At 69.8% G+C, this 40,692-nt stretch carries 32 protein-coding genes and 2 pseudogenes; 10 read left to right on the top strand and 24 right to left on the bottom strand.

Annotated features, from left to right (window positions below):
* Positions 1–231: 231 nt before the first annotated feature.
* Positions 232–2,277, top strand: coding sequence for a cellulase family glycosylhydrolase (locus FM051_RS45860; RefSeq protein ID WP_158853538.1), 2,046 nt, complete (start codon positions 232–234; stop codon positions 2,275–2,277).
* A 97-nt stretch (positions 2,278–2,374) separates the two neighbouring features.
* Here the strand turns inward: FM051_RS45860 and FM051_RS45855 are convergent, their stop codons facing one another.
* The 5 genes from FM051_RS45855 to FM051_RS45840 all read right to left on the bottom strand — a co-directional run bounded on the left by FM051_RS45855 (position 2,375) and on the right by FM051_RS45840 (position 10,102).
* Positions 2,375–4,216, bottom strand: a complete 1,842-nt coding sequence (locus tag FM051_RS45855; RefSeq protein ID WP_158853536.1) for an RICIN domain-containing protein — start codon at positions 4,214–4,216, stop codon at positions 2,375–2,377.
* Positions 4,217–4,429: 213 nt separating this feature from the next.
* A complete protein-coding gene (locus FM051_RS45850; RefSeq protein ID WP_158853534.1) occupies positions 4,430–5,734 on the bottom strand; it encodes a CE1 family esterase in 1,305 nt (434 codons plus the stop codon).
* 135 nt (positions 5,735–5,869) lie between these two features.
* Positions 5,870–7,345, bottom strand: a complete 1,476-nt coding sequence (locus tag FM051_RS45845; RefSeq protein ID WP_158853532.1) for a glycoside hydrolase family 62 protein — start codon at positions 7,343–7,345, stop codon at positions 5,870–5,872.
* Between the two features lie 380 nt (positions 7,346–7,725).
* The gene (locus FM051_RS53485) at positions 7,726–7,848 is read right to left on the bottom strand and encodes a hypothetical protein (RefSeq protein WP_274383889.1); all 123 of its coding nucleotides are present in this window, start codon (positions 7,846–7,848) and stop codon (positions 7,726–7,728) included.
* Between the two features lie 112 nt (positions 7,849–7,960).
* Entirely contained in the window at positions 7,961–10,102 is a 2,142-nt protein-coding gene (locus tag FM051_RS45840) for a glycoside hydrolase family 36 protein (protein WP_158853530.1), read from the bottom strand.
* A 128-nt stretch (positions 10,103–10,230) separates the two neighbouring features.
* Between FM051_RS45840 and FM051_RS45835 the strand changes: the two genes are divergently transcribed.
* The gene (locus FM051_RS45835; RefSeq protein WP_238413146.1) at positions 10,231–11,274 is read left to right on the top strand and encodes an acetylxylan esterase; all 1,044 of its coding nucleotides are present in this window, start codon (positions 10,231–10,233) and stop codon (positions 11,272–11,274) included.
* Between the two features lie 25 nt (positions 11,275–11,299).
* Here the strand turns inward: FM051_RS45835 and FM051_RS45830 are convergent, their stop codons facing one another.
* The gene (locus FM051_RS45830) at positions 11,300–12,289 is read right to left on the bottom strand and encodes a LacI family DNA-binding transcriptional regulator (RefSeq protein ID WP_158853528.1); all 990 of its coding nucleotides are present in this window, start codon (positions 12,287–12,289) and stop codon (positions 11,300–11,302) included.
* A gap of 83 nt (positions 12,290–12,372) precedes the next feature.
* A complete protein-coding gene (locus FM051_RS45825; protein WP_158853526.1) occupies positions 12,373–13,998 on the bottom strand; it encodes a cellulose binding domain-containing protein in 1,626 nt (541 codons plus the stop codon).
* Positions 13,999–14,344: 346 nt separating this feature from the next.
* Between FM051_RS45825 and FM051_RS45820 the strand changes: the two genes are divergently transcribed.
* Positions 14,345–15,724, top strand: a complete 1,380-nt coding sequence (locus FM051_RS45820) for an endo-1,4-beta-xylanase (RefSeq protein ID WP_158853524.1) — start codon at positions 14,345–14,347, stop codon at positions 15,722–15,724.
* Between the two features lie 64 nt (positions 15,725–15,788).
* Here the strand turns inward: FM051_RS45820 and FM051_RS45815 are convergent, their stop codons facing one another.
* The 5 genes from FM051_RS45815 to FM051_RS45795 all read right to left on the bottom strand — a co-directional run bounded on the left by FM051_RS45815 (position 15,789) and on the right by FM051_RS45795 (position 23,831).
* Positions 15,789–18,680, bottom strand: a complete 2,892-nt coding sequence (locus FM051_RS45815) for a glycosyl hydrolase family 95 catalytic domain-containing protein (RefSeq protein WP_158853522.1) — start codon at positions 18,678–18,680, stop codon at positions 15,789–15,791.
* Between the two features lie 71 nt (positions 18,681–18,751).
* The gene (locus FM051_RS45810; protein WP_158853520.1) at positions 18,752–19,810 is read right to left on the bottom strand and encodes an ABC transporter permease; all 1,059 of its coding nucleotides are present in this window, start codon (positions 19,808–19,810) and stop codon (positions 18,752–18,754) included.
* Positions 19,803–21,308, bottom strand: a complete 1,506-nt coding sequence (locus FM051_RS45805; RefSeq protein WP_158853518.1) for a sugar ABC transporter ATP-binding protein — start codon at positions 21,306–21,308, stop codon at positions 19,803–19,805. The genes FM051_RS45810 and FM051_RS45805 overlap by 8 nt, the downstream gene beginning before the upstream one ends.
* A 19-nt stretch (positions 21,309–21,327) precedes the next feature.
* Positions 21,328–22,392 (bottom strand): sugar ABC transporter substrate-binding protein, encoded by a 1,065-nt coding sequence (locus FM051_RS45800; protein WP_158853516.1) that lies wholly within the window; start codon positions 22,390–22,392, stop codon positions 21,328–21,330.
* A 131-nt stretch (positions 22,393–22,523) separates the two neighbouring features.
* Positions 22,524–23,831, bottom strand: coding sequence for an enolase C-terminal domain-like protein (locus FM051_RS45795; protein ID WP_158853513.1), 1,308 nt, complete (start codon positions 23,829–23,831; stop codon positions 22,524–22,526).
* A gap of 305 nt (positions 23,832–24,136) precedes the next feature.
* Here FM051_RS45795 and FM051_RS45790 point away from each other — a divergent pair, with 305 nt between their 5' ends.
* From FM051_RS45790 to FM051_RS54275, 3 genes and pseudogenes are all read left to right on the top strand, one after another.
* Positions 24,137–24,841: a FadR/GntR family transcriptional regulator gene (locus tag FM051_RS45790; protein WP_158853511.1), complete on the top strand. Its 705-nt coding sequence runs from the start codon at positions 24,137–24,139 to the stop codon at positions 24,839–24,841.
* Between the two features lie 30 nt (positions 24,842–24,871).
* On the top strand, positions 24,872–25,012 hold the full coding sequence (locus FM051_RS45785; protein WP_202919411.1) for a hypothetical protein: 141 nt from the start codon (positions 24,872–24,874) through the stop codon (positions 25,010–25,012).
* Positions 25,012–25,464, top strand: a pseudogene (locus FM051_RS54275) (aldo/keto reductase); the annotation flags it as partial. The gene FM051_RS45785 and the pseudogene FM051_RS54275, both read left to right, overlap by 1 nt.
* Before the next feature lie 439 nt (positions 25,465–25,903).
* Here FM051_RS54275 and FM051_RS54270 read toward each other — a convergent pair.
* From FM051_RS54270 to FM051_RS45760, 5 genes are all read right to left on the bottom strand, one after another.
* The gene (locus FM051_RS54270; protein ID WP_420803669.1) at positions 25,904–26,068 is read right to left on the bottom strand and encodes a hypothetical protein; all 165 of its coding nucleotides are present in this window, start codon (positions 26,066–26,068) and stop codon (positions 25,904–25,906) included.
* A 499-nt stretch (positions 26,069–26,567) separates the two neighbouring features.
* Positions 26,568–27,050: a SitI3 family protein gene (locus FM051_RS45775; RefSeq protein WP_158853509.1), complete on the bottom strand. Its 483-nt coding sequence runs from the start codon at positions 27,048–27,050 to the stop codon at positions 26,568–26,570.
* A 21-nt stretch (positions 27,051–27,071) separates the two neighbouring features.
* A complete protein-coding gene (locus FM051_RS45770; protein WP_158853507.1) occupies positions 27,072–28,316 on the bottom strand; it encodes a CdiA C-terminal domain-containing protein in 1,245 nt (414 codons plus the stop codon).
* Positions 28,313–28,624 carry a type VII secretion target gene (locus FM051_RS45765; protein WP_158853505.1) on the bottom strand — a complete coding sequence of 104 codons (312 nt, stop codon included), beginning with the start codon at positions 28,622–28,624 and terminating at the stop codon, positions 28,313–28,315. The genes FM051_RS45770 and FM051_RS45765 overlap by 4 nt, the downstream gene beginning before the upstream one ends.
* 12 nt (positions 28,625–28,636) lie before the next feature.
* Complete coding sequence (locus FM051_RS45760) at positions 28,637–29,116, bottom strand: YbaB/EbfC family nucleoid-associated protein (protein WP_158853503.1); 480 nt, start codon at positions 29,114–29,116, stop codon at positions 28,637–28,639.
* 147 nt (positions 29,117–29,263) lie between these two features.
* On the opposite strand from FM051_RS45760, the gene FM051_RS45755 reads away from it, so the two are divergent.
* Positions 29,264–30,286 carry a hypothetical protein gene (locus FM051_RS45755; protein ID WP_158853501.1) on the top strand — a complete coding sequence of 341 codons (1,023 nt, stop codon included), beginning with the start codon at positions 29,264–29,266 and terminating at the stop codon, positions 30,284–30,286.
* Between the two features lie 108 nt (positions 30,287–30,394).
* Here FM051_RS45755 and FM051_RS50210 read toward each other — a convergent pair.
* The 5 genes and pseudogenes from FM051_RS50210 to FM051_RS45735 all read right to left on the bottom strand — a co-directional run.
* A pseudogene (locus FM051_RS50210) lies at positions 30,395–30,523 on the bottom strand (IS5/IS1182 family transposase); the annotation flags it as partial.
* Positions 30,511–30,645: a hypothetical protein gene (locus tag FM051_RS53480; protein ID WP_274383890.1), complete on the bottom strand. Its 135-nt coding sequence runs from the start codon at positions 30,643–30,645 to the stop codon at positions 30,511–30,513. The gene FM051_RS53480 and the pseudogene FM051_RS50210, both read right to left, overlap by 13 nt.
* A 57-nt stretch (positions 30,646–30,702) precedes the next feature.
* Positions 30,703–31,455: a DUF6875 domain-containing protein gene (locus tag FM051_RS45745; protein WP_158853499.1), complete on the bottom strand. Its 753-nt coding sequence runs from the start codon at positions 31,453–31,455 to the stop codon at positions 30,703–30,705.
* 214 nt (positions 31,456–31,669) lie between these two features.
* The gene (locus FM051_RS51095) at positions 31,670–34,099 is read right to left on the bottom strand and encodes an ATP-grasp domain-containing protein (RefSeq protein WP_202919409.1); all 2,430 of its coding nucleotides are present in this window, start codon (positions 34,097–34,099) and stop codon (positions 31,670–31,672) included.
* A gap of 73 nt (positions 34,100–34,172) precedes the next feature.
* Positions 34,173–35,411 (bottom strand): MFS transporter, encoded by a 1,239-nt coding sequence (locus FM051_RS45735; RefSeq protein WP_158853497.1) that lies wholly within the window; start codon positions 35,409–35,411, stop codon positions 34,173–34,175.
* 253 nt (positions 35,412–35,664) lie between these two features.
* On the opposite strand from FM051_RS45735, the gene FM051_RS45730 reads away from it, so the two are divergent.
* On the top strand, positions 35,665–38,580 hold the full coding sequence (locus FM051_RS45730; protein WP_158853495.1) for an AfsR/SARP family transcriptional regulator: 2,916 nt from the start codon (positions 35,665–35,667) through the stop codon (positions 38,578–38,580).
* Between the two features lie 142 nt (positions 38,581–38,722).
* Here FM051_RS45730 and FM051_RS45725 read toward each other — a convergent pair whose 3' ends face one another.
* Together FM051_RS45725 and FM051_RS50205 are read right to left on the bottom strand one after the other, a co-directional pair.
* Positions 38,723–38,968 (bottom strand): Rossmann-fold NAD(P)-binding domain-containing protein, encoded by a 246-nt coding sequence (locus tag FM051_RS45725; RefSeq protein WP_202919408.1) that lies wholly within the window; start codon positions 38,966–38,968, stop codon positions 38,723–38,725.
* 266 nt (positions 38,969–39,234) lie between these two features.
* Positions 39,235–39,375: a hypothetical protein gene (locus FM051_RS50205; protein ID WP_162470804.1), complete on the bottom strand. Its 141-nt coding sequence runs from the start codon at positions 39,373–39,375 to the stop codon at positions 39,235–39,237.
* On the opposite strand from FM051_RS50205, the gene FM051_RS45720 reads away from it, so the two are divergent.
* Both FM051_RS45720 and FM051_RS45715 read left to right on the top strand, forming a co-directional pair.
* A complete protein-coding gene (locus FM051_RS45720) occupies positions 39,319–39,522 on the top strand; it encodes a transposase (protein ID WP_238413147.1) in 204 nt (67 codons plus the stop codon). The genes FM051_RS50205 and FM051_RS45720 overlap by 57 nt on opposite strands.
* A gap of 411 nt (positions 39,523–39,933) precedes the next feature.
* Positions 39,934–40,692 (top strand): pectate lyase family protein (locus tag FM051_RS45715; protein ID WP_476655327.1); only part of this gene is annotated, 759 nt, incomplete at its 3' end.

The raw sequence follows: 40,692 nt of genomic DNA, 5'->3' as shown, positions 1-40,692 counted from the left end.
CTGCGCAGCGAACTCCACCAGCCGGGGCCGCACCCGCTCAATCTCCTCCGGAGTCACCCCGCAACCGAACCACCATCCACAATGGCCAATCAACTCGACACGCCGAAACTTAACAAAGTACTACTAGGCGCCGCGTCCCGCGGCTCTCCGCAAGCAGTGGCGATCACCGGTTCGTGACCGGGTTCGCCGCTCTCATGGCTGGTTGCTCCACCTGAGAATATGAGGAGTTCCATGTTCGGATTGCGCAGGAGGACACGACCGGTCCGTCACCGGATCGGCGTCGTGGCGGCCGGGGTCGCGACCCTGACCGCGAGCCTGGTCACGGTGACGGCGAACGAGGCCGTCGCGGCGGAGGCCGGGTGCACCGTGGCGTACTCGGTCACGGGCCAGTGGTCGGGTGGCTTCAACGCCGACGTCGCCGTGACCAACCACGGCGCCGCGGTCGACGGCTGGCAGCTGAGCTGGGAGTGGCCGTCCGGTCAGCAGGTCCGCAACGCCTGGAACGCGAAGCTGACCGAGTCCGACAACCAGGTCACCGCCGCGGACGCCGGCTACAACGCCAAGGTGGCGACGAACAAGACGGTGAAGTTCGGTTTCATCGGCACCTGGGCGGAAGCCAACACGGCGCCGTTGTCGTTCTCGCTCAACGGCGTCACCTGCGTCCACGGCGGGAAGCAGCTCACCGCCATGGAGCACACCGCGGCGATGCAGCCGGGGTGGAACCTCGGCAACACGCTGGACTCGGTCGGGATGCCCCACGACGAGACGTCCTGGGGCAATCCGCGCATCACGGAAGCCCTGCTGGACAACGTGAAGGCGCAGGGCTTCAAGAGCGTCCGCCTCCCCGTCACGTGGACCGCGCGCGTGGGCCCGGGGCCGGACCACACGATCGACGCGGCGTACCTGGCCCGCGTCAAGGAGGTCGTGCGCTGGGCGTTGGCGCGCGACCTGTACGTCATGATCAACCTCCACCACGACTCGTGGCAGTGGACCTGGAAGATGCCGACCGAGCACGACCAGGTGCTCAACCAGTTCAACAAGATCTGGACGCAGCTGGCGGGCGCCTTCAACGAGTTCGGGCCCAAGCTGACGTTCGAGAGCTGGAACGAGCCGCAGTTCACCGGGAGCACCGGCAAGCCGCAGGAGATTCAGCTGAACGCCGAGCTGAACGCGTCGTTCTACGACATCGTGCGCCGTTCGGGCGGCAACAACGCCAAGCGCCTCCTGGTCCTGCCGACCCTGCACACCTCGTCCGAGCAGGTGTACGTCGACCCGCTGGTGGAGCAGATCCGCGGGCTCAACGACCCCAACCTGATCGCGACCGTGCACTACTACGGCTACTGGCCGTTCAGCGCGAACGTCGCGGGTGGCACGCGCTTCGACGCAAGTGTCCAGCAGTACCTCACCGACGACTTCGACCGCGTGCACAACAGCTTCGTCGCGCGAGGCATCCCGGTGATCATCGGTGAGTACGGCCTGCTCGGCTTCGACCAGCACACCGGCACCGTCGAGCAGGGCGAGAAGCTGAAGTTCTTCGAGTACTTCGGCCACTACGCGCGTACCAAGAAGCTCACCACGATGCTCTGGGACAACGGCCAGCACTTCAACCGCACCTCGTTCCAGTGGAACGACCCGGATCTCTTCGCGCACATCAAGTCGAGCTGGACGATCCGCTCCGGCACGGCCTACACCGACCAGGTGTTCAACGCGAGGTCGAGCGCCATCACCGCCAAGACGATCAAGCTGAACTTTAACGGCACGTCGTTCTCGGGGCTGTACAACGGAAACATCGCCCTGACCCGCGGCGTCGACTACACCCTCGACGGCGACCAGCTCACCCTGACCGCCTCGGCGCTGACCAGGCTGAGCGGCTCGCGGGACTACGGCACGAACGCGGTGCTGACGGCCCGCTTCTCCCAGGGCGTGCCGTGGAAGTTCTACGTCATCACCTATGACACCCCGGTGTTGTCCGACGCCACCGGGACGACGGCCTCCTTCGTCATCCCGACGGCCTTCCGCGGCGACCAGATCGCCACGATGGAGGCCAAGTACGACGACGGCTCCGGCGCGGGCCCGGAACCCTGGACGTCCTTCAAGCAGTTCGGCTACGCGTTCGAGCCCAACTACACGGACCGTCAAACCATCCTGAAGCGGGAGTTCTTCGACAAGGTCAATGACGACTCGCGGGTGACGCTCACGTTCCACTACTGGAGCGGCGAAAAGGTGACGTACTACGTTACCAAGTCGGGCACGTCGGTCACCGGCACGACCGCCTGACCGAACCGGGATCGGGTTGACGCGAAGACCGCCGAAGGCCGTGAAAGGCCTTCGGCGGTCTTCGGCGTGGCGGCCGTTCCCGTCACGGAGTGCGGGCCTAGCGACCGGGCAGTCGCCAGGTCTGGTTGAGCGGGGTGCCCTGGGTCACGGGGTTGCAGGTCCACTGGTGGACCACGGCGCCCTGCGCGGTGGAGACGGCGTTGACGTCGACGCACTTGCCGCTGTGCCGGGCCACGAGCTGGTGGTCGTCGGGGTCGTTGCCGGCGTAGGTGACCTTCCGCAGGGTGAACTGCTGGTTGGTACCGCTGTTGCAGGTCCACTGGATGACCGCGGCGCCGTCCGCGGTGGACGCCGCGTTGACGTCCAGGCACTTGCCCGACTGCTGGTTGACGACCGTGTAGGTGTCGGCGAGCCCGGCCACCGGGCTGAAGTTCCACCGCTGCTCGTCACCGGTTCCACAGGCGGACTGCCGCTGCTGGGTGCCGTCGGCGGTGCTGCGGTTCGGGTTGGTCAGGCACTGCTGCGAGTGCTGGGCGACCGCGGTGGACTGGAAGGAGCCATCACCGGTGCCCGAGGGCGGTAGGACGGTGATGGTGAACGAGTCGTCGACGTTGGAGTGCGGCAGGTTCACGGTGGTGCCGCCGGCGGACAGGGTCACGACCGTGTTCAGCACGGTGACCGGGCCCTGGACCGCCCCGCCGCCGTTGTGCGGGATGCGCTCGGCGAGCACCCGCACCTGGTTGTTCAGCACGACGCCTTCGGTGGTGTCCAGGCGCCGCAGGTTGACCGCGATGTTGCCGGTCGTGCGGCCACCACCGACCAGGACCTTGGCCTCACCCGGCGCCTTCGTCGCGAACCCGTCGTAGGACTGGCTGGGCGTGACCGAGGCGATCTGACCGGTCTGGGAGCCGTAGAACCGGTAGACCCACCACTCGCCCTTCGGCTGGTGCCGACCCGCCGAGTCGCGGACCAGCAGGTTGCCCAGGTCGTTGTGCAGGTTCCCGGCGCTCGCCCAGTTGGCGCGCAGACCGTCCGCACCGGCCCGCTCCAGCCGGGCGATGTACCAGGAACCGTCACCCGGGTTCTGCTCGTTGGACGCGCCGTACTCGTTGATCTGGTACGGCCGCGGGTGCGGGATGCCGCGCGCGTCGAGGGTGGCGTTGGCCGTCGCCACGTTCGCGACCGGGTCGCCCGGCAGGGAGTGCCAGCTGATGATGTCGGGCACGACGTTGTTGGCCTTGACGAAGTCCAGGTACTGGGTCCACCACCCCGACGACGACGGGACGCACGCGCAGCTCGGGCCGACGATCAGGTGCGTGGGGAACGCGGCTCGGACGCGCTGGTACGTGCGCCGCCAGAGTTCGAAGTACTGCGACTGCGGGCGGTTCCAGAACAGCGTGATGTTGGGCTCGTTCCAGATGTCCCACTGCACCGGCGCCCCGGTGGCCCGCACGTCGTCGATCAGGCGGGTGAGGAAGTTGTCGTAGTCGGTCCAGTTGCCGTTGTCGCCCGGGAACCGGGAGATCGGGTAGCCGTCGGCACCCCACAGGTCGTGGGGCAGCAGGATGAACTCGCCACCCAGCGACCGGGTGCGTAACAGCTGGGCGCGGGTCGCGTTCCACCTGCGGTCGTACTTGCCCGACACCCAGCCCCCCGGGCTGTCGAGCTGCGCGCCACCGGCACGCATGTACCGGAACTTCACGTCGCGGAAGAAGTTGTCCGCGGGCGCCGACGCGTCCTCGGACATGCCGTAGATCCAGCCGGACGCCCGGTAGGTCGGGGAACCGCCCGTCACGGAGAAGTCGACCGCGATCGACTCGTCACCGGCCTGGGCCGGCGCGGTCATCGTGATCAGGGACGAGGCGACCAAGGCGCCGACGGCGAACAAGGCGGCAAGGCTGCGGCGGCGAGGCCGCCGGGTCTGGTTTGTGGTGTCCACATGAGACTCCTGTGCGGGATTGGTCGTGGTGGCCGCAAGGCGGGCGATCAAGCAGATACCGCAGGAGCCGCCCTGCGGCCGGCCGGCGCGGACTGGTTGCCCGCACTGCCGGTCCGCAACGGCGGCTCCCGCGGTGGTGTTCTGGCGAAAGCTGTGGACGCGGGCGCAGGACCTGATCAACCGGACGATGCCGGACAACCCCGCGCCGGTGGGTCAGGCGACGCTGCAGGCCGCGCCGTTGAGGGTGAACGAGGCCGGTTTGCCGGTGTTGCCGGTGTGGTTGGCCTGGAAGCCGATGCTCACCGACCCGCCGGGTGCGATGTTGCCGTTGTAGGAGGCGTTCCTGGCCGTGACCTGTCCCGACGTGGGCGAGTAGGAGGCGTTCCACCCGGAGGTGATCGTCTGCCCGCCGGGCAGGGTGAACACCAGCGACCAGCCGCTGATCGGCGCGCTGCCGGTGTTCGTGATGACGATCTCCGACGTCAGGCCGCTGTTCCACGCGTTGATGGTGTCGGTCACCTTGCAGCCGTCACCGGGCGGGTTCGTGGTCGTGGTCGTCGTGGTCGTGGTCGTGGTGGTCGTCGTCGTGGTGCCGGGGCCGCCCTGGAACTGCGAGATGAACTTCCACGCCTCGCCCTTGGTCCAGGTCCGGACGCCGCTCTCGGTATAGGTGCCGTCGACCGGACCGGGCATGTGCCCGTTGTCGAAGGCGGCCCACTGCACCGGGTACCCCGCACGGCACGAGTACGTCGTCGTGATGTGGGTCATGCTGCCCTGCGACGGCTCACGCGGACTCTGCGGCGTGCAGCCGTTGTTGGCGACGAACCGGTCCCGCAACGACCGCCCCTGCGAAATGTTCAGCACGTTGTCCGTGATGCCGTGCATGCCGAAGTACGCGATCGGCTGGCTACCGCCGGCACACCCGCTCAACTGCGCGCCCGCGTAGACCACCACCGCGCGGAACACCGTCGCCCGAGCACACGCCAACGCGTAACTCATCCCGCCGCCGTAGCTGAACCCCATCGCGAAGCGCAACGCCGTGTCGACGCACAGGTCGGCCTCGATCCGCCGCAGCATGTCGTCGGTGAACGTCACGTCCTCGCCACCGGAGTTCGCCCAGCCGTTGCCCAGGCCCTGCGGTGCCACCAGGATCGCGCTGTTGTTCGACTGCTCCTGCATCCCGTAGTACGACCACGCCGCACCACTCGTCCCGCCGGAGGACACGTCGTTCATCGTCCCACCACGCCAGTGGAACCCGAAGATCAACCGGTACGGACGGGTGTTGTCGTAGCCGTCCGGAACCCGCAGGATGAAGCTGCGGCTCTTCCCACCGCTCTGGATCGTGTGCGTCCCACTGCGCAACGTCGGGGCCTTGCCACAGCCGGCGCTCGACGCGAGCGCACCGACCTGCGTGGACGGCGCGGCCGCACCGAGTCCTCCGCTCAACGCCGTGCCGGTCACCGCCGCGGCGAGGAGCACCGCCGCCAACGCGGGCCCTAATAGCCTGCGCATGATCATCAGCAACTCTTTTCTGCCGTTCGGACATGGACTGCATGGGTGGGTCGGTCACCACGGGGGGCCGACCACCCGGCGGCGGAAGCGATCAGGTCACGCGGTGGTGTGCCGCCGCCGCGGGCTGCGGCGGCACAGCGATCAGCAGGTGGAGTTGGTCTGGGTCAGCAGACCGAGCCGCCAGGGCAGCCGGTTGTAGTCACCGCCCGAGTTGGGGTCCATGCCCTGGTACAGGAAGCGCATGTTGCAAAGGCTGATCTCCATGAGCTGGTCGTGGCCGGAGCGGACCAGCTCGCCGTGGCTGATGTCCCGCGTCCACTGCCCGCTCGGGAACGTCACGGTGTTGGAGCGTGCGAACGGGTTGGACTCGGAGTCGGCCAGCGCGGTCCACGGCCCGGTGATGGCGGGCGCGGTCCAGGAGCGGAACCAGCGCCTGCCGTCCGAGCCGATCGCCTCCTGGAGCAGCAGGTACTGGTTGCGGCCCTGGACCTTGTAGACGTTGGTCGCCTCGAACAGGCGGTTCTGGTTGGAGTCCTGCATGGCGATCACGGTGTTGGTGAACCCGTTGGGGTAGTTCGCGACCGTGGTCTCCGACCGGTAGATGTGGCCGTTGTCGTCGGAGGAGAACAGGTAGCACTTGGCGGTGTCGCAGACGACCCAGAAGTCGACCCAGTAGCCGTCACCGATGTTGTCCCGGACGATCTGCGGCATCCCGTTGGCGTAGAACCTCTTCGGCGCGCTCCACGACCGCGGGTTGGCGATGTCGGTCGTGGTCGAGTACGCCGCGTTGTCACCGGTCTGGTAGACCAGGTACCACAGGTTCTGCGGCGCGAAGTAGAACACGTGCGGCGCGGCCTTGTAGCTGGAGCCGATCGCGGTCGTGTCCAGGTAGGTGTGCGGGGCCGAGGACGCCTGCGACCAGTCGCTGAAACTGGTGTACATCAGGTTGTAACCATTGGTGTAAGTCGAGGCGAACACGTGGTACTTGCCGTTGTAGTAGACGACGCTCGGGTCCTTCACCGCCACGTTCGCGTGGGTGGCGTCCGGCTTCGGGCTGATCAGGATCCCGCTGGAGGACCAGCGGAAGCTCGACGGCAGGTTCCCGGTCGGCGGGGTGGTCGTCGTGGTCGTGGTCGAGGTGGTGGTGGACGACGAGGTCGTGGTGGAGGTCGTGGTCGTGGGGTTCACGCCGCCGGTGCACGGGATGCCGTTCAGGCTGAAGCTCGCCGGTGCGGGGTTGCTCCCGGTCCACGAGCCGTTGAACCCGAACTCGACCCGGCCCCCGGTCGGGATCGACGCGTTGTAGGAGACGTTGCGCGCCGTCACCTGTCCCCCGCTCTGCGACACGTCGGCGTTCCACGCCTGCGCCACCTGCTGACCGGCGGTGAACGACCACGTCAGCGTCCACCCGTTGACCGCGTCGCCCACGTTCGTGATGGACACGTTCGCGGTGAACCCGCCCTGCCACTGGGACGGCGCGGAGTAGGCGACCGAGCAGCCCGGCGCGGCCGAGGCGGGCACCGACACCCCCGTCAGGACGGAGAGGGCGACTACCGGCGTGAGCGCCGCGACGGCCAGCTTGGCGCGCCTCGACGTGAAACGTCGTAACGAGAGCATGACTTGCCTTCCTGGGTGATCGCGGCAGTCCTCAATGGATGGTTCGCACCGGAGGGCTGTGCCGGCACGGGACGGGCACCACATCGAACGCGCACGGCGCAGGAGGCGATCGCATCGCTGTCCCCATCGTCGTCGTTGACGTACGGTCGCGGCGGAGTTGCCCGACCGACAGGGTTCGAAACTTTCGGTGGAGAGACCTCCACTTTCGAGCCAATCTAGCCGGCGGCGCGCGCGGCGGTCAACGCTCAAAGAAGCTAAAATTGTTAGCGCTCACCTTGGCGCATCGAATGGTTTCACACGTGATCACACGTGGTATTCCAAGCCGGCTTATGAGCGCAACCGAAAGTTTCGACGCGGCGCGCGCCGATCAGGGTGCGCAATCAGGGCGCGATGATCCGCCACTGCTGCCGCACGTCGGCGGTGTACGTCATCAGGTCGACGCGGCACCGGTCCAGGTAGCCGCCGGCGTTCAGCGCCAGACCGCTCACCCGGTTGGTGAACAAGCAGTGGTGGCCGTCCCCGGGTCCTGCCTGCCGGCGCTCTTCCCTGCTGGGGACATGACGGAACTCCAAAGTCTTGCGGTGGGCTGGTGATCGGTGCGCGTGACGACGTCGACTACTCGGCGTCCGCCTCGGAACGCCTCAGGCGCAACAGCACGGCGGACGGTGCCGCCGGCAGGGTGAGCGTGAGCTCGGCCGTGTCGGGGTGCCACGCGGTGGCGGCCCGACCGGTGCCGGGGTAGAGCAGGTCGACCAGGACGTCCGCGCCGAGCAGGTGTGGCAGGCGCAGCGTCGCGGTGTCCTCGGTGCCGGGTCGGCGCCACGCGGTGAGGTACGTGGTGGCGGGTGCGCGCAGGGCGAGGGCGATCCACGGGTCGTCCCAGGCGGGCAGGCCGAGCGGCCAGACCGGCACGGCCCGCGGCAGGTCGGCGCGGATGCTCTTGTACACGGTCACGGCCTCGTGCACGAGAGCGCGGGCCTCGGGGCGGAGTTCCGTGATCCGCCCGGACAGGTGCACCCGGCCGAGGAGTGCGCTGGCCATGGTGAAGGCGACTTCGTCCAGTGAGTCGTCCGCCTGCGGGTAGGCCCAGACCGCGCCCTGCTCCGGGGTGACCGCGGTGGGCGCGGCGGCGGCGATGGGCGCGTAGAGCACCAGGCTCTCCTGGTCGCTGGTGGACTGCACCTGTAGCCGGGACAGCAGCGCGTGGTCCATCCGCATGCCGCCGGAAGCGCAGTTCTCCACGACCAGGTGCGGGTGGCGGTCCAGGACGCCGTCGAGCCAGTCCAGCTGGGCGCGGTTGTGGCCGAGCAGACCGGCGCCCGAGCTCTCGCCGGGGTGACCGCTGGTGCCGACGCCGACGTCGATGTTGTGGTCCAGCTTGAGGTAGCCGACGCCCCACTCGCCGACCAGGCGGTCCACCACCTCGTCGAGGTGGGCGCGGGCGGCGGGGTGGCGCAGGTCGAGGTGGTACCGGCCCGCTTCGACCACACGAACGCCGTCGCGCCGGAAGAAGGCCTCCTCGGGCAACGCGTCGGCGACGGTGCTGCGGACCCCGATCACCTCCGGTTCCAGCCGCAGGCCGGGGACCATGCCGCGTTCCCGGATGCGGTCCAGGATCTCGTGGAGGCCGCGCGGCCCGGGGAAGCGCGAGCGGGACGCCTCCCAGAGCCCGACGGTGTCCCACCAGTTCTCGGCCTCTTCGGCGTACCAGCCGGCGTCGATGACGAAGTACTCCGCACCCGCCTCGGCCGCGGCGTCGACCAGCGGCAGCAGCTTGGCGGTGGTGGGGTCGCCCATCAAGCAGTTCATGTAGTCGTTGAAGATGACGGGCAGGTGCTCGTGGTCGGGGTGTGGTCGGCGCGTCGCACGGCGGTAGTCGGTCAGCGCGGCGAAGGCGGTGTCGGTCCCGCCGTCGGAGCTGAACGCGAGGGCCGCGGGCACGGTGCGGAACTCCGTGCCCGGTTCGAGGTCGTGGCGCCAGCCGTGGTGGCTGTCGCACGGGCCGAACACCGCCAGGTAGGCGGAGTCCTCGCGCTCGCCGCACTCCCAGCGCCAGCCGCCCCCGTTGTGCTCGACCTGCCACACCCACGCCCGGCCGGTCCGGCGGTCGGCCAGGCCGCCCATCGGCAATTGGCCACAACTTGACCAGGCGCCCTGGCCTGCCAGCACGAAGGCTCCCCGACCGTTGGACATCCGCACGCGCGCGCTGAGGACGGGCGAGGTCAGCCGCAGCGGTCGGCGCTGCCAGCGGCACTCGGCGAACCAGTCGTTGTCCGCCCACAGCAGGTCGGCGTCGTCCAGCGCATCCGCCCGCGCCGGCGTGAGGCCCCCCACCGCGAGCGAGCTGACCGCCTGCAGGTGCAGGGTGGTGTCGCCCTCGTTGCGCAGGACGACCTCGCCGCGCAGCGCGGGGACGCCGTCCGGCGAGCCGTAGACCACCTCGGCGACCAGGCCGGTCTCCGAGTCGACGAGTTCGACGGTGAGCACGTGCCAACCGTCCTCGTGGGTCGAACGGTGCGTCCGGTAGCGGAGCCGCTCGCCGATCGTGGAGTGGATGAAGCGGTTGCCCGACCACCAGCGGCCGTGGCCCACCGCCGTCACGGCCACCAGCGGCACCGCCGCGCCCAGGTGGTGCTCATCGGGGGCGTCACCGGGCGAGCCGAGTCGGGCCAGTCGGATGACACCGTCCCCGGTGAGGCTGAACTCGACCGCCAAGGTCCCGTGGCCCCACTGAATCGTCCGCAGTTCGTCGGTCACGGTGAATCCCCGGTGTCGAAGCGCTTGAACTGTCGCGTTGAGGTTAGCCACGCGCATTGACCTTCAACAAGGGCTCCAACAGCGCGAACACTCCTCGCCGTCGCATGATTGACAGACCAGTGGGGTGCATGCGAACGTCGAAGCGCTTCACCACCGCGCACCCGGAGGACTCCCCCATGCCGCTGACGGACTCCCCGCACGACGAACTGGCCCACTACCGCCCGGATTCGAGCCCACCGCCGGATTTCGACGCCTTCTGGGAGCGCACCCTCGCGGAGGCACGCGCCCGCGGCGGGGCCGTCAAGGTCGAGCCGGTCACCGACCAGCACCTGCTGCGCACCGTGGACGTGGACGACGTCCGATTCCCCGGCTGGAACGGCGAACCGGTGGCCGCTTGGCTGCTGCGCCCACGCGGAGCCGAAGGCCCGCTGCCCGTCGTCGTGACCTACATCGGCTACAGCGGAGGTCGCGGCCTGCCCACCGACCACCTGCTCTGGTCCGCCGCCGGGTACGCGCAGCTCGTCGTCGACAGCCGCGGCCAGGGCCACGACACGCCGGACACGACGGAAGGCCAGGGCACGCAGTGGGCCGCGGGATTCATGACCCGCGGCGTCGATTCCCCCGAGCACTACTACTACCGGCGTCTCATGACCGACTGCGTCCGGGCCGTGGACGCGGTCGCCGACCTGCCCGGGCTGGACCCCCGACGGGTGATCGTCGCCGGCGGGAGCCAGGGCGGCGGCCTCGCGCTCGCCGTCGCCGGACTGGTGCCGGGCAGCGTGGCCGCGGTCCTGCCGGACGTGCCCTTCCTGTGCCACTTCCGGCACGCGGCGGAGGTCAGCGGCGAAGGCCCGTACGAGGAGCTCGTGCAGTACCTGCGCTGGCACAGCCGCCAGCACGTGGAGCGGACCTTCGCCACGTTGTCCTATTTCGACGGTGTCCACTTCGCCCAGCGGGCGACGGCGCCGGCGCTGTTCAGCGTCGGCCTGATGGACCCGATCTGCCCGCCGTCCACCGTCTACGCCGCCTTCAACCACTACGCGGGCGAGGACCGGACCATGACCGTGTGGCCCTTCGCCGACCACGGCGGCGGCTACGGCTCCAACCCGGCCGTGCAACTGGCCTGGCTGCACGAGCGCGGGCTGGCCGCGCCGGCGGACGCACCCGCCTGATCCACCTCCCCGTGAAGGGCACCCTCTAGGTCGACGGAGGATGGACACTGTCCCGCTCCACCAAGGTCGGCGCGATGGTGCGCTGCGAGTCGCCGACCTCGCGGTCGCCCACCTGGGCCAGCAGCAGGTCCAGCGTCTCCCGGGCCACGGCGACGAAGTCCGGCCGGACGGTCGTCAGCGACGGGATCAGGTAGCCGGCCTCGGGCACGTCGTCGAAGCCGACCACGCTCACGTCGTGCGGCACCCGCCTGCCGCGCTCGCTCATCGCGCGCAGGATGCCGAGCGCCAGGTGGTCGTTGGCCGCGAAGACCGCCGTCACCTCGGACATTCGCGCCAGCCGCTGCCCCGCTCGGTATCCCGACGCCGCGCTCCAGTCCGCGGGCAGCAGCAGCGGCGGCACCTCCACGCCCGCACCCTCCAACGCCGACCGCCAGCCACGCACCCGACCCGCGCTGTCGAACCAGTCCGGCGGACCGGAGACGTGCCACACCGTGCGGTGGCCCGCGTCGAGCAGGCAGCGGGTCGCCGCGCGGGCGCCCGCCACCTGGTCGACGGTCACCAGCGGGGTGGACCGCTCCGGGTCACCGTCCACCATCACCAACGGCACACCTGGCGGGATGGCGTCGATCGCGTCGCTCACCGAAGCCGTGGGTGCGATGACGACGATGCCCGCCACCCGCTGGTCGCGGTGCCACTCCAGGGCACTGGTGACGGACCGGCGGTCCGCCACGTCGACCCGGTTCGCGGTCACCACGAACCCCACTTCGGCCGCCGCCTGCTCGAACGCCGCCAACAGCGAGACCGGCCCGTACAGGGTGGAGTTCTGCGCCACCACACCGATCAGCTGCGAGCGGCCCGTCACCAGGGCGCGAGCCACCCGGTTCGGTCGGTAGCCCAGCTGGTCGATCGCCGCCCGGACCCGCAGCCGCGTCGGCTCGCTGACGTGCGGGTGCCCGTTGAGCACCCGCGACACCGTCTGGTGCGAGACTTGAGCGAGCCGGGCGACGTCCGCCATCGCGGGAGGGCTGAAGGTCCTCTTCCCCACTACCGTCCCATCTGCGTGGTGCTCGCGCGCTTGAGTCCTACCCCCGGCCGTGGTCAGGCCGTGGTGCAGGTGGCGCCGTTGAGGGTGTACGAGGAAGGTTTGGCCGCGTTGCCGGTGTGGGTGGCCTGGAAGCCGACGCCGACCGACGCGCCGGGGGCGATGTCGGCGTTGTAGGAGAGGTTCCTGGCCGTCACCTGTCCGGACGACGGCGAGTAGCTCGCGTTCCAGCCGGAGGTGATGTTCTGCCCTCCGGGCAGGGTGAACACCAGCGACCAACCGGTGACGGGCGTGGACCCGGTGTTGGTGATGGTGATGTCCGAGGTCAGGCCGTTGCCCCAGGCGTTGGTGGTGTTGGTGATCCGGCAGGAGCCGCCCGGCTGCGGGGTGGTGGTTGTCGTCGTGGTTGTCGTGGTTGTCGTCGTCGTTGTGCCGGTGGGGCTGACTCGGTAGACGGCGGTGCCGTGCGCCGGGACGCTGGCGGAGATTGCGCCGGTGGTCGTGCTCGTGGTGTTGGTCCAGGCGTCGCGCAGCGTGAACGAGGCACCGGTCAGGCCGACCGCGGAGGCCGTGGTGCTGACCGTGGTCGTGGCCGAGCCCTGGTTGAACAGGGCGACCGCGACATCGCCGTTGGCCAGTCGTTTGGCCAGGACGCGGCGGGTGCCGTCGTGGGAGACCTCCCGCGCCTGCAACGCGAGGGCGTCCTGGTTGATGGCGATGAGGTTGGCGTTCTTCAGGATCGTCGTTGTGGCGGCGTTCATGTTCCGCAGGTCGTTACCCGCGATGAGCGGCGACGCCATGATCGCCCACAAGGCGAAGTGGCTGCGCATCTCGGTGTCGTTCATCCCGCCGCGACCGACCTCCATCATGTCCTGGTCGTTGAACGCACCCGGTCCCGCGTAGGACGCCAGGGGCACGGTCACGTTGACGATGTTCTGGATGCCCATCGGGTATCCGTTCGTCTGCCCGGTGTTCCACGCGTTGGTGATGTCCTCGGTGGTGCGCCACATGTTCGAGACGTCGCCCCAGTTCCGGCGGGGTCCGGTCTTGTCGTGGATGCTGTTGGGGTTGATGCTGTACACGATCGGGCGGCCGGTGGCCGCGAGGGCGTCGCGCATCTTCGCGAACGTGCGCACCTGGTCGTCCATCGTCCCGCTGGGCGAGCACCAGTCGTACTTGAGGAAGTCCACTCCCCAGGCGGCGAACTGACGTGCGTCCTGCACCTCGTGGTTCAGGCTGCCGGTGGCTCCGGGATAGGAGTCGAAGTACTGGGCGCACGTCTCGGTCAACGGTGCCTGGTAGATCCCGAACTTGAGACCCTTGCCGTGGATGTAGTCGCCGAGGGCCTTCATGCCGCTGGGGAACCGGCCCGGGTCGCCCTGGAGGTTGCCCGCCGAGTCACGGTTGGGGTTCATCCAGCAGTCGTCCACCACCACGTACTGGTAGCCCGCGTCACGCATGCCGGAGCTGACCATCGCGTCGGCCATCTGCCTGATCAACGTCTCGTTGATGTTGCAGCCGAACGTGTTCCACGAGTTCCAGCCCATCGGTGGCGTGCGCGCCACGCCGTTGTCCAGGGCTCGGGCGGAGTCGGCGTTCAGCACCGTCACCATGCCTGCCGCCACCAGCAGCGCCGCGGACATGGCGTGCACGACGCGATGCCGACGGGGTCGGTGTTCCATGGTCTTCGGTCCCTTCGCTGTTCGGTGTCGCGGCCGGCGGAGCGACCCTGATCGCCACTCGAACGTAGCGATGCCCGAATCGATCGGTCAAAGCTAAATATGTGAGCGTTCACTTTAGCTACTCCACGCAGATCCGCATTGAACGACATTCGACAAGGTCGCATTAGCGCAGCTAAAGCCCGCTAAAAAAGAGAAGTTGCTCCGTTCAGTCCATTAACCGCCACCATCCCCACGTGCAAGTCTTGTGAGCGCAAACAATGCGGCAAGGCGGTGCTCGGACCGGCTGAACGGTTCTGCCCATCCCACCCGTCGCACGCGGCGGGTACTTCTGGCGAAGGTGTCGAAGATGAAGCTGACAGCGAAGTCAGTGTCACGAGTCGTGCTCGCGGCGACGTTGATCGCCACCACCACGGGCGGCGTCGCGTTCCTCGCGACCACGTCCGCGAGCGCCGCGAGCACGCTCGGCGCGTCCGCGGCCCAGAGCGGCCGCTACTACGGCGCGGCCGTCGCGGCAGGCAGGCTCGGCGACTCCACCTACGTCGGACTCCTGAACCGCGAGTTCGACATGGTGACGGCCGAGAACGAGATGAAGATGGACGCCACCGAACCCAACCAGAACCAGTTCAGCTTCGCCAACGGCGACCGCATCGTGAACCACGCGCTCGCCCAGGGCAAGCGCGTGCGCGGCCACACCCTGGCCTGGCACTCACAGCAACCGCGGTGGATGCAGGGCATGGAAGGTTCGGCACTGCGCTCCGCGCTGGTCAACCACATCAACCGGGTGGCCTCCTACTACCGGGGCAAGATCTACGCCTGGGACGTCGTCAACGAAGCCTTCGCCGACGGCGGCTCCGGCGGACGCCGTGACTCCAACCTCCAGCGCACCGGCAACGACTGGATCGAGGTCGCCTTCCGCACCGCCCGCGCGGCCGACCCCGGCGCCAAGCTGTGCTACAACGACTACAACACCGACAGCTGGGCCGCCGCCAAGACCCAGGGCGTCTACCGGATGGTGCAGGACTTCAAGGCCCGCGGTGTCCCCATCGACTGCGTCGGCCTGCAATCCCACTTCGGCACCAGCATCCCGGGCGACTACCAGACCACCATCCAGCGCTTCGCCGTGCTCGGCGTGGACGTGCAGATCACCGAGCTGGACATCGCCGGTTCCGGCGCCCAGCAGGCCGACAGCTACCGCCGCGTGACCCAGGCGTGCGTTGCCGTCGCACGATGCACCGGTATCACCGTGTGGGGCATCCGCGACACCGACTCCTGGCGTTACCCCGGCGACTCGCCGCTGCTGTTCGACGGCTCCGGCAACAAGAAGCCCGCCTACAACGCCGTCCTCGACGCCCTCAACGCCGCAGGGCCGACCAACCCGACCACGACCACGACCACGACGACCTCCACCACGACCACGACGCAGGACCCCGGACCCGGCGGCTGCACCGCGACCGCGTCGCTGAACACCTGGAACGGCGGCTTCGTCGCCAACATCAAGGTCACCGCGGGCTCGTCGGCGCTCAACGGCTGGTCGGTCTCGGTGTCCCTGCCGTCCGGGACCACCGTCACCAACCAGTGGAGCGCCAACCGCAGCGGCACCACCGGCACCGTCACGTTCACCAACGTCGACTACAACGGCTCCGTCGCCGCGGGCCAGTCCGTGGAATTCGGCTTCCAGGCCACTGGCAGTGCCACCGGCCTCTCCCCCACCTGCTCGGCACGCTGATCCGTACAACCCGGGGGCGGAGCCCGGTCAGGCTCCGCCCCCGCCGATCCCTGTCAGCGCCCCGTCACACGCCGACGATCTGCCACTGCTGGTTGGTTCCCGTGTTCACGGGCCACTGGATGACGCGGGCGCCGTCGGTGGTCGAACCGCCTTCCACATCGACGCACAGGCCGTTGCGCACGTTGACGAGGCGGTAGTAGCCGCTGCCCGCGTCGACGAGCCGCCACCACTGGTTGTCGCTGTTGGTGTCCTGCCACTGGTCGAGTTGGGTGCCTTGGCCCGACCCACCCTGGCTGTTGAGCAGTCGTCCGCTGTGCCGGGCGACGAGGCGGAACGAGCCGTCGGAGTTCGGGAGGAACTGCCACTGCTGGTTGGGGCTGCCCGACGAGCTCCACTGGACGACCTTGGCGCCGTCGGCGGCGCCCGCGCCGTTGACGTCCAGGACCTTGCCGGTGGCCCTGTTGACCACCCGGCACCAGCCGGTCGGCAGCGACGCGGTCGGCAGGGACACGGTGATGTCCGTGCGCTGCCCGGCGGCCAGCGTGACCTTCCGGGCGTGGCTGCCCAGGGGCGAGGCGGCCACGGGCGCCGAAGTGGTCACCGACGCCATCCCCGGCCGGCTGATCAGGGTGACCTCCTGGTTGATGTCCGAGGTGATCGACAACGTAGCCGTGCGGGCGGGCAGGTCCCAGCTGAAGCTGTGGACGCGGATCCGGCCGCGGGCCCGCACGCCGGTGATGGTGCCCTTGGCCAGCTGCGCGGGCAGTGCCGGGAGGATCTCCAGCACTCCGGGGCGGGAGTAGACCAGCGCCTCGGCGAGCACGCCGGGGATCGCGTTGGCGGCGTCGGCGTTGTAGATGTCCAGGTTCGGGTTGTGGGAGGTCATCAGGGACTTGAAGACCATGTTGTTGCCGATGATCTTGCGGAGGTTGTCGTAGACCTTGCCGCCGTCCTTCAATCGCGCGCCGGCCAGGGCCCGGTGCAGGCTGCCGTGGGCGGAGATGTTCTGGTCGCCGCGGATCTCCAACGCCCGCAGCGCAGTGCGGACGAGGCCAGGGGTTTCCTCCGGGTTGACCTCGTGCAGCGGCCAGGCGCCGTACAGGTGCTGCACGTGCCGATGGTGGTACTGGTCGTTCAGGCCCGGCCACGACCACTCGGCGAGCGCGTTGTCGCTGTTGGTCCGGTAGGCGGGCATCTTGGCCAGCAACGCCGTCCAGCGCTGGACACCCTGACCGCTGCCCTGTTCGACGCCGAGGGCGTTGGCCGCGAAGATCGCGGCCTGCAGGGCGTGCTTGCCGGCCATGATGTCGCCGGTGGCGTTGATGGACAGCAGCACGTTGGTGTTGCTCGGGGCGTTCTCCATCGAGAACGACGGCACGAAGACGACCTTGCCGCTGGAGTCGGTGCGGGTCAGGAAGTCCTCGTAGAACAGCGCGAGTTCCATGAGCGCGGGGCCGAGCTTGTCCCGTAGGAACGCGTGGTCGCCGGTGACCTCGTAGTACTCGATCAGCGGGTAGAGCAGCCAGTCGGCGCCGCCGGTCCAGGTGTGGCCCGGGAAGCCGGCGTCGAAGTGGAGCATGTGGCCGTACTCGCCGTCGGTGCGGGACGGGGCGAGGAAGCCGCGGGCTCCGTAGAGGTTGCGGGCGTTGGTGCGCCAGTGGGCGAGTTGGCCGAGGATCAGGGTGAAGTACCCCTGCATGGCTTCGGTCGTGTCGAGGATGTTGCCGCCGGCGACCTGGAGGTTGACGTTGGCGTCGGTGGTGAAGTCGTCGGCCCACGCGCCGGTCCAGGTGCCGGTCCAGATGCCGGTCAGCCGGGGCGGGAGGACGCCGCTCGAGCTGATGAAGAGGTACCGGCCCGAGTCGTAGAGCCGCTCCAGCAAAGCGATGTCGATGACGTTCTTGTTGGCGTTCTGGCGGGTGATCAGTTCGCTGGTGGAGAGCCGCCGGTCGGCGTCCGACACCTTGAGGTCCAGCCGCGAGCGGTCGTACATCCCGGTGTGGATCGCGGTGTGCCGGAAGCGCAGCGCGGGGTAGTCGCCGGTGATCGCGGCGAGCGCGGCGTGCAGCGGTTGGGAGTCCCACGCGGTCGACGACTCGTACCGGTCGAGCTTGGTGAGCAGCAGCAGTCGCGTCGCCCCGGCCACGACGATGGTGGACCCGCTGGCGCTGACGGTGCCGCCGGTGGGGACGACGCGGGTGACGCCTTCGTAGCCGAAGGCGCCCTGTCCCGACGGGTAGGTGCCGCGCAGGTTCAGGTAGCCCGAGCCGTTGGTCACCGTGGCGCGGGTGGCGAAGCCCACCCAGGACGGCGCCCCGTCCAGGGCGGTGTTGACGCTCAGCGTGGTGTCGATCGTCCGGCCGGAGGCGGGTACCAGCTCGTGGACGATCACCCCGTCGGCACGGGAGACGAACGCCCTGCGGGTCCACGTGCCGTAGCTGTCGGTCCAGGTGGAGGTGACCTCGCCGGTGCGGAAGTCGGTGACCCTGCCGTAGTCGTTGACCGTCGTCATGCCGGGCGTGGCGATCTGGAGCTCGTAGGCCGGGTGGTAGGTCTGCGTCCAGCGCAGCGACCACCCGGCCGAGAAGTCCCGGTTCGCCCCGGCGTAGTCACCGGCGAGGGCCTTGTCGCGCACCGCTTCCAGCCGTCCGGAGATCACCGGCGGGGTGACGGACCGGGTGCCGTTCGGCAGTACGAGACGGTGGTAGTTGAAGATCACCTTCTCCAGCGTCGGCGCGCCGTACAGCAGTGCGCCGTACTCGCCGTTCCCGGTGAGGAACCCGTCGGTCCACGACGACGCCGGGCTGGTGTCGTAGATGCCCCGCTCGGGGAGAGTGACCTGCGGGGGCACGGCGGCTGCGGCCCGGCCGGAAAGCAGGCCGCCGGGAAGGACGGCGGCTCCGGCCGTCAGCGCGGTGACGGTGAGGAAGCGCCTTCGGCCCACGGGAACGTCCATCACGCAAACTCCTTTGTCCGGTGAGAGGCAGGGAAGAGGCTGTCCGGTCAGAGGCAGGGGAGAGGCGGGCGCTACTCCTGCGCCTTGCCTCCGGTGACGCGGGACAGCGCCAGGGCGATGAGGATGATCGTGCCGTTGAGGGCGCCGATCCACTGTGCGGGGACACCGCCGAGGGTGAGCACGTTCTGGATCATGAACAGCAGCAGGATGCCGGTGAAGGCGCCGAACATGGTGCCCTTGCCGCCGTTGAGGCTGATGCCGCCGATGACGGCCGCGGCGAACACGGTGAAGATGTAGCCGTTGCCCTGGGCCGAGGCGACCGAGGCCAGCCGTCCGGAGAGCAGCAGGCCGCTGAGGGCAGCGAGCAGGCTCGCGGTCACGATGACGATCCACAGCACCCGGTCGGTGCGGATGCCGGCGGCCTTCGAGGCGTCGACGTTGCCGCCGATCGCGTAGAGGGAACGGCCGAAGCTGGTGAAGCCGAGCACCACGATGCCCGCGGCGAACAGGATCAGGCACAGCCACACCGACGCGGGCACGCCGAACCACTGCGTGGTGCCGAGGTAGAGCATCGACTCCGGCAGCTGGAAGAACGTCTGGCCGCCCGAGATGCCGGTCAGGATGCCGCGCAGCACGATCAGCATGCCGAGCGTCACGATGAAGCCGTTGAGCCCGAACCGGATGATGAACAGCGCGTTGACGACACCGATCAGCACACCGACCGCCAGCGTGACCGGTACCGACCAGCCTCCTGGCAGCAGGCCGAGCCCGTGGCCGGCGCCGACGGGCACGGTGAGCCACGCGGCGACTCCGGGGGCGAGGCCGACGGTGGACTCCAGGGAGAGGTCCATCTTCTTGACGATCAGCACCAGCGTCTGGGCCAGGACCAGGACCGCGATCTCGGACATGGTTTGCAGGACGTTGATCAGGTTGTCGGGCTGCAGGAACACCGGGCTGACCAGTTGGCCGACGATCGCGATCACGATGATCGCGGGGATGAGCGCCAGGTCGCGCATCCGGGCGAAGGCGATCCGCCGTCCACCCGCGATCCGGCTGGACGGGCGATCTCCGCCCGGATCGCCTGCCGGGCCGTTCGCGGTGACCGCGGCTGCGGTCGTGGTCTCAGCCATCGAGGTCCACTCCTTCCATCGCGGCTACGAGGTCGTGGTCGTGCCAGCCGTGGGCCATCTCGGCCACCACGCGGCCCTGGAACACCACCAGGACCCGGTCGCACATGCGCAGGTCGTCGAGTTCGTCGGAGGCGACGAGCACCCCGGTGCCGGACTCGGCGATCTCCCCGACCTTGCCGAGGAGGAATTCCTTCGACCGCACGTCGACGCCGGCGGTCGGGTTGATCAGCACCAGCAGCTTCGGGTCGTTCGCCAGGGCGCGTGCCATGACGACCTTCTGCTGGTTGCCGCCGGAGAGGCCGGAGACCGGCAGTTCCGGCCCCGGTGTCTTGATCGCGAGTTTCCCGATCATGGACCGGGCGAAGCCGTCACGGCGGCGGCCGTCGATGAATCCCGTGGGGCCGAGTCGTTCCGGAATGGTCAGGGTCCCGTTGTCCGCGATGGACATCTCCGGCACGAGGCCCTGGTGGTGGCGGTCTTGCGGGACGAAGCCCGCGCCCGCCTTCAGCGCGGCGGGGACACTGCCCGGCCGTGGTCGGTTGCCCGCGATCTCGACGGTGCCACCGGCGGCCTTCCGCAACCCGACGACGGTTTCCGCGATCTCGATGCGGCCGCTGCTCGCGGCGCCGGCGAGACCGACGATCTCGCCGGCGCGGATGCGGAACGACACGTCGTCGTACGCGCCCGGCAGGGACGCGCTGTCCACCTTGAGCACGTCCACGGCGCTCGCCGACGGATCGCGGCGCTCGCCGACGGCCTCTCCCGCCGCGTCGCCGGTCATGGCCGCGACCAGTTCGGCCCGCGGCAGTTCGTCGACGGCGGCGGTCAGGATGTGCCGGGCGTCGCGGAACACCGTCACGGTGTCGCAGATCTCGTAGATCTCCTGGAGGTGGTGGCTGATGAACAGGAAGGTGACGCCCTGCCGCTGGAGGTCGTTGATCCGGGCGAACAGCCGGTTGATCGCGGCCCCGTCCAACTGGGCGGTCGGCTCGTCCAGGATGATGAAGCGCGCCCCGAACGACAGTGCCCTGGCGATCTCCACGAACTGCCGCTGTTCGACGTCGAGCTCCCTCGCGGGGGTGCGCACGTCCACGTCGACCGACCAGGTGTCCAGCAGTTCCCGTGCCCTGCCGCGGACCGTCTTCCAATTGATCAGCCCGCTGCGACCGCGGTCGTGCCGGTTGAGGAAGAGGTTCTCGGCGACGGTCAGCTCGGGGATGATGGTGGACTTCTGGTAGACGCACGCCACCCGCCGCCGCCAGGCGTCGCGGTCGGCGAGCCGCGGAGCGGGCTCGCCGCCGAAACTCACCGTGCCCTCGTCCGGCGCCTGGAGTCCGGTGAGGATGGACACCAGGGTCGACTTGCCCGCCCCGTTGCGCCCGACCAGCGCGTGGGTCTGCCCGGCGTCGATCCTGATGCCGGCCTCGCGCAGCGCCACCGTGGACCCGAACCGCTTCGTGATCCCCGTCGCCTCGACGACGGGTGGGGCCGTAGCCATCTCGCTTGTCGCCTTCCGGTCAGCGGAGTTCGTTGCCCCACAAGGACGGGTCGTCGTCCTTGAGGCTGGGAACGCCGTCATACGTACCGCCGTCCGAGGTCACCAGAGGAGCGGAGAGTTGGTCCTCCAGCAGACCGTCGCGGACCTGGATGATCGTGCTGTCGTGGTCGGTCTTGCCCGGTGCGAACGTCTTGCCGTCGATCGCGGCCTTCAGGTAGTACAGGGCGTACTTGGCGTAGAGGTCGGCCGGCTGGGAGACGGTGGCGTCGATCTGGCCTGCGACGATGTTCCGGAGTTCCTCGGGAATACCGTCGTTGGAGACCACGAACACGTGCTTGGGGTCGCTCGGCGGGACCAGCAGGCCCTTCTGCTTGAGCACCTGGAGCGTCCCGGCGAGCGCGAAGCTGGACTGCATGTAGACGCCCTTGATGTCCGGGTGGGCGGTGAGGTCGGTCTGGAGCTTCTGCGCCGCGATCGCGCCGTCCCAGTTCGTGGCCTCCCCGAACACCGTGATGCCCGGGTAGTTGGCCTTCATGCAGTCGTTGAACGCCTCGGTGCGGTCGCGGCCGTTGATCGAGGCGAGGTCGCCTTGCAGCATCACGACCTTGCCCTTGCCGCCCAGCTTGGCGCCGAGGAACCGGCAGGCCTTCTCGCCGTAGGCCCGGTTGTCCGCCCGCACCACCATGAACACCTTGCCGGTGTCGGGTCGGGTGTCCACGGTGACGACCGGGATCTTCTTCGCCTCCAGCTGCGTCAGCGTCGGCGCGATGGCCGCGGTGTCCTGCGGGGCCATCACGACACCCTTGACGCCCTGGCTGATGAACGTCTGGACGTTGGCGGTGAGCTTGGCGACGTCGTTCTGCGAGTTGGTGGTCTTGAGTTCGAGGCCGTGGTCCGCCGCGAAGTCGGGGCTGTACTTGATGTAGGAGTTCCAGAAGTCGGTGTCGGACCGGGGGTAGTCGACGCCGACCACCGGGGCGCCGCCGGATGACTGTCCGGAGCCCGAGGTGCCGCAGGCGCTGAGCGCGGCGGCGAGGGCGGCGACGGTGCCGAGGCAGGCGTAGGTGAGGGATCTGGTCTTCACGGCGGTTCTCCTAGCGGGTGGTGTGCTGCGGGAAACCGGAGGCGGCGGTCAGGTGCGGGGACGGATGCGCATAGCGCTCGGCGTGGCAAGAGCGCAAAGCACTGTGTTGAATGACTCGCTCGCAAGCTCGCTCATGCGGTGGCCTGCCTGTTCCAGACGGGCCCGTCCGGGAAGCGGTGGGCGGCGATGGACGCGGGGTGCAGTTCGGCGCTGATGCCGGGGGCCGTCGGGGCGAGGTAGTGGCCGGTGCGGATCCGCACCGGGTCGGTGAAGTGCTCGTGCAGGTGGTCGACGTACTCGATGACGCGGTCCTCGGTGGTCCCGCTGACGGCCACGTAGTCGAACATCGCCAGGTGTTGGACCATCTCGCACAGCCCGACCCCGCCCGCGTGCGGGCAGACCGGCACGCCGAACTTCGCGGCCAGCAGCAGGATGGCGACGTTCTCGGTGACGCCCGCGGTGCGGCTGGCGTCGAGCTGCAGGATGTCGAGGGCACCCGCCTGGAGCAGTTGCTTGAACATCACCTGGTTGTGGGTGTGCTCGCCGGTGGCGACCTTGACCGGCGCCAGCGCCTTCCGGATGGCGGCGTGGCCGAGGATGTCGTCGGGTGAGGTGGGCTCCTCGATCCAGTACGGGTCGTACGGCAAGAGCGTGGTCACCCAGTCGATCGCCTGCCGCACGCCCCACGCCTGGTTGGCGTCGACGGCGATCCTGATGTCCGGTCCGACCGCCTCGCGGGCCAGCCGCAGGCGGTGTCGGTCGTCGGCGGGATTGGCGCCGACCTTCAGCTTGATCTGGGTGAACCCGTCGGCGACGGCCTCCTTGGACAGGCGCACGAGTTTCTCGTCGTCGTAGCCGAGCCAGCCGGGTGTCGTCGTGTAGGCGGGATAGCCGTGCCGCAGCAGGTGGGCGGCGCGTTCGGCGCGGCCGGGTTCGGCGCGGCGGAGGATGTCCAACGCCTCGTCACGGGTGAGGGCGTCCTCCAAGTAGCGGAAGTCCACGAGGTCGACCAGCTGTTCGGGCGACAGCTCCGAGAGCAACTGCCACACGGGCTTTCCCTCACGACGCCCGTACAGGTCCCAGACGGCGTTGACGATCGCGGCGGCGGCCATGTGGATGGCGCCCTTCTCCGGGCCGAGCCAGCGCAGCTGGCTGTCGCCGGTCAGCCGCCGGGAGAACGCGCCGAGGTCGCCCAGGACCTCGTCCACGGACAGGCCGATCACCAACGGCGCCAGGGCGCGCACGGCGGCGACCTCGACGTCGTTGCCCCGTCCCACGGTGAACGCGAGTCCGTGGCCCGCCGCGCCACTGCTCGTGCGAATCGTCACGTAGGCGGCCGAGTAGTCGGGTTCGGGGTTCATCGCGTCGGAGCCGTCGAGCTCGCGCGAGGTCGGGAACCGCACGTCGACGGCGTCGACGGCGGTGATCAGCTCAGTCATCGTGCCGGGCACTTCCGGCTCGAACGCCCCGGCGTCGGGTCGAGGGCATGGCAACCACCCCTTGTCGTGTGTCTGTGGCATGTCCGCCGTGCAACAACCGGCACCGGACATGGGATGAATTTATAGGTTGTCGACGAGCTGGTGTCCATACCGCGAAGCCAAATGAGTCCGGAAGTTGGCAACTAGCCTGGTAAGCGCTCACCCGTCATTCATACGAGGCAAGGGTCGACATCCCATCTCTTCCGTAGAGATGGGATGTATTGCTAGCCTGCCGCCGTGCGCGCGACGATCCGGGAGAGCCACCGATGTCACTGACCGACAAAGCCATCGACCGCATCAGAGACCTGATCCAGTCGGGTGAGCTGCCGCCGGGGTCGAAACTCCCGCCCGAGCAGCAGTTGGCCGCCGAGCTGGGCTTGTCCCGGAACCTGATGCGGGAGGCGGTCAAGGCGCTGGTGGTCGCACGGGTACTGGAGATCCGACGCGGCGACGGCACCTACGTGACCAGCCTGGAGCCGGAGGTGCTGCTCGGGAGCATCGCCTCCGCGGTGGAGTTGCTCCGCGGTGACACGCTGTTGGAGCTCACGGAGGTGCGCAGGCTGTTCGAGCCGGTCGCCACCGGGCTCGCCGCCACCCGCATCAGCGTCTCGGAGCTCGCCGTGGTCGAAGGGCACCTCAATGCGATGCGTGCGGCCCGCGACGACGTGGAGCTGCTCAACAAGCACGACGTCGCCTTCCACCGGGCAGTCGTCGCCGCCACCGGCAATGCGACGTTGACCACCCTGCTCGAGGGCATCTCCGGCCGCACGGTCCGCGCGAGGGTCTGGCGCGGACTGGTCGACGACAACGCGGCGGCCCGCACCCTCGCCGAACACGAGGCGATCTACAACGCCCTGGTCGATCGGGACGCCGCACTCGCGCAGGCTGCCGCCCTCATGCACATCACCACTACCGAGCGGTGGCTGCGCGAGCACGTGGAGCGGGACGACGACATCCCGTCCGCCGGCTAGTCCTTACGTTCCGCACCAAGGAGAAACCCGATGAGACTTCTGCGCGTGGGCCAGGCAGGCCACGAGCGGCCCGCCGTCCTCGACCCCCACGGCACCGCCTACGACCTGACCCCGCTGACCGCCGACATCGACGGGCTCGGCCGGCAGCGTCACGTCCTCGGGCAGGCGTGATGGCCTCCCCGGCGCCGCAGTGGTTCGCCGAACGGGCACCGCTGGGCCGCTCCGACGTCACGGTGACCCGGCTCGGTCTCGGCACCGCGCCGCTGGCCGGGTTGTTCACGGAAGTCGCGGAAGACCAGGCCGCCGCGACCCTGGAAGCCGCGTGGGCAGCCGGCGTCCGGTACTTCGACACCGCGCCCCACTACGGCGCCGGACTGGCCGAGCGGCGTCTGGGGACGTTCCTCGCCGGTCGCCCCGGTGCGGAGTTCGCGGTGTCCACGAAGGTCGGCCGGCTGCTGCTGCCCGGCGAGCCCCCTCCCGGCAGCGAGGGCTTCTTCTACGACGACCCCGGTGTGGTCCGGGTGCGCGACTACAGCGCCGAGGGCGTCTACCGGTCGCTCGCGGAGAGCCTGGAACGGTCCGGCCTCGACTCCTTCGAGATCGTGTTGATCCACGACCCGGACCACCACTGGAAGGAGGCGGTCACCGGGGCGTACCCGGCGCCGGCCCGGTTGCGCGCCGGCGACGAAACCGGCGTGCACACCCCACTACGCGACACCGGCATGACCAAAGCCGACGTCCGCGCCGTGAGCCGCCTCTGGAACCTGCCCACCTGGGACAAACCCGCCACGCCGTGCCTGGCCAGCCGGGTGCGCTACGGCCTGACCATCACCCCCGCCCGCCTGGCCAGAGTGCAACGCGCCGAGGCCGCCGTCCGGACCTGGCTCACCGACACGGGCACACCCACCCACGACCTCCGAGTCCGCGACCTCGGCGACACCGGCAGAATCGAACTCGACCCACACCTCGCCCACCGACCCGAAATCGGACCCGCACTGACCGAGATCGTCCGCGCAGCCGGGTTCGACAACGCCGAACTCGCCGTGTTCCGATCCGGCAACCTCAACCACGAGCCAACCCGGCGAACTGGCGGGCAGGTGCAGCGCGCGGCCGATCCGGGCGAACAGGTGGTCTTCCCGGGATCGCCGGCCGGTCGTCGGCGCGGGGTCCGGTGTGGCCGTGGCGGCAGCGGTAGCCGGCGCGGCCGTTGCCCCAGTGACAGTCCATGCGGCGTCCGCACGGGCCGCAGCGCAGCAGACCGGCGAACCGGTACTCGCGGATGTCACCGGAACCGGTGGCGCGTCGAGTGCGCAGTCGTCGCACGGCGACGAAGTCGCGTTCGCTCACCAGTGGGGTGTGGGCGCGGTGCCGGGAGACGACCCACGGTCGGCCGGGTTGCGTTTGACCATGCGGCGGCGGCGCCGGCGGTCGGCGGGGGTGGTGTGGTCGTGGTCGACCCCCTGCCGGTTCCAGATCTGCCAGCCGGTAGTGCGGCTGGCCAGACGCTCGGCGAACAGCCACCGCACGACCGGTGTCGTCTCGGGGTCGGCCTCGGGACGGCCACGCCACGCGCCGCGACGGGACTGTCCGGCGTCGAAGAACACCTCCACAATGCGCCGTCCCCGGCGATCACCTCGGAGGCCACCTCCACCTGCCACGCCTTCGAGGTCTCCGGGTCCTGGTGCTCGATGGTCGAGGTGCGGCCCGGGACGAGTGATCAGCGGGTTCAGTCCTCGGGGAACGCGTGCGTCTCACGCCGGTAGGGCTGGGCGAGGACGGCGAGGCGGTGGGGCGGCCAGATGTCGTCCCGTTCGTTGAGCAGCAGCTCACCGCCGCGTCGCATCAGCCAGATGACCTCGAAGTCGTGGTGCAGCACCGCGTCACCCGGTACCTTTGCCAGCACACCGGTCACCAGGCGGATGACGTCGTCCTGTTGGCGGCTGATGTCGGCCGTCTTGTCCAAGCGGAAGGCCGCGCGCACAGTGGGGGTGGCGTTCAGGACATCGATGACCGGGTTCCACGGTTTCGGCTTGTCCGCCACTACGCGAAGCCACGTACCGCCGGTCGTCGCCGCGTTCTCACCGAGCAGCCGGTCGCCGGTGGTCGCCGGGTCGAGCAGTCCGGTGGCGACGCCGACCTCACGCAGTGCTTCGGCGACCTGCTCCACCGGACGCGGTGTGGCGAGCGCGAGACTGTACGAAATGGACACTGGGCATCCTTGATCGCGGGGCTACGGGTACAAGTGAACCACGTTGCCGTTCTTGTCGATGACGATGACTTCCTTCAGGCCTTCGATCGGCCAGTCGCGCATCTGGGTGCGCAGTCGGTCCACTTCGACCGGACTGTCCGCGAGGTTGACCACGACCCGGTCGGTCTGACCGTCCTCGACCTTCTCCGCGATCCGGCTGTGGATGTTGCGCGGGCTGCCCGTCACCGGGGCGATGTTGTCGAAGATCCGGCCTTCGATCCGGTAGTCCGGGTTCTTGGGGCCTGGGACGGTCGGGTTCTGCTCGACGTCGTACCCGGCTCTGGCGAGGGTGGTCGCAGACTCGTTCTCCCGTTGCAGTGAGCGTTTGGTGTCCGCGTCGTGCTTCGGGTCGATCTCGGTGCGCGACCCGCCGGGCTCGGCGTTCGGGTCCGGGGCGCGGGAGGGTCCGGTGGGTTCGTCACCGCTCGGCGTCGGCTTCTTGCCGGGGTCGTCCGGCGGCTTGTTGCCGTTGCCACCGGACCGCAGGTCGTCCATTTTCTTGCGGATCTGCGCGAACAGGTCGCCCAAGCGGCGCAGCATGGGCATCAGCTTCTGCATCGTACGGACCAACTGCTTGATGATCTGGGCGATCCGCGCCGCCCACTTCGCGGCGGCTGTCGCGGCCTGCGTCGCTGCGGCGGGCGCGCCGATGATGGTCAGCGCCTCCGCTGCCCAAACCACGAGGCGTCCCACCAGATCGGCGATCAGGTCTCGGACTGTCTCGCGGACCACGCCGACGATCACACCGGCCATCTCGATCGCGCTGCCCAAACCGGACGCGGCCTGGCCGGCCGCACCGATCACGGCGACGATGTCCGCGGCGCGGGCGCGGTAGGCGTCGGCGGCCGTGCCTGCCCACCCGGCGGTGTCCGCCGTGTGCTCGGCGCCGTAAGCGGTGTGCACCTCGCCGACCGCGGTCGCGATGTTCTTCCACGTCTGGGCCTGCGCGGCGACGGCGTCGGCGTTGCCTGCGAGCTTGTCGAGCGCTTCCTGCAACGGACCGACGTGCTCGATGATGAACGAGATGAAGTTGGACGCCGCCGAGCCGATCGGGTCCATCGCGATGCTCAGCGCTTCCAGGCCGGTGGTCACCGCGCCCAACCCGATGTCGACCCAGTTGCCGCTCTCTATGCCCTGCACCAAGTCGCTGACCGATTCAGCGATGCCGATGCCTGTGTACGGTTTGGTGGAGTCCTGCTCCGGGGCGACCAACGGATTGCCGGTCACCGCATGCCGCCTTCGATGCCGGTGAAGTTCCGCACTGCGGTCAGGTCCTCGGCGTCGTAGGCGTCGGCCGAGTCGCGCAGGCTTTGTGCCACGGTCTCCAGGCCACCCCGGGCGGCCTGGAGCGCCTCGTGCGCAATCGTTTCGACCTCGTTGAACAGTGGTGGCAGGAATTGGCAGATGATGCCGTAGGCGGCGTCGGGCATCACTTGGCCCGCGGCGTCCGCCGCTGTGCCGAGGCCGGCCGCGTGGGCGTCGACCTTGCCCGCGTGAGCACGCAGGTCCCCGCTTGCAACCTCGAAGCCCGACATACTCCCCCTCGGTCAGCGCTGGTCGTAGACGGATCCCTCACCGAATTCGTCCTCGTCAGGTGGGCGGCGCTGTCGCTGCTCCGGGCGCACGGCACCCTGGTCGGGTTCCCCGAGTCCGGCGAACTTCTGCGCGTAGTAGCCGGCGATCCGCTCGGCGCCGTCTTCGCCGACGGTCTCGCCGGCGACCTCGCGGACGCGTTCGGTGATCTGCGCCTTGGCCCGGCTGAGCGCGATGAGCAACTGCCTGCTCAACTCGTCCGGCGTGGTCCGGACGATCCCGTCGGTGAACGTCGCGTCGACCAGCGACCCGTCGGCGTCCACGGTGACCGTCACAACGCCGTTGGGGCTGGTGGCGCTGAGCCGCACACCTTCGACTCGCTGCTGCAACACCTGGTACTGCGCGGCCTTGCGCTCGAACCCGGACACCCATTCGTCGAGCCCGCGTTCGACTTCCGACGGGTCGCCGCCGAACAGGTTCCCCGGCATGGTCATGCCCAGGACCATACCGACGGATCAAGGCCGCCGCGCCGGAACGGCGTTACTCGCCACTCGGGGTCGATGACACTCGGCACCTGATACCGCCGCCGTCCCCGACGAAGACCTCGTCTTCGTCCACGTGCCGTCGTCCGACCTGATGCCATGGGGCACCGTCCTGAGGTCATACTGACCCTGCACCGCGCCCGGGGCACCGCCGACGCCCGCACCGCCACGGCTGTTCACGGCCGCGCCGCCGACATGCTGCCGGTGCCCGACGACGACATCCCGTTGTCCCAGATCATCGATTTTCGGCTGAGGAACGCCGACGAACGGCAGCGCCTGGTCAAAAGCGTCGAAGACCTGCTCGCCTCACTGCGCCTCGCCACCGCACCCGCGTCCGCGTCTGTCGCCCCCTCGCTCGACGTCGCTATCTGCACCGGCTGGATCGAGCGGTCAACCGGTAGGGCGAGTGTGTGTGAAAGCCTGTGGAAGACTGCGGTGGTGCGCATTCCCGGTTACGTGGACGGGTTCGTACCGGTTGTTCCGGACGACATCCTGGTGGATCGAACCGACCTGATCGGCGATCCGGTGTTCTGGGCGCTGTTCCTCATGTCGACCGGCGGTGCCGACTCCGCGGCGGCGGCGTTCGACGTCGACCCCGCGGACATGAGCGCGCTGTACGACGACCTGGACGACCCGGACCGGTGGCCCGTGTTCACCCTTCCCGTTCGCGGCGGTCACCGCGTGCACCTCGTGTGGTGCAACTACCCGGACGACAGCAGTCACGACTACCTGCTCAGCCCGTCCGACGACCGACCGGCCGTCCCCCTCGCCCACCTCAGCGGCCACTTTCACGGTCCGGGCCTGTCCTGGGACGAACTCGTCGCCACATCACAGCAACCCGACCCCACGCTGGGTGCCGCCGCCCGCCTGCTGCTCCTCCTCCCGGCCTCGGGTGACATCGCCACCCCACCCACCGCGTACGACCTCGTCGCCGCCGCGCTCACGGCCGTCGGCGCGAGACGCCACCAGCGAGCAGTGGCGACCGAACTGCTCACCCACCGCCATTACTGGACACCCGCCGACTGGCACACCACCAGCGGTTTGTCCTGGTGCTCCGGGTCGCACACCTACCGCACCCGCGACAACCCCGACGTACGCCTGTTCACGACCGCCTTCAGCTGACCCGTCCGAGCAACGACCCGATCAGGGCACCGGTGCTCCAGCCGAGTCTCCACACCACCTCGGAGCACAGCGGGAGCGCATTTCTGCTCCTAACAGAATCGCTGGACGTGTCGGTAGCAGATGACGCAGGTGGCGAAGGCCGAGGAAGGCTTCGTGGATGTCGTCGCGGCGTTCCCAGCGGATGCGCAGGCGTTTCATGCCGTGGTACCAGGCGATCGTGCGCTCTACCACCCCTCGGCGCAGGGCAACACGATCTGCGACCGCAACGCCTGCGCCGTCTTCCGGCGCCGCGCCCACCCGGTCAGCACCGACCGTTCCTCGTCGGACAACACCACCGGTTCCGGCTTCGCGCTCGGCACCGCGACACCCTGCGGAAGTCCCGGTGTGCGGCGGACCGGTCGCCGGGCCCGAGGTTTTCAGCGGCACGACGTGTTCCCCAGGGACTGCGGGGCGGCGTCCAGGCCGACCCCGGCGGTGTCCGGGCCGGAACCCACTGCGTCCAGGCCGAACCCGGCGGCGACCTCGGCCACCTCGTCGCGCCAGCGCGGCGGGATGTCCTCGGGCTCGATGCGGTCGAGGTAGGCCGCGACGAAGTCCCGGTCGTCGCGCAGGAACGGGAAGTCCGTCGGCACGAGCGACCGGATCGCCAGCATCGGCACCGGGCTGCGCAGCGGGCGGAACTCCGGGTTCCACAGCCCGGACTTCGGCGGCGGCCCGTCGTGGAACTCGCCGATCATCAGGCCCTGCGCGACGTAGTCGGCCTTGAGCCGCGACTGGGCCTCGTCGACCAGCCGGGAAGCATCCTCCCGGGACATGTCCGGGAACAGCACCAGGATCGCCAGGAACTGGGCGGCGCGCCCGGCCGTCGCCCGCAGCTCCAGGTACCACGCCCGGTAGCGGGCCAGGGCCTCGGTCATCTCGGTCACCGACCCCGGCCGGCCGGGGTAGACCGCCAGGTACAGCAGCCCCTTGTCCAGGGAGCCCTGGACGAACGGGCAGACCGGGCCTTTGCGGCCGAGGTCGGGGTGGGTCTTGACCAGGTACTGGTGGGCCCAGCCGACCACCGAGTACAGGGCGTTCTGGTGGCGGCGCACCTGGTCGGGCAGCGGTCCGCGCAGGTCGGACAGCTCGACCAGGAAGCGGTTCGGGTCGGCGGGATCGACGATCATGACAGACCTCTCGGCGGTGAGGTGAGGTGGCGCAGGACCCCGCGCGGGGCGGGCAGGGCGACCGCGGCGGCGATGACGACCTTGCGTTGGGCGTGCGTCATGGCATCAACTTTCGAAAACTCCGGGGACGTCGCGGACTTCGGGAACGGGGCGTGGTGGACCGGCCCGGGACGGGGTCCCGGGCGGCTGCGGTGTCGGTCGTGCGGGACCGGGGTCAGCCCGCCCGGGTGCTGATGCGGACCCGCGAGACGGCGTCCACGCAGCGCGCCACGGCGTCGCCCGCGTTGTCCCCGGTGGCGATCACGTGCCCGCACACCCGGTCGTCGGACCACAGCAGCGGCGGCACCTCGGTGTCGGGCTTCGCGGTGAGCGTGAGCGACACGGCCGGGTCCAGCGCTTCCGGCCGGGTCACCTCGGTGACCGTGCCGGGCTCGGCGATGATGAACCGCACCGCTGCGCCGCCCTTGGCCGGCCGCGGCTCCGGCCGCCACGCCACCAGCCCCAGCGGCACGCCGACGGCGAGCCGCTGCAGGTCCACGCCGTGGACGAGTTGGACGAGGTCGGGGATGTAGTCGCCGCCGACGCGGTTGTGCGACTCCACGATGCGCGGCCCGCGCCCGGTGAGCTTGACCTCCGTGTGCGTCGGCCCTTCGACCAGGCCGACCGCGTCCAGCAGCGCGGTGGTCAGCTCGCAGACCTGCCGCCGCACCGGTTCGGTCAGGTCGGCGGGCACCGCGTGGCCCACCTCGATGAACCCGGGGCCCAGGAACTTGTCGGTCAGCGCCACGACGGTGTGCACGCCGTCGTGGCTGAACGCCTCGACGCTGACCTCCGGCCCGTCGAGGTACTCCTCGGCGAGCACGACGGTGCGCCCGGACTCCTCGACCCGGCGCCACGCGGGCGGCACGTCCTGCGGCGTCACGACCACTGCCACACCGTCGCTGCCGCCCGAGTCCAGCGGCTTGACGACCGCCGGCACGCCGTCCAGCTCGTCCAGGAACGCCATCAGCTCCTCCGCGCTGCGCACGGTCCGGTACCGGACCGGCGACAGGCCGACCTCGGCCAGCCGGTCGCGCATGAGCGCCTTGTCCTTCAGCAGCCGCACGGTCTCGACGCTGTTGCCGCCCAGCCCCAACTCGGCGTTGAGCCGTGCGGCGGGCAGCAGGCCCGGCTCGGTCAGCGTGAGCACCCTGGTGAACGGCCGCTCGGCGTGCTCGCGGCGCAGGAGGTCCACCACCCGGTCCGGCTCGGCGATCAGGTCGACGTGGAAGACCTTCTCGCACAGCTCGTCCGACCGGGGGTCGTAGCGGTCCGGGAAGTGCACCAGCGTCACGTCCAGGCCGAGGTCCGCAGCCGCCCGGAGCATCTCGATGCGGCCTCCGATCACCGCGACCCGCACCGGTTCGGACACCAGCCGGTAGTCCGCGGCCGTCGCCATCACCCGCGCGGCGACCTCCGCGGTGGAGGCGCCCCGGTGGCGGAACCTGCCGCCGACGAACTCGTACGAGCCCGCGGTGCGCGGGATGACGGATCCGACGGCGGGGATCACCTCGGCGTAGGGGCCGTCCTCGGCGACCATGCTGTCGGCGGCCACGACCCGGCACGGGGCGGGCCGGTCCAGCGGCACGTGCAGGCAGCCGCCCACCGGCTCGTCGGCGTCGAACGGCGCGAGGTCGGGGGTCTCGCCGCACTGCAGGGAGAACTCGCACTCCATCAGGTCGATGCCGTGCACGTCCCGCCACACGAACGGGATCTCACCGCCGCCGGGGCGGCAGCCGACCTCCAGGAACACGCACTCGCCGTCCGGGGTCAGGAACAGCTCCAGGTGGAACACCCACGGGTCGGCGGACATGCCGGGCACCAGCACCCGCAGGAACTTCTCGACCACGGCGAGCAGCGCCGGGTCGTCGACCTCGACCGACCCGACCGGCTCCCCCATCGTGAACGCCAGCGGCCCGGTGGCCGCCGCGCCGGGCACGTTCAGGTAGGCGTTGAGCCGCCACGGCCCCAGTGCGCCGCCGCCGAGGTGCACACCGTCGACGTGGTGGATCCGGTGCGGCAGGTACTCCTGGACCACCAGCGGGTGCTCGGCGTCGAAGGGGATGTCCAGCCGGTCGACGGCGTCGGCCGAGTCGAGCCGCCGGACCCCCGTGCTCGCCCGGCCCTGCAACGACTTCACCACCACCGGCCAGCCGACCTCGCCGGCGAACCCGGTGAGCCCGACGGGGTCGGTGACCAGCTCGAAGCGCGGCACCGGCACGCCGGTCCGCTGCGCGGCCAGCAGCATCGCGTGCTTGTCCAGGAAGTGGTGCAGGTCGGCGGGCTTGCGACCGCGCGCGGAGAACTCCTCCCGCAGCGCCGCCGCCACGGCGAAGTCGCTCTCCTGGAGCGCCACCACCGCGACCGGGCGGCCGTGGGCGCGCAACGCGGGTTCCAGCGCGGCGCGCACCTCGGCGTGGTCGAGCAGGTCCTCGACGACCACGACCTCGCGGGCGTTGGCCGGCACCGCGGCCCGACCTACGCCGGTCGTGACGTAGGTGACACGGGCGACGTCGTGGTCGAGGTAACGGGCGTACTCGGCGAAAGAGTCGCGCCACCGGTTCAGCACGACGACGTGGGCGTCGCCGATGCTCTTGACTGCCATCGCGGAGTTCCTTCTCCCCAAACCGTTTTCGGGTTGACCGTTCCTGTGCGTTCCTGTGCGTTCCTGTGCGTTCCTATGCGGACGACCTGGCCGCCCGCCGGGCGAGCACGGGCCGGTAGGACGTCACGATCAGCGCCGCGAGCACGCAGAACCCCGCCGCCATCCCCCACGGCGGCAGCACCGCGCCCGCGCTGATCCCCGCGGCCGAGATCAGCAGGCCGCCCTGGAGGTCGAGCTTGAACACCGCCAGGTAGCGGGTGCGCGCGTGTTCGGGCACCAGGTCGGCGAGCATCGCCTGCATCACCGGGATGTGCAGCAGCTCGCCGATCGTCAGCACCAGCACCGCGGCCAGCAGCACGACGAGGTCCGCGCCGAGGGCCAGGACCACGTTGCCCGTCGCGAACAGGGCGATGCCCAGGTAGACGCGCGGCCGGTCGGCGAGCCCGCGCGCCAGCCGTTCGGAGAACACCGCCAGCGCCACGATCAGCAGCGTGTTCTCCGCGCGCAGGACGCCCAACACCTCCACCCCGTTGAGGTGGACGTGCCACGGCCCGAGCGCGAGCCACTCCCGGCGCTCCGGGTACGTCTGCGCGAGGTGCACGCCGATGTAGCCGGTGAGCTGGGTCTCCAGGCCCAGCCACAGCGTCATGCCCGCGACGAGCCGCAGGAACAGGCGGTCCTTCAGCGTGTCGGCGTAGCCGCGCAGCAGCTCGCCGAACCGCGGCCGGTCGACCGCCGCGGGCATGGTCTCGGTCAGGTACTTCAGGCTCACCAGCGCCGCCACGCCCGCGATCGCGGCCGCGACGGTCAGCATCGCAGTGAAGTACCCGCTGTAGAGGAAGCTCGCGAACAACGCGCCCACCGCGAGCGAGGCGTTCACCGTCCAGTACTGCAGGGTGTAGACGGCCTTGCGGTGCTTGGCCGGGGTGACGTCGACGATCATCGCCTCGTTCGCGGGCAGGGCGAAGTTCGACACCATGTTGTTGAGCACGTAGAAGGCGAACACCGCCGCCGCGGAGTGCCACCACGGCGAACTGGCCGCCGCCATGCCCAGGAACGCGACCGCCGTGCCGGCGGTGCCCACCAGCAGCGGCAACCGCCTGCCCCGGCCGTCCGCGACCGGTCCCCCGACCAGGCTCGCGACCACCGCGAGCACGACCGCCGCCCCGATCAGCAGGCCGGCCCGCGCCGCGCCGACCTCGCTCGCCAGGGAGATGGCCATGAGCGGGGTGATGATCGTGTTGAGGGTCCGCTCGACGAACGCCACGGTGATGCGCAGCCGGAGATTCGGGTGCAGCTCACCTAATCGCATTCCGCCTGTCCCCCTGGCTGTTCCACCGCCGGCAAGCCGCCGGCACCTCCATGCTTCCGGCCACGGCTGGACGAAAACTGGACGACGACTGGACCGGAACGCGTCCGACAAAGAGCCGTCGACAGTGATCGGTCGATGTTCCCTGAGCCGCCTTGGGAATCGTCTGGATGGCGGCTGGAGTGGCTCTGGACGGCGTGCCAGCATGGAACCTCCGGATTTCCCGCCGCGTTGAGCGGCACGATGGGGGTCGTGAGTGCTGGTCGTCCAGGTGCTCGGCCCCATCCGGGCCTGGCGTGACGGCACCGCGCTGGCGCTCGGCCCGGCCGGCCGCAAAGCCGTGTTCGGCTTGCTCGCCCTCGCCCACGGCAAGCCGGTGACCCGCGCCGAACTGGTCGACGCGCTGTGGGGAGAACGACCGCCGCCCAGCGCGACCAACGTCATCCACACCCACGTCAAGCACCTGCGGCAACTGCTCGAACCCGACCGCGGCGCCCGTGCGCCGAGCACGACCATCCCCGCCGTGGGCGATGGGTACGCGCTGAGCCTGCCCCCGGACGCGGTGGACGTGGTCCGGTTCCGCTCGCTGGTCGCCCGCGCCGACTCGTGCCGCGCGACGACCCCCCGGCAAGCCGCGGACCTGCTGGGCCAGGCCTTGGGGTTGTGGCACGGACGTCCGCTGGCCGATGTGCCGCTGTTGGGCGCCCACCCCGGCGTCGTCACGTTGGCCGGGGAGCACCGGGCGGCGCTGGCCCGACACGCCGAGGTGATGATCGCGATCGGTGCGGCGCGTGACGTGCTGCCCGCGCTGGTCGAGTACGTCGCCGCGCACGGGCTCGACGAGGCGATGCACGCGTTGCTCATCCGGGCGTACACCGCGTCCGGTCAGCGCGACAGGGCGTTCGGCACCTACAACATGGTGCGACGGCATCTCACCGAGGAGCTCGGCGTCGGCCCCGGACCGGAATTGACCGCCGCGTACCTCGACGCGCTCGAAGAAACACCCGTCGACAGCGCCGCCGCACCGGCGGAACCCCCGCCCATGTCGCCCGGCGTGAACCAACTGCCCGGAGACGTGTTCGGTTTCACCGGCCGGCAGGCGGAACTCACCGAACTCGGCCGGGTGCTGGGGGCCGAGCGGACCGGGGTACCCATCGTCGTCGTGTGCGGCACGGCCGGCGTGGGCAAGACAGCGCTCGCGCTGCACTGGGCTCACCGCATCCGGTCGAACTTCCCCGACGGTCAGCTGTACGTGGACCTGCGCGGCTACGACCCGCGGTTGCCGGTGGCGGCGGAGGACGCCCTGAGCCGCCTGCTCGACGGCCTCGGCGTCACCGGCGCGGACGTCCCGGTCGATCCTGATCAACGCGCCGCGCGGTATCGCGCCGAACTCGCCGACCGGCGGGTGCTGATCGTGCTCGACAACGCGTCGACGGTCGACCAGGTGCGGCCGCTGTTGCCCGGCACGTCGGGCTGCCTGGTACTGGTGACCAGCCGCAACAGCATGGCGGGTCTGGTCGCGCTGCACGGCGCCCACCGGCTCGACGTGGACCTGTTGCCGGCGCCGGACTCGTTGGCGTTGCTGCGCACGCTGATCGGCGAGCGGGTGCGACGGGAACCCGCGGCCGCGGCGGAGTTGGCCGCGCAGTGCGGTCGGTTGCCGCTCGCGCTGCGCGTCGCCGCCGAGTTGGCCGCGTCCCGGCCGGCCAGCGCGCTGGCCGAGCTGACCGGTGAACTGGCCGACCGGCGCCGCCGGCTGCGCGTGCTCGACGTCGGCGACGACGTCCGCGCCGCCGTGCGGACCGTCTTCTCGTGGTCGTACCTGCAGTTGCGACCGCAGGTCGCGAAGGCGTTCCGGCGGTTGGGCCTGCACTCCGGCTCGGACGTGACGCCGTTCGCGCTCGCCGCTCTCACCGGGAGTGACCCGGACGAGTCGCGCCTGACCCTGGAGGTGTTGGCGCGCAACCACCTCGTGCAGCCGGTGCCTGCCGGCCGGTTCGTCGTGCACGACCTCCTGCGCGCCTACGCCGAGGAGCTGGCCGGCGAGCACGACCCGGCGCCGGAGCGGTCCGCCGCCGTCGAGCGGTTGCTCGCCCACCACCTGGCCGCCGCGTCGGCGGCGATGGACCTGCTCTACCCGGCCGACCGCCCCTACCGACCCGACGTCTCCGTGACGCTACCGCTTACGTTCCCCGCCGCCGACGCCGCGCGCGCCTGGCTCGACGCCGAACGGTCCACGCTCGTCGCGCTGTGCCGCTTCGCCGAGCGCGATGACCGGCCCGGCTACGCGGTCGACCTGGCGAACACGCTGTACCGGTACCTGGAGGGTGGCCACTACGCGGACGCGTCGACCATCCACGAGTGCGCGCTGCGCGCCGCCCAGCGGGCCGGTGAGGACAGCATGCTCGCCGCGGCACTGACCAATCTCGGCGCACTGCGTCGGCTCCTCGGCGACTACGACCAGGCGGCCGAACACCTGCACGAGGCGATCGAGCTGCACCGGCGGACCGGCGACCACTACGGCGCGGCACGGGCGTTGTCGAATCTCGGCATCGTCCAGGAGCGGCTCGGGGAGTACGAGGAGGCGGCGTCACTCCATCTGGAGGCGCTGGCCCTGCACCAGCGGCTGGGCAGCCGGTACGGGGAGGCGGCGGCGCTGCTCAACCTCGGCAACGCGCACACCCGCCCTGGTCACCACGCCGGTGCTGTCGAGTACCTGGAACGCGCGCTGGACTTGTTCCGCCGTCTCGACGACGCGGTCGGCCAGGCCAGCGCGTTGTCCAACCTCGGTGGCGTGTGCGCGAGCCTGCGGCGCTACCCGGACGCGGTCCGGCACCTCTCCCAGGCACAGGAGCTGTTCCAGCGCCTCGACCACAGCTACGGCGTGGCGTCGACCCTGAGCAACCTGGGCAACGTGTACACCCGGCTCGGCGACTGGTCCCAGGCGCACCACTGCTACACCTCCGCCCTGGAGACGTTCCGGGACATCGGCCACCGCTACGGGGAGGCGAGCGCCCTCAACGGTCTCGGTGAGACCCAGCGGATAGCGGGTCGACTGGACGAGGCCCGCGCCGCGCACACCAGCGCCCTGCGGATTGCCACCGAGACCGGCGACCAGGACGAGCAGGACCGCGCCCGAGCAGGCCTGGGAGTCGCCCGCCAGCACGCGTGAGCACGTGTGGTGGCGCCGTGTGGTCCAGTTCGGCGCGGAGCGCGCGGTTGCGGCGCCGATCCCGCTGCCCGCGCCGGTGACGAGAGCGACGGTGCCGTTGAGCTTCGATGTCATGTGGGGGCTTTCCTGGGAGTGCGGTGGATCAGGTGGCGTCGTGAGCGAGGGACGAGGACAGCTCGCGGTGGGCGTCGACCTGGGCGAGCAGGAGCTTGGCCTTGCTCTCGACGAACTCGATGGCATCGGCGCCGGCGATGAAGCGCAGTGGCGGCTCGTCCTGGCCTGCGAGGTGGACCAGTGCGTCGGCGAGCTTGGCGGGGTCGCCGCCCTGGAGGCCGTCCATCGCGTGGCCGGCCGCGAGGGCGGCCCGCGCCAACGGCCGACGACTCATCGCGGTGAAGACGACCCCGGGTCCGTTCGATCCAGCCGTAGCCCCAGGCGCCACAGGCAGTAGCACTCCATGCCGCGCCTGGTCGAGGGCGTCAAGCTGCGTGCGGTCTGCGACAGCGGCAACGGCTTCCCACCAAGGCGTATCGAGCTGCTCGAACTCGGCCACCGGGTAGCCGCCTCGACCGTCCGCCGCGTGCTCAGGCGCCTGCGAATACCGCCCACACCCAGACGTGACACCGACACCTCGTGGCGACGGTTCCTACACGCTCAGGCCGCCGGCATGTCGGCCTGCGACTTCTTCCACGTCCACTGCGCCGTCACCCTCAAGCCGACTGCCACGCCGAACGGTTCATCGGCACCGTCAGACGCGAGGCCACCGACCGACTGCTCATCATCAACGAACGCCACCTGCGATCAGTGCTGCAACGGTACGTCTCCCACTACAACCACCGCCGACCCCACCGAGCCCGACAGCTCGCACCCCACGACCAGACCGCCCAATCCCGCAGTCGAACCACACATCGATACGTCGCCGACCAGTCCTCGGCGGACTGATCAACGAATACGAACCCGCAGCAGCCTGAAGCGCAGGTCAGAACGTGTGGCCGACTTTGAAACCCACCGGTCTTTCCCGTCACCCGCGTGAACGCCGCGATGATTTCGCGGACGGTGGCGACGGCACCCCAGTCGTCGTCATGGGCGATGATGCTGCAGTTGATCGCCGACGCGGCGATGTCCTCGATCGGAGCTCGAACTCGCCGCGCCTTCTCCTGGCAGCCGCACGTCCTCGGGCCGGCTCGGCGCTCACCCGCGTCGAGTCCGGCGGCACGACCTACATGACGCGACGGCACCGATGCTGACGGTGTCGGACAACGTCGGCATCGGCAACACCGAACGCAACTTCAACTTCGACGACGGCACCGTCCGAGGAGATCGGGAACGGGCCCGCGTGCGCCCACTACGCCGGTGACCTGGAGTGGTCCTTCGCCGAGGACGGCAGCCTCGTCATGGCCTTCGGCGGCAATCAGGTCATGGGCTGACCGGGCCCCGGTACCGGCGAATGTGACAGCACCGTCCAACCTTCGAAGACGCAGGAGACGAAATGAAACGAACAGTCGCACGGCGAATCCCCGCGGTCGTGGCGCGTTGGCCGTCGCGACCTCGACCAGTGTGGTCCTGGCGATGTCACCGGCGTCGGCGGCGGCCGGCACCGCGACCGGCTACGCGTCCGCGAACGGCGGAACCACCGGCGGTCAGGGCGGGGCGACGGTTCGGGCCAACACGGGAACCAAGATCCATGAGGCCCTGTGCAGCCGGGCCAGTAGCGACACCCCCATCACCATCGAGGTCGAGGGGACCATCAACCACGGCAACACCAGCAAGGTCTCGGGCAACAGCTGCGACACCGCCGCCGATGTGATCGAACTCAAGCGGATCAGCAACGTCACGATCATCGGAGTCGGCAGCGGAGCCGTCTTCGACCAGTTGGGCATCCACATCCGCGAGTCCCGCAACATCATCATCCGGAACGTCACCGTCCGGAACGTCAAGAAGTCGGGTTCTCCCACGTCCAACGGCGGAGACGCCATCGCGATGGAGAGGAACGTCCGCAACGTCTGGGTCGATCACACCGACCTGCTGGCGTCGGGTGGGGAGTCGGCAGGCTACGACGGTCTCTTCGACATGAAGGACAACACCCAGTACGTGACCCTGTCCTACAGCACC

The sequence above is a fragment of the Saccharothrix deserti genome (genome assembly GCF_009769385.1).
Classification (GTDB): Bacteria; Actinomycetota; Actinomycetes; order Mycobacteriales; family Pseudonocardiaceae; genus Actinosynnema; species Actinosynnema deserti.
This window is presented reverse-complemented; position numbering and strand designations above follow the sequence as displayed.

Excerpts from the sequence above, each read along its gene's own strand:
- FM051_RS45795 (WP_158853513.1), bottom strand. The coding sequence starts at position 23,831 with ATGACTGAGCTGATCACCGCCGTCGACGCCGTCGACGTGCGGTTCCCG.
- FM051_RS45815 (WP_158853522.1), bottom strand. The coding sequence starts at position 18,680 with ATGGACGTTCCCGTGGGCCGAAGGCGCTTCCTCACCGTCACCGCGCTG.
- FM051_RS45850 (WP_158853534.1), bottom strand. The coding sequence starts at position 5,734 with ATGATCATGCGCAGGCTATTAGGGCCCGCGTTGGCGGCGGTGCTCCTC.
- FM051_RS45755 (WP_158853501.1), top strand. The coding sequence starts at position 29,264 with ATGGGGCACCGTCCTGAGGTCATACTGACCCTGCACCGCGCCCGGGGC.
- FM051_RS45725 (WP_202919408.1), bottom strand. The coding sequence starts at position 38,968 with ATGAGTCGTCGGCCGTTGGCGCGGGCCGCCCTCGCGGCCGGCCACGCG.
- FM051_RS45820 (WP_158853524.1), top strand. The coding sequence starts at position 14,345 with ATGAAGCTGACAGCGAAGTCAGTGTCACGAGTCGTGCTCGCGGCGACG.
- FM051_RS45810 (WP_158853520.1), bottom strand. The coding sequence starts at position 19,810 with ATGGCTGAGACCACGACCGCAGCCGCGGTCACCGCGAACGGCCCGGCA.
- FM051_RS45790 (WP_158853511.1), top strand. The coding sequence starts at position 24,137 with ATGTCACTGACCGACAAAGCCATCGACCGCATCAGAGACCTGATCCAG.
- FM051_RS51095 (WP_202919409.1), bottom strand. The coding sequence starts at position 34,099 with ATGGCAGTCAAGAGCATCGGCGACGCCCACGTCGTCGTGCTGAACCGG.
- FM051_RS45765 (WP_158853505.1), bottom strand. The coding sequence starts at position 28,624 with ATGTCGGGCTTCGAGGTTGCAAGCGGGGACCTGCGTGCTCACGCGGGC.
- FM051_RS45860 (WP_158853538.1), top strand. The coding sequence starts at position 232 with ATGTTCGGATTGCGCAGGAGGACACGACCGGTCCGTCACCGGATCGGC.
- FM051_RS45785 (WP_202919411.1), top strand. The coding sequence starts at position 24,872 with ATGAGACTTCTGCGCGTGGGCCAGGCAGGCCACGAGCGGCCCGCCGTC.
- FM051_RS45760 (WP_158853503.1), bottom strand. The coding sequence starts at position 29,116 with ATGACCATGCCGGGGAACCTGTTCGGCGGCGACCCGTCGGAAGTCGAA.
- FM051_RS45830 (WP_158853528.1), bottom strand. The coding sequence starts at position 12,289 with ATGGCGGACGTCGCCCGGCTCGCTCAAGTCTCGCACCAGACGGTGTCG.
- FM051_RS45835 (WP_238413146.1), top strand. The coding sequence starts at position 10,231 with ATGCGAACGTCGAAGCGCTTCACCACCGCGCACCCGGAGGACTCCCCC.
- FM051_RS45735 (WP_158853497.1), bottom strand. The coding sequence starts at position 35,411 with ATGCGATTAGGTGAGCTGCACCCGAATCTCCGGCTGCGCATCACCGTG.
- FM051_RS45825 (WP_158853526.1), bottom strand. The coding sequence starts at position 13,998 with ATGGAACACCGACCCCGTCGGCATCGCGTCGTGCACGCCATGTCCGCG.
- FM051_RS45845 (WP_158853532.1), bottom strand. The coding sequence starts at position 7,345 with ATGCTCTCGTTACGACGTTTCACGTCGAGGCGCGCCAAGCTGGCCGTC.
- FM051_RS45805 (WP_158853518.1), bottom strand. The coding sequence starts at position 21,308 with ATGGCTACGGCCCCACCCGTCGTCGAGGCGACGGGGATCACGAAGCGG.
- FM051_RS54270 (WP_420803669.1), bottom strand. The coding sequence starts at position 26,068 with ATGGACTGTCACTGGGGCAACGGCCGCGCCGGCTACCGCTGCCGCCAC.
- FM051_RS45745 (WP_158853499.1), bottom strand. The coding sequence starts at position 31,455 with ATGATCGTCGATCCCGCCGACCCGAACCGCTTCCTGGTCGAGCTGTCC.